The sequence below is a fragment of the Pseudomonas kitaguniensis genome, assembly GCF_009296165.1.
Taxonomy (GTDB): domain Bacteria; phylum Pseudomonadota; class Gammaproteobacteria; order Pseudomonadales; family Pseudomonadaceae; genus Aquipseudomonas; species Aquipseudomonas kitaguniensis.
Window position 1 is genome coordinate 1 of record NZ_VUAZ01000003.1, and the last position, 55,046, is coordinate 55,046.

The following is a 55,046-nucleotide window of genomic DNA, read 5'->3' on the forward strand; positions in this document are numbered from 1 at the left end:
GGCTGGGGGGTTGGGGCGGCGCGATGTTGTTGTCGTTTGGCATTGAGTGCCTGTTTCGCTTGATCGACTGGGTAGTGTTGGGCGGCAAGCGCCTGCGCCAGAGCCGGCCGATTGAAGAGCGTGACCTTAAAGGCCTCTAAAGACCGCCACAGCTCTACTTTAAATGTGGGAGCGGGCTTGCTCGCGACTGCGGTGTGTCAGATAAGTATTTTCAACGGATGCACCGAAATCGCGAGCAAGCCCGCTCCCACAGAAAGCAAACCTGCGGTGTTTTAACGACTCAGGACGCTGCGGTTCGCCACAGTCGCGCAATATCCGCAGCGCGCTCACGCAGCAAGCGCGGTGCTTCAGTGCATGCCTGTTGCAGGCTCATCGGGCCGGAGGGCAAGGCAAATGCGGCGTGCACACCGTGCGCGTACATCTGTTCGTAGCCATCGCCCAAGGTGCCAGCAATCACAATCACCGGTACAGCGTGGCGTTGAGCAATGCACGCCACACCAAACGGCGTCTTGCCGCGCAGCGTTTGAGCGTCGAAACGCCCTTCACCGGTGATCACCAGGTCTGCACCGCGTATGGCCTGATCCAGCCCAACCAGTTCGGCAACCACCTCCACCCCGGCGCGAAACTGCGCGTCAAGAAATGCCTTGGCAGCAAACCCCAATCCCCCGGCGGCACCACTGCCTGGCTCATCGCGTACCTCTTTGAAGAGCACTTCAGCGCAGTGATCGGCGAAGTGGCCGAGGGCTGCGTCGAGTTGCTCAACCTGCTGCGGATTAGCGCCTTTTTGCGGACCGAAAATCGCCGAAGCACCCTGCGGGCCGCACAGCGGGTTGTTCACATCGGCGGCGATTTCAAAGCGCACGCGGGCCAGGCGTGGGTCCATGTGTTCAAGGCTGATGCGCGCCAAGCCGGCCAACGCCAGCCCGCCGGGTGCCAGACTCTGGTCGTCGGCATCCAATAATTGCACGCCAAGCGCCTGCATCGCCCCCGCGCCAGCGTCATTGGTCGCACTGCCGCCAATCGCCAGGATGATACGTTGAGCGCCAACATCGAGGGCGGCGCGGATCAACTCACCCGTGCCATAGGTGCTACTGGAGCAGGCGTCGCGCTTATCCGGCGCGACCCGTTGCAAGCCACTGGCCTCGGCCATCTCGATGATCGCCGTATGGCTGTCGGCCAGCCAGCCCCAGCGCGCCTCCAGCGTGCCGCCCAACGGGCCTTGAACTGTATGGCTCCGCCATTCGCCCTGGCAGGCGGCGAGCACCGATTCCACCGTACCTTCACCGCCGTCCGCCATCGGGCACTCGATCAATTGTGCATCTGGCCACACCTGCGCCAACCCTTCGGCGATAGCCTGGGCGACGCCTTCGGCACTCAGGCTGTCCTTGAACGAGTCGGGGGCGATGATGATTTTCATGGGCTTTCTCCGGTTTTTATAACGCCCATGCTGCCAGTTGGTTGCGGCAATAACGCCGGTCCAATGCACAACTGCCAGCGAGGTTTGTTGTTCATTCCGACAAAACCTGCGGCAGTAACTGCACACCGAGGTACAGCGCGAGCATGCCGTCGAGGGTCAACGGGTCGACGCCACTCAGCTCGGCAATCCTTTCCATGCGGTAACGCAGGCTGTTGCGGTGGATGCCCAACGCGTCCGCACACGCTTGGCTTTGGCCGTCGTGTTCGCACCAACTGCGCAGCGTCGCTTGCAATTGCCCATTGCTGTCCTTGGCCAACACCTTGCGCAAGGGGCTGAGCAACTCATCCAGGGCATCGTCGTTGCGATGACGCCAAAGCATGACGGGCAAGCGGTAGCGAGTGAGCGTGAGCAGGCGTGAGTGGGGCAACACATCGCGCCCGTAGGCCAGCAAGTCACCGACACGCCGGTAACAGCGGCGTAAGCCTGCCAAGCCGTCGGCCTGCCCGCCGACGGCTACGCGCAAGATGTTCCAGCCCAGCCCCTGGAGTTTTTCCAGCAATTTGGGGTTGTCCACCGCTACCGCAGCGGGCCGGCACCACAACAGCGAGAATTGCGCGGAGCTGACACACCAACTGTCCGGGTAACGGCTGGTCAGCCACGCGCTTAACGCCTCTGCCGACTGGCCCACGCCCAGTTCAAACAGGTACGGTGTACGCGGCATTTGCGGTTTAAGCCCGAGTTGCCGGGCCTCATCGACCAGGCGCGGCGAATCGCCGGTTTCCGCCAGCAACAAGGCCAGCAGGTCATCGCAACGCTGGCGCCGCCATTGCTGCTCGGCTTGCTGATGGCGATGGCTGACGAGCATTTCGGCGGTCATGCGCACCAGCTCAGCGTACGTGCGCAACAGCTCGGGTTCGCCGGTAATGCCGAGCACGCCGATCAAGCGTTGATCGTGCATCAGCGGCAGGTTGATGCCCGGTTGCACACCTTTAAGGTGCTTGGCGGTTTGCCCGTCAATCTCCACCACGCGCCCGTTGGCCAGCACCAATTGCGCGCCTTCATGGCGGGTGTTGATGCGCTCCGGCTCGCCACTGCCGAGAATCAGCCCCTGACTGTCCATGACGTTGACGTTATAGGGCAGGATGGCCATGGTGCGATCGACAATATCCTGCGCCAGGTCATGATCCAGCTCGAACATGGGGCTAACTTCCTTGAAAGGCGTGGTTGGTCATAGGCACAGCGCAAAGCCTGCTTGACTGTGCGCAAGCACAAAGACAGCAGCCCGCCGGGTGGCCGAGACTCGTTAGGCGATCAACGTTACCCTCGCGTCGCAAAAAATCATAATAAAGAGAGAATGCCATGTCACAGAGCGCCGCTGCCCCACTGGCCACCGATCACGATAAAAACGCCATCTACAAGCGCGTTACCCTGCGCCTGATCCCCTTCATTTTCATCTGCTACCTGTTCAACTACCTTGACCGGGTGAACGTTGGCTTCGCCAAGTTGCAGATGCTCGATGCATTGAAATTCAGTGAAACGGTGTACGGCCTCGGCGCCGGGATCTTCTTTATCGGCTACGTGCTGTGCGGCGTGCCGAGCAACCTGGCGCTGACTAAATTCGGCCCGCGGCGCTGGATCGCGCTGATGATGATCGTGTGGGGCACGCTGTCGACCTGCCTGCTGTTCGTCACCACGCCGACGCATTTCTACACCCTGCGTTTGTTCACCGGTGCCGCTGAAGCCGGCTTCTTCCCTGGCGTGGTGCTGTACCTTTCGCAATGGTTCCCGACCTTTCGCCGTGGGCGGATCATGGCGTTGTTCATGTCGGCGATCCCGGTGTCCGGTTTGCTCGGCAGCCCGTTTTCCGGCTGGATTCTCACCCATTTCGCGGCTGGCCAAGGTGGTTTGGCGGGCTGGCAATGGATGTTTTTGCTGCAAGGCATTCCGACTGTGATCCTCGGCGCGCTTGCGTACTTCCTGCTCAGCGACAGCTTTGCTCACGCCAAGTGGCTCAAACCCCACGAGCGCGCGGTGCTGGAGGCTGACCAGGCGACGGATTTGGCGAACAAACCCAAAACCACCACCGACTCGTTGGCCGAGGTGTTCAAGAACCCGGCGATCTGGGCGTTCGGCCTGATTTACTTCTGTATCCAGAGCGGTGTGTACGCGATCAACTTTTGGCTGCCGTCGATCATCAAGAACCTCGGGTTCAGCGATAACCTGGTGATTGGCTGGCTCAGCGCGATTCCTTATCTGCTGGCGGCGGTGTTTATGTTGCTGGTCGGGCGCTCGGCTGATTTGCGCAAAGAGCGACGCTGGCATTTGGTGGTGCCGATGTTGATGGGCGCTGTCGGTTTGGTGATCGCGGTGAACTTTGCAACGACGCCGGCGATTGCGATTCTGGGCTTGACCATTGCCACGATGGGCGCGCTCACCGGCTTGCCGATGTTCTGGCCGGTGCCGACCGCGATGCTGAGTGCCGGCGCGGCGGCGGGTGGTTTGGCGTTGATTAACTCGATGGGCCAGATGGCGGGTTTTCTCAGCCCGTATATCGTCGGGTTTGTGAAAGATGCCACCGGCTCGACCGACATTGCGTTGTACTTGCTGGCAGCCGTTATCGTCGCCGGCAGCGTGCTCGCGCTGCGCATGACGCGCACCCTTAAAGCCTGACACGCTGATCGCGCGCTGATCGTTCCCACGCTCGTTTAAGCAAGGTGTTGAAATCGCGGGGATATGAGGCGCGTCACCTCGAGCAATTCCTGAGCAGTGTGCTCGGTGCACTGATGTTGGAAAACGGCGAACCGCGGCTTGAAACCTTCACTGAAGCGCTTTTGCTCAAGGGCCAGGCGCACCGAAGCGAAGGTGTGGCCAGATCGGTGGGAAAAGTGTCGCACGGGCTCGCTGCGCTGGAGATTTTGGACTGGCATCTGGCTCGCGCGTGAGCAACCTGGGGTTAGCTCCCCTGTTGATTGGAGCCTGTCGACCTGCGCCGCGTATATTGCAGCGGTTGATCGAATGACCGTCGGTGAATGGGCTCTGGCGTCGGGGCGTGGAACCAAGCTCAGGAGGCTTGGCCTACCGATCGCGCCCAATTCAAAAGGTTGATTTTTGGGCGCCATGCGCCGCTATCATTTTGTATACTCGGTGCCCGCAGAAACTGAGTACAACACCGGACCTTTCAATACGGTGTTATCCCTATGTCTTGTAACGGGTTTCTAAAAGACGCCTTAAAAACGTTGTATCTAATGCTTTTTCACTACTCATAAAGACGCTAAGTACCTCGTCATAGCTACCACGGCTCCAGATATGTTCCTTTAACCAGTCAAACGCAGGGCGTATGTTGCCACTGCAGAAATCGCTTGAATAGTCTTGGTGAACGGCGGTGAACTGGTGAAATAGATGTGCAGCGTAGACTTGACCTAAGACATAACAAGGAAAATACCCAAAAAGACCGAGAGACCAATGAATATCTTGCATGCAACCAAGCCGAAGATCGTTGCCCGGAGATAGCCCCAAATAATCAACACTTAATATGTTCCAACATTCTGGAAGATCAGATACTTCAATTTCGCCGTTTATTAGTTTCAGTTCTAGCTCAAAGCGCAAAATTATATGGAGAATATAAGATACCTCATCCGCCTCTATTCTTATAAGTCCAAGGCGAGTTTGGTTGTAGTAGAAGTTAAGTTCATCAGCTGAAATCGGAAATTGGTGCTTGTCCGATAAAGTTCTCGATAAGTAAGTCAAGAATGCGGGATGCCGGCCGATCATATTTTCGAAAAAAAGGCTCTGAGACTCATGCACGCCTACTGAGCGAGGCAGGTTGATCGGGTGCCCACGGGGGAAGGTCGGCAGGTTCTGTTCATAACATGCATGCCCCGTTTCATGGATGACCTCAAGCAGCCCATCAAGAACCGAAGAGTCTTTTTTTAGTATGAGCCGTGTATCCTCAGGCACGCCGGCACAAAACGGATGCTCTCCAAAATCTATCCGACCTCTGGTGAGGTCAAACCCAAAAACACATGAAATATTTAAGAAAAGCTTTTCCCTGTCATCGATCGTAAGAAGTCGGCGCTGAGCGGCTGCTGTCGAAGCGGGTTTAGAGTTGGCGAGAATATCAATTGCCCATACCTTCAACTCCTCAAAAGCAGGCTTTAGTTGAGCGATGCGAAGGCCAGGCTCATGAATATCCAGCAAACTGTCGTAAAGCTCCAAGCCGGTAGCCTCTGCGCGATGCTGGGCTTCTAATCGGATGACCTCAACAACAGCTGATAAAGCTGGAGCATAACTCTCCCAATCATTCCTCGATCTACAATCAGCCCACAGACTCTCAGCTCTGGACGTTGCTCGGGTCTTGCGGTCCTGCAGTTCAGCGGGTACCGCAAGATGACAGCGAAGGTACCGATCTACCTCCCTAAGGCACGACTGGTCGCGTGTTGCCGCACATCGAAGTGCAGCAGGCAAATCGCACGACTCCATCAACTCGACCAGATTATCTCGACGCAAAGCGTTTAGGGTTGCCACCGACTGAGTTCGCGCAGCTAGTGACGCAGCTTTCACATGAAGTGATTGATCCCACTCGGCTAGCCTCACCGCATGGCGTAACTGGTAATCTTTCTCAAAGTGCTGGTTGATTCGTCCAATGACTTCATCAGAATTAGTCATGTTGTCTCCCGATGGGTCCGTGAAAGCCATGCAGGCCGCAAGATATTCACGATTAATGCACTTATAAGAATGAAAATAAAACCAATAATTGTACTGGCTGAAGGTTTTTCGCCAAAATAGGTCATGGCTAATACAACAGAAATGATAGGTGAAAATAAAGTCGCGTAGCTTGCGTATTCGGCACTTTGAAGCTTGATTAGATAGAACCAGATATAAAAAACGACCGCACCGCCAAAAATCCCCATAAATAAAATCGACGCAGCAGCAGACAATGACAAGTTTCCAGAAAACTCGATGATTTCGGTGGGCCAATCTAAAAATAGCGGGGACACCAAGAAGACGCAAAAGCAACCGAAGGTTACCTGCCAAAATACTTTCACCCGGAAATCTATATCAGTCTCTAATCGCTGTGCGATTATGGAGCCGACCGACCAAGAGACGGCGCTTGACAGGATGATTAAGTGGCTTGAAGAAAATTGAAAGCTTCCGATAATCAACCAGACTCCTATTGAGCAGAACGTCAGCGAAGCAATAGAGAAACTATTGAATTTCCGATTGAGTATCATCACAAAAAAAGAGGTAAAGCAAGGCATTGTATAGATTAGAGAAGTTGAATCGGAAATACTCAGGCGCTCCAATGCTATATTGTTTAAAATTGGGACAAGGAAAACATTTGGAACTGCGATAATGAAAAGCTTTAGATAAAGCATAGCGTCTAAAGTTATGCTGAGATCATTCACGGGTTTCCAAAATATTGCGTAGAGGAAAAGAACACTGATAAAAGCGCATGCTAATCGGAATGGCCAAGCGCCCAGAGCCTGAACACCTATTTTGGACACCGGCAAGCCAGCGCCCCAAATCAGGGCCATGACTGCTATAAGAAGCAAACTTTTTTGAAATGGCGACATTATCAAATTAACCATAACGAGCAATGAGGGCGATCCGGTTTTGAGCGGGAGGCGCCGTTACCATCGATACAAAATGCGGGACTTTTCGCTGCGAAGTATCGAATACAAATAGTCGACCATAAGAAGGCGTTAAGGTGTCATGAACTGAGGATCGTGTTTCGTTCAAAATAAAAGTTAACCCGCCGAAATTCAGGTTCCACTGCGACGTGAGGTTTAATGCTATTCCGAGATTTGAGCCTGGATCACAATGAGTTGTTAAGAAATCACCTTGATCGAAACGATTAATGTAGCGAACTTCCATCGCTCCGATTGATCGCCCCGAGAGCATCGACAATAAGCTCAGGAAGTCTTCTCTCATAAGATAATCGTCGAAGAGTTTCATAGCTGGATGAATCGGCACACCCTCTAACGCTGTCAATCGCCGAAAACTAAAAGCAAAACCTCCTTCGTGGTAAACTTTAAGTGCGTCGGCTTTAACGTGTTTTAAGCGTAAGGGCGACACACTGTACGGCAGATCAACTTCTTCAGTAGAATTGCGGATGATGTAGGTCCAATCTTGTTCCTCGATACCATCGCACGCGTTTTTACACCCGCGCACAAGATCCGGGAAACATGAAGAAAGATCGATTGAACAATAACCGTATTCTCTAAAAGACCTTGATGCTTTATTCATGTTCGAAAACGGTCTCCTCTCGTTTATTTAGAGTTTGCATTGATAGATAAATCCTCTTTCCTACTACCGCTGGTCGATCGTAGCCAGTAATGCACTTAACGATTTGATCACATGCCAACCCAGCCATTGCTGACAAAGAGGGCGCACTTTGCCAGGCGTTAACAGTCCGATCTCCATCCAAAAAATTGTGTTTCAGCCGAGCCCGCTGGAATTTCTCAATAGTGGGTTTGTTACTGTAATAAGTTTGTCGCGCAGATTGCTTTACATCTTCGAAAGATTCGTGCGACCCATCATTTAGGAATAATGGCCCAATGGATATTTCAAGCGGGTCTCCTCCTAGTTCCATTACCGGAATTCCACGCTCCTTAGCCAGGGTGTGGATCATTTCCTCCGGTGTGTGCTTTCGGTAATAACCCAAGCTTGCCCATGCAAGCACGATGAAATCCACACCCTCTAACAGCTTGCTAATTTGCTTTGGATCTGGGGCAGCAAACTCACAAAATGTTTCTACTTTTACATTAGGGTTATACTCGTAAATTCTTTCTTTGGCCGCTATAACTTTTTCTTTTCCAACATCTGAAGTTGTGTAAAGTACTTGTCGATTTATGTTGGATAATTCGACATCATCACCGTCAACCAAGCGCAGCTTTCCAATACCGGCCAGTGCGAGCAACAGAGAGCACCACGTTCCCCAGCCTCCCATGCCAAACATAACGACAGTGCTGGACTTTAGGCGCTCCTGATAAACTTGAGAATGGACATGCGCCTTATCTATGAGCGAGAATTGCAGCATTTGCCGATCGTATCGCTCGACTTCTTCGCTGGTCAATGCACTGGAAAAATACGCATTATCTTCCAGCAGATTCATCTCATGAAGCGTTGCAATAAAACCAGTGAGATCATCCTCTGTCACCTCAACACCCTGGTGCCCTAATTCTTTGGCAATACGCGGTACTGTGCGGGTGCCATCCAATTTCTCAAGAACCTCTTTCACCCAATCTGGCGGTGCAACAATGATCTTGGATACCCCCGGGATCTCTCCGATGCAAATATCACCGTCCTCAGCCCGTATGATGTGATGTGATCGCTTAATGATAGGCTTGGTGTTGGTATTCATATTAGGCTCGCAGTTATGTTTGCCACAAAGAAAGGGGCTGCAGTAAGCAACCCCTCACCGAGAACCGTAACTGAATTAAATTTCCAGCTCGACCTCTTCGCCTTCAGAATACATAGCCTTCTCCTCGGAGATGGCCGATACGCGCTCTTCAAGTTCTTCGAATTGTACGTTTTGCATGATTCACCTCAATGGTTTTCAGGTTAATTTCATTCAAAAATACGTTCAAATGCTGCGTTTTGTAACGCGTAAATATTTATAGAGTACGGGCCGGTGCTTCGCGCCTCTATTTTGCTTCATATTATTTCTATGGCCTCTAGGACCTGTTGCGGTTTTGCGCTAACCGATTGATTTGTAGGTGCAAGCTCGTATCGTTGAAGCCCTGACCGGGCCAACAGCACCTGGTATTTTCGCCAGGGCGCGCTGTTGCAGGAGGTCGAGGTGACGGGCGATTACCTCAGCGACGACGGTAAAATTTTTGGGCTCTGGGCGCTGGCGGGCCACGGTATCGCCTACAAACCCAACCTGGATGTCGCCCGTGATATTCAGGCCGGGCGGCTGGTGCCGCTGTTGCCCGATTGGCAAGGCGAGCCCACGCCGTTCAACCTGATGTGCCCTCACCGCCTGCAAGTGTCGGAACGGGTGAAAGTGCTGCATCGCGTCCTGCAGCAGCGTTGTCAGAGCTTGCTGAACATATGAAGAAACGCGCGCAGGGCTTGTTCCAGAGCCCTTGAGTCTGGTATTGCATGACTCACGTTTGCCTGCCTTAAGGAGCTTTGCATGATTTACCGCACATTGGGCCAGTCCGGCTTGCAGGTCAGCGCGCTGACCTTGGGCACCATGATGTTTGGCGAACAGACCAGCACTGAAGACTCGCTGCGCATCATCGACAAGGCCTGGGACCAGGGCATCAATTTTATCGACACCGCCGACGTGTATACCGGCGGGCGCTCCGAGGAAATCGTCGGCGAGGCCATCGCCCGCCACCGCGAGGATTGGGTGCTGGCGTCCAAAGTGGCGATTGGCCCTACCGACGGCCTGCCCAACCGCAGCGGCCTGAGCCGCAAGCGCCTGTTCAATGCGCTGGAAGCCAGCCTTGCGCGCCTCGACACCGACTACCTGGACATCTACTACCTGCACCGTGAAGACCACAACACGCCGCTGGAAGTCACGGTGTCGGCGATTGGCGACCTGATCCGCCAAGGCAAGATTCGCTACTGGGGCTTGTCCAACTATCGCGGCTGGCGCATCGCCGAAGTGATTCGCGTGGCTGAACGCTTGGGCGTAGACAAACCGATTATCAGCCAGCCGCTGTACAACATCGTCAACCGCCAGGCGGAGGTCGAGCAAATTACCGCAGCCGCCGCTTACGGCTTGGGCGTGGTGCCGTATAGCCCGCTCGCGCGAGGCGTACTCAGCGGTAAATACGCGCCCGACGTCGCACCCGAGCCTGGCAGCCGTGCGGCGCGCCAGGACAAACGCATTCTGGAAACCGAATGGCGCATGGAATCGCTGCGCATCGCCCAGCAGATTCAGCAGTACACACAAGGGCGTGGCGTGGGGATTGTCGAGTTTGCGATTGCCTGGGTGCTGAATAATTCGGCGGTGAGCTCGGCGATTGTCGGGCCGCGTACCGAGGCGCAGTGGGATGCCTACACCGGGGCGCTGGAGGTAAACATCAGCGCTGAGGATGAAGCGTTTATCGACTCGCTGGTCACGCCGGGCCATTCCTCCACACCGGGGTTTAATGACGTCAGCCATTTTGTCTCGGGTCGAGTTGCCCGTTAGTCAGCGATCAACCTCGCGTCTGTGGAGAGCCGGCTCTCCACAGAATTTGCCCAAAAAGCGCAAACGTGTCCCGCTAAAAGCACCATAATCCCTCGCTGAAATTCCCCTGCTTGTTTATCAATTGGTTTTCGCGAGGACAGTGTGTCTAAAGGTGTTGTTTTATCGGTGTTGGCCTCGGTGTTGTTTGCCGTGATGTATTACTTCACCTCGTTGCTCACGCCCTTGAGCGGTCTGGAGATTTTCGGTTGGCGCATGCTGCTCACCGTGCCGTGCATGAGCGTATTCATGCTGGTCAGCGGCGAATGGCGGCGCGTGTGGGAGCTGCTGCGGCTGTTGGCGAACCGGCCGCGGTTGATCGGCGGCGTGCTGCTGTCGTCAGCCTTGGTGGGCACGCAGTTGTGGTTGTTTATGTGGGCGCCGCTGAATGGGCGCAGCCTTGAGGTGTCGTTGGGCTACTTTCTGTTGCCATTGACCATGGTGCTGACGGGCCGCCTGGTGTACGGCGAGCGCCTGTCGCGCTTGCAGCAGATAGCCGTATTTTTTGCAGCGCTCGGCGTATTGAATGAGCTGTACCAGGCTGGCGGATTCTCTTGGGCGACGCTGGTGGTGATCATTGGTTACCCGGTTTATTTTGTGGTGCGCAAATACTTGACCACCGATCACTTGGGCGGCCTGTGGCTGGACATGGCGTTGATGCTGCCGGTGGCGTGGTGGTTTGTGCAGAGCGGTGAACAGGGCTATGCGGTATTTGATGCCCACGCGAAGTTGTATGCGCTGATTCCGTTGTTGGGTTTGATCAGTGCCTCGGCGTTGGTGAGCTACATCGTTGCCAGCCGGTTGTTGCCCTTCAGCCTGTTCGGGTTGCTGAGCTATGTGGAGCCGGTGTTGCTGCTGGGGGTGGCGCTATTGCTGGGCGAAGGCATCAAGCCTGGGCAATGGCTGACCTACATCCCGATCTGGCTGGCGGTGTTGGTACTGGTGTATGAAGGCTTCAAGCACCTGATGCGCCAACGCAGGGCCTGATGCGCAGGCGATAAAAAGCCCGGCCGCAATGATGCGCGGCCGGGCTGTTTTGGGTCAGTCGGCGGTCAATACACCGCGACGTACCTGGTCACGCTCGATCGACTCGAACAGTGCCTTGAAGTTGCCCTCGCCGAACCCGTCATCGCCTTTGCGCTGGATGAATTCGAAGAACACCGGGCCCATCAGGGTTTCCGAGAAGATCTGCAGCAGCAGGCGCCTGTCGCCTTCGATTGAAGAACCGTCGAGCAGAATGCCCCGCGCTTGCAGTTGGTCCACCGGCTCAGCGTGATTCGGCAGGCGGCCTTCGAGCATTTCATAGTAAGTCGCAGGCGGCGCGGTCATGAAGCGCATGCCGATGTTTTTCAGTGCGTCCCACGTTTTGATCAGGTCGTCGGTGAGGAACGCTACGTGCTGGATGCCCTCGCCGTTGAACTGCATCAGGAACTCTTCGATCTGGCCTGCGCCCTTGGACGATTCTTCGTTCAGCGGGATACGGATCATGCCATCCGGCGCGCTCATGGCCTTGGAGGTCAGGCCGGTGTACTCGCCCTTGATGTCGAAGTAACGCGCTTCACGGAAGTTGAACAGCTTCTCGTAGAAGTTGGCCCAGTAAGCCATGCGCCCGCGATACACGTTATGGGTCAGGTGGTCGATAACCTTGAGGCCCGCACCGACCGGGTTGCGCTCCACGCCTTCGACGAACACGAAGTCGATGTCATAGATCGAGCTGCCTTCACCGAAACGGTCAATCAGGTACAACGGCGCGCCGCCGATGCCCTTGATCGCCGGCAGGTTGAGTTCCATCGGGCCGGTTTCGATATGGATCGGCTGGGCGCCGAGTTCCAAGGCACGGTTATAGGCCTGTTGCGAGTCTTTGACGCGGAACGCCATGCCACACACCGACGGGCCGTGTTCGGCGGCAAAGTAGGCCGCGAGGCTGCCGGGCTGGTTATTGAGGATCAGGTTGATCTCGCCCTGGCGGTACAGGTGCACGTTCTTGGAGCGGTGGCTGGCAACTTTGGTGAAGCCCATGATCTCGAAGATCGGCTCCAGAATGCCAGGGGTTGGCGATGCGAATTCGATAAATTCAAAGCCCATCAGGCCCATTGGGTTTGCGTATTGGTCGGCCATTTTCGGCACCTCATCATTCTTGTCATTAACAGATCGTCATGTGCGAGCAAGGATGAGGTCGCAGGGCGGTGCACACGAGAGCCCGCGCACGCTGCGGGCGAGGAAGTCACCGAAGATAAGGGGGGAGCCGAGTAGCTTCATGGTTACATCAGTCTCTGACGGCCGAGGCTTGCGTGAGCGCAAGTCATATTCTTGTATGCGTAAACCGATTCTACACAGCGTAACCGTGTTTGTAAGCCCTCTTATCAAAGCCCCAATGGCTTGGGCTGCGCAAGGGGTTTGTTGCACAGATAAATGCCGAGCAGGATCACCGCCCCGCCCAACAGCATCGGCAGGCTGAGGTGCTCGCCGAGCAGTAGCGCGCCACAGACTACCGCCGTCAGCGGGTTAAGCGCGATGAATACGCCAGCACGGGTGGCGCCGATCCGGCGAATGCCGTCGTACCAGGCGATATAGGCCAGTGCCGAACCGACCACGCCGAGGTAGAGCAAGCTCAGCAGTTGCGGCCAGTGCAGCGCACTCACAGCGCTCACGCTGAGTTTGCCGGTGACGAGCGTGGTGGCCGTCAGCATCGCCGTGCCCAGGATTATCGACCAGGTTACCGTCTGCAATGGCCCCAGGCTGTGGTTCAGACCACGCGAACACACGGAGTACACGCCCCACCCCAGCACGCAGCCGAGAATCAGCAGGTCGCCGACCCAGGCAGTGTCGGCGCCCTGCAACAACTGCGGGTTACGGCTGACAATCACCGCCCCCGCGCCGCCGAGGCATAAGGCAATGCCCAGGCATTTGGCTGCGCCGAGACGCTCCTTGAACAACAGCCACGACGCCAGGCCGATGACCGCCGGGTTCAAGGCCACAATCAGCGAAGCTCGCGACGCATTGATGTAATGCAGGCCGTAAAAGAAGCACACGTTGTAAAAAAAGATGCCGAAAAAACCCAGGATTGCCAATTGCAAACATTCGCCTGCGCGGGGACGAACCAGGCGCACGCGTGTAAAAGCCATGAACATCAGCAGCGCTACGCTTGCCAGTACAAAGCGCATTGTTGCCGCCAGCAGCGGGTCAACGTCGGCCGCCAGGTAGCGGCCAGCCACGAAGGTGGTGCCCCAAATCATGCTGACAGCGGCGAGCTTCAGGTAGGTCAGGCGGTCGGCGGAAGGCATCATCAGTGGCGCTCTGTGCGGATCAGGATTGGGGTATCCTGCAAGTAATGACCCATCATCGTAAAATGAGTAAATACTCATGACCCTCACACAGCTTGAAATCTTTTCGCGTGTCGCCGAGCTGCAAGGCTTCACCAGCGCTGCCCACCGTTTGGGTATCAGCCAGTCGGCGGTGTCGCATGCAATCAAGGCGCTTGAACAGGAATTGGGCGTCGAGTTGTTTCGGCGCCATCAGTCACAGGTCGAACTGAGTGACATCGGCCGGCAACTGCTGATGCGCGCACGCACGGTGCTCGGCGTGGTCAACACGCTGCAGCAAGAGGCTTCCGATGCCCGAGGCATGAAGCGTGGTACGTTGCGCGTCGGCTCTTTCGGCCCCACGTCGTCCAATCGTTTGCTGCCGCGCATTCTCAAGCAGTTTCGGCTGGAGCACCCAGGCATTGAGGTGCATGTTGACGAAGGCCCCGACCGCCAAGTGATTCAATGGCTGGACGAACGACGGATCGACGTCGGGTTTGTGGTGCTGGAACAGGAACGCTTTGATACGTTTGCGCTGTTTAAAGACCAGATGGTCGCCCTGCTACCGGCGGCGCACCCGCTGGCGAGCCAGCCTTGCGTGGCGTTGCAGGCGCTGTGTGATGACCCGTTCATACTCACCGAAGCGGGGTCGCTGGAGCTGGTTTCACGGTTATTCAGTGCCGCGCGGCTGACGCCGAATGTGCGCTACCGCTGCTCGCAACTGCTCAGCACCGTGGAGGCGGTGAGCCGGGGCGATGGCGTCAGCGTGGTGGCACAGGCCTCGTTGCCGCAGACGCCGGACCCACGCTACCAAGTGCGCGCCCTCTCACCGCCCGTGGTCCGCGATATAGGCTTGGCCGTGCTGGACAAACGCCAGGCGACACCGGCCACGTTGGCGTTTATTCAATTGGCGCAAGGTCTCGACTTCTAGCGATGCCGTACTGGCCGAACGGCCAGGTACAGCGAGATTATTTCGCCCTGGCCCTCTATCATCAGCATTAACCGAGTCGCCCTTCCACCTTGCAACAGGCCGTTCCATCTATGCCCTTGACCGTCAACGGCCCGCGAAAGCGCGCGACCCGCTATGTGATCACTGCACTCAGCGGCCTGCTGCCGATTGTATTGGGCGTGGTCAGCCTGCATTGGCAAGCCGAACGCACCCTGCAACAAAGCACCGCGCACACCGCCCAAGAGGCTGTACGCCAGTTTGACCTGATGCTCGACAATACCGCCCTCGCCGCTCAGGCCTTGCTGCCGTTGGCCGGCCAGCCGTGTGACGACGCTGCGCAACTGGCACTGCGCGAGCACGTCACGCGTCGACCTTTTGTGCGCGCAACCACGTTGTCCTGGCAAAAAAACATCTATTGCACCTCGCTGTTCGGTGATAGCCATCTCTCGGCAGTCAACCCGAATGACTACGTTGACGGCAGGCTGTGGTTAATGAATGGCAACCCGGTGACCCCGGACACTGCGCTGCTGGTTTACCGCTTGGTCGACGGCGACAAGGCTGCGTTTGCATCGGTTGACGGCTACCACCTGACCAATACGTTGCGCCTGATCAGCCGTTACGCGCAGTTGACCCTGCAAGTAGGGCCAAACTGGCTGGACGCCGACGGCAAAGTGCATACCTCAGCGGTGCCGGCGTTTGCCGTGGCGCATCATCACCTGAAGTCCGTGCACTACCCGTACAGCGTGGATGCCGGTATGCCAGCCGGTGAAGTGTGGCGGTATATGGCGGCACGTTACCCGGCACTGTTCGGCCTGGTGGTGTTTTTCGGCGTACTCGCCGGCGTCCTTGCGTGGTGGCTGCAAAAGCGTTCCAGCGCGCCGACGCATGAATTGCAGCGCGCGCTGGGCGCCAACGAATTCATCGCGTATTACCAGCCCGTGGTGCGCGGCGATAGCCTTGAATGGGCGGGCTGTGAAGTGCTGATGCGCTGGCAGCACCCGAAGGAAGGCCTGGTGCGCCCGGACCTGTTTATTCCGCTGGCCGAGCATTGCGGTTTGATCGTGCCGATGACCCGTGCCTTGATGCGTCAAACCGCGGCGCACCTCGCCCCCCACGTCGGGCACTTGCGCCCTGGTTTTCATGTTGCGGTGAATATCACTGCCCGCCACTGCCTGGACCTGGACCTGGTGCAAGACTGTCGGGAATTTCTCGCCGCCTTCGCGCCTGGCCAAGTCACGTTGGTGCTGGAGTTAACCGAGCGCGAACTGATTGAGCCTACCGACGTCACCCGTCGCCTGTTCGACGCCCTGCATCAACTGGGTGTAATGATTGCCCTCGACGACTTCGGCACTGGCCATTCCAGCCTGGGTTACTTGCGTAACTTCAATGTGGATTACTTGAAAATCGATCAAAGCTTTGTCGCCATGATCGGCGCCGATGCACTCTCGCGGCATATTCTGGACAGCATCATCGAACTCTCCGGCAAGCTGGCGCTGCGCACCGTGGCCGAGGGCGTAGAAACAGCCGAGCAGTGCGAATACCTCGCCGCACAGGGTGTGGACTTCCTGCAGGGTTACCTGTTCGGTCGACCGTTACCCGCCGACGAGTTTATTAAGTCTCTGGCCAGCCACTGAATAGCCCTGTACCACGCCCGATGAAATATTATTATTTAGGCCGACGACGTGATTTACTCGTGAGGCATTAACTACTACAATTTTTCCAGCCGGTGCTTAACTCGCAGAAGGGCCACTTTCTTTGAGTTGCCTTACAGCCCTTGGCTTATCGCTTTATCTGCAGTTGATACCAGCAAACTACACTATTGGAGTAAAGATTTTGTCCAGACTCGCCGAATTTCGCGCAGCAGAAAAAGCCCTTCAAGAGCAGCTGGCCCAGCTGGAATCCCTGAAGAACGACGCTGGCCTGAAGAAAGAAATCGAATTTGAAGAAAAGCTGCAAGGCTTGATGAAGCACTACGGTAAAGGCCTGCGCGAGATCATCTCGATCCTTGACCCTAACCACGGCAAGGCCGGCACCGCTGTTGCCGCCGCACCTAAACAGCGTCGCGCGCGCGTGGTCAAGGTTTACCACAACCCGCACACCGGCGAATTGATCGAGACCAAAGGCGGCAACCACCGCGGCCTGAAAGCCTGGAAAGAACAGCACGGGGCCGCCACTGTCGAATCCTGGCTGCGTGGCTGATCAGCACGCACTAACAAAAAAGCCCCGCAGGTCGGGGCTTTTTGTTAAGCGAATTTAAACCTGACTTAACTAATATTTCACACGCTGAAACACCCAGCCGCGTAACACCTTCAAAGTTTCAGGCTGTTGCGCACCGAACTCACTTCATCCTTGCTCGCGTCGTACGCTTGCGCTTGGCCGGCGTATGAAAAAACATACGCTTTATCGGCATCAAGCGCGCCCACCAATGTTTGTGACAATACGTGTCTTCCGTTCTCGGTAATCACACACGTAGTTTCCAACGCCTCAAGACGGCTCAATGTTGCGGGGTGCATCTTGCTGCACACGCTTTGATAACCGCCTTGCGCAAAATCCTTCTGGATAGACTTGCGCATTTCCAGCAATACACCTTGAAGATTAACGGTGTGCCCGGCTTCAATCGGTGTGCCGGTCAACTCCATGACCATCAAGGTGTTGCCGTTTTCATCATTCTTGATCGCGCGTTGCCGCGACACGGCCTTGGCTGTTTCGGGCGCCTCGCCATCGGATTGCACTGCTTCGACTTGCCAGCCGTTGGGCCAATGAATTTCCGGGTCGGCAGCCAGCACCAACGGGCTGCCCAACAGTAAACACAACGCGCTCAACAGCGGTGTACGCAATTTGGTCATGACGAAAAACACCCAAGGTTCAAGCGCCAAAGTTTGCGGCCAGCCGCACGCACCTCGCAAGTGCGGCGCGCCCTTTTTCGTTTGGCGCAACAGGCGGGCCTTGCGTATCATGGTTTGGCTGCATGGATGCTTGCCGCACGCCGATGGAACGCTCTTATCACTGCACGCGGCGTTTGCCCGATTTTTTCTGGAGGGCCCATGAGCCTGCACGATCTGAACACTTTTCCGGGCGTTACCGCCCAACCTGACACCGCCACCGCCAACTTTGTGTTCAACCACACGATGCTGCGGGTCAAGGACATCACCAAATCGCTGGATTTTTACACCCGCGTGCTGGGTTTTTCTCTGGTTGAAAAGCGCGACTTCCCTGAAGCCGAATTCAGCCTGTACTTCCTGGCCCTGGTAGACAAAGCGCAGATCCCGGCCGACGCCGCCGAACGCACCCAGTGGATGAAGTCGATCCCGGGCATCCTCGAGCTGACCCACAACCACGGCACCGAAAACGATGCCGACTTTGCCTATCACAATGGCAACACTGACCCGCGTGGCTTTGGCCATATCTGCATTTCGGTGCCGGATATTGTCGCGGCGTGCGAACGCTTCGAAGCCTTGGGCTGTGATTTCCAGAAGCGCCTGACCGATGGCCGCATGAAAAGCCTGGCGTTCATCAAAGACCCGGACGCGTACTGGGTTGAGATCATTCAGCCGGCGCCGATGTAAACGTCGCGCTTACAAAAAAACCCCATGATCACTCATGGGGTTTTTTCATTTACGCAGCCATGTTTACGCTGGTGCAGACGTGCGGATCAGGTGATCGAACGCACTCAGCGAAGCTTTGGCGCCCTCGCCGATCGCGATCACGATCTGCTTGTACGGCACGGTGGTCACGTCACCGGCCGCGAATACACCTGGCAGCGACGTCTCGCCACGCGCATCGACAATGATCTCGCCACGCGGCGTCAGTTCTACAGTGCCTTTGAGCCAGTCGGTGTTGGGCAGCAAACCAATCTGTACAAAGATACCTTCCAGGTCGATGGTCTTGAACTCGCCGGTGTCACGGTCCTTGTACGCCAGGCCGGTGACTTTTTGGCCATCGCCTTTGACTTCACTGGTCAACGCACTGGTGATCACGTCAACGTTAGGCAGGCTGTGAAGCTTGCGTTGCAGCACGGCGTCGGCACGCAACTTACTGTCGAACTCGAGCAAGGTCACATGGCTGACGATACCGGCCAGGTCGATGGCGGCTTCGACGCCGGAGTTACCGCCACCGATCACCGCTACGCGCTTGCCTTTGAACAGCGGGCCATCACAGTGCGGGCAGAAGCACACGCCTTTGGCTTTGTATTCCTGCTCGCCCGGCACACCCATTTCGCGCCAGCGTGCGCCGGTCGCCAAAATCAACGTCTTGGACTTGAGGGTCGCACCGCTTTCAAAACGAATCTCGTGCAGCCCCCCGGGATTTTTTGCCGGCACCAGGCTGCTCGCACGCTGCAGGTTCATGATGTCGACGTCGTACTGACGCACGTGGGCTTCCAGCGCGCTGACCAGTTTCGGTCCTTCGGTTTCCTGCACGGAAATGAAGTTTTCGATGGACATGGTGTCCAGCACTTGCCCGCCAAAACGCTCTGCGGCCACACCGGTGCGGATGCCTTTACGTGCTGCGTAGATAGCGGCTGTAGCGCCGGCTGGGCCACCGCCGACGACCAGCACATCAAACGCGTCTTTTGCGCTGATTTTCTCGGCGGCTTTTTCGATACCGCTGGTGTCGAGTTTGGCGAGGATTTCTTCCAGGCCCATGCGGCCCTGGCCGAAATTCACACCGTTGAGGTAAACGCTCGGCACCGCCATGACTTGGCGCTCATCAACTTCGGCCTGGAACAGCGCGCCGTCGATGGCGACGTGGCGGACGTTCGGGTTAAGCACGGCCATCAGGTTGAGTGCCTGGACCACGTCCGGGCAGTTCTGGCAGGACAGCGAGAAGTAAGTCTCGAAGCTGAACTCGCCTTTGAGTGCGCGGATCTGTTCAATCACCTCGACACTGGCCTTCGACGGGTGGCCACCGACTTGCAGCAGGGCCAACACCAGCGAAGTGAATTCATGACCCATCGGGATGCCGGCAAAACGCACGTTGATAGCGGCACCTGGGCGGTTGATGGAGAACGAAGGCTTGCGCGCATCATCACCGTCGCTTTTCAGGGTAATCAGCGTGGAGAGGCTGGCTACATCTTGCAAAAGGGCCAGCATTTCCTGGGATTTCGCACCGTCGTCGAGGGACGCGATGATCTCGATCGGCTGGGTGACCCGTTCCAGGTATGACTTCAACTGAGCTTTAAGATTGGCGTCCAACATACGGGCGATTTCCTATTAATTCGATTTATTGCAGACAAAAAAAACGCCCGAGCGAAACTCGCCCGGGCGTTTTGAGGGCGGTGCAGCTTACTTAAGGTGCGGCAAAATCCGCCCTGAGCTCGTTCACAGACTTAGATCTTGCCGACCAGGTCCAGGGACGGAGCCAAGGTGGCCTCGCCTTCTTTCCACTTGGCTGGGCAGACTTCGCCTGGGTGAGCAGCAACGTACTGGGCCGCTTTGATTTTGCGCAGCAGCTCGGAAGCGTCACGGCCAACACCACCGTCGTTCAGTTCAACGATCTTGATCTGACCTTCTGGGTTGATCACGAAAGTACCGCGGTCTGCCAGGCCAGCTTCTTCGATCAGTACGTCGAAGTTGCGGGAGATGGTCAGGGTTGGGTCGCCGATCATGGTGTACTGGATTTTGCCGATGGCTGGCGAAGTGTTGTGCCAGGCAGCGTGAGCAAAGTGGGTGTCGGTGGAAACGCTGTAGATTTCGACGCCCAGTTTCTGGAATTCGGCGTAGTTGTCAGCCAGGTCTTCCAGTTCGGTTGGGCAAACGAAGGTGAAGTCAGCCGGGTAGAAAAATACTACGGACCACTTGCCTTTCAGATCAGCTTCCGACACGTCTACGAAGTTGCCGTTTTTGTAGGCGGTAGCTTTGAACGGTTTTACTTGGCTGTTGATGATAGGCATCGTTGAATCTCCGTCAGGGTTAAGAAGTTGATGGGAGGAATCCTACGCACTCTTTCGGCCGGTGGCTCATTGGCAAACCTGATGCTAACGATTGGTTTTCCCTATCAAGTGACGGTATTAATAGAAGAAAACTCAAACCAGCGCCGGGGTGGCCAAGGTCATGCCGAGAAAGGGCGCGGCTTCAACATAGCGCATCGCAGATTTGATGTCGCTCCAGCCGACGTAACTCATCAGCGACTTGAGGTCCCAGCCACTGCGATGCGCCCAGCTCGCAAAGCCGCGCCGCAGCGAGTGGCTGGTGTATTGATCGGCAGGAATGCCGGCGCGCTCCAGGGCCTGGCGCAGCAGCGGGATCACGCTGTTGGGGTGCAAGCCCTCCTCGCCCAGGTTGCCCCAACGGTCCACCGCACGGAACACCGGGCCACGCACCAAGGCCGAAGCGCTGAGCCATTCACTGTACGCCTGCACCGGGCACAGGCGCAGCAGCGCCGGGGTTTGATAGGTTTTGCCGATATTCTCGCGATCACTTTTGCTGCGCGGCAAGTACAGGCTGATGCCAGCGCCGGGCGTGGCCTGCACGTGCTCAATCGCTAAGCGGCAGAGCTCGTCACTGCGAAAGCCGCGCCAGAAGCCCAGCAGAATTAACGCTGTATCGCGCTTGGCACGTAGCAAACGCGGTTGGTCATCAGCCTCGCGCGCAGTGTTTGCATCCTCTTGCAGAAACCCGACGACCTGCTCCAGATGCTTGAGCTGCAAAGGCTCGGCTTGTTTTTCGCGCACCGGGTGCACGGCGCGAATGCCCTTGAGCACTTTGCGCACCACCGGCGCCTTGGTCGGGTCGGGAAAACCCTGGCTGGTGTGCCACTGCGCGAGTGCCGAGAGCCGCAGCTTCAAGGTGTTCACCGCCAACACGCCCGCATGCGCGACCAGGTAGCGCGCCACGCTGTCACTGGTTGCCGGCAGAAACCCTCCCCAACTGACTTCGAAGTGTTCGATTGCCGCACGGTAACTGCGCCGCGTGTTATCGCGGGTTGCGGCGTTGAGGTAACGGTCCAAGTCGCTCATGAGGGGCCTATTCGTACTGCCAGCGGGTGTATCGGCGGTTAAAACGGTGGTGAGACGGGATAATACGCCAATATCCCATCTGATAAATCCTCAATTTAAACATTTTTATAATCGTGATACAGTACGTAAATACATACTACGTACCACAGTACTAAATCGACGGAGACTTCATGGCACGCGGCGGCATAAACAAAGCAGTGGTTCAAACGGCGCGCCTGGCACTCATTGCCCGTGGCGAAAACCCGAGCATCGACGCGGTACGCATCGAAATGGGCAATACCGGCTCGAAAACCACGATTCACCGCTATTTGAAGGAACTGGACGACAGCGAAAACCGGCTGACGATCACCGAAGCGCCGATTGACGACGAGCTCGGTGAGCTGGTGGCGCGGCTGTCGCAGCGCTTGAAAGAAAAGGCGCAGGAGCCCATCGACCTGGCCTTGGCGCAATTCGAACAGCAAAAAGCCGCCCTGCTCGCCCAGGTAGAAACGCTGGAAGACGCGCACAGCCAGCTCAAGCAGCAATTTGATATTCAAGCCGCGGCGCTGGCCGAAGAAAGCGCGGCCCTGCTCACCACCAGTACCAGCTTGCAGACCGAGCAAACCCGTAACGCCGGGCTCAGCCAGGCGTGCAGCGATTACGAATTAAGGATTAACGACAAGGACGAGCAGATCCGCTCGCTGGAAGAAAAGCACCTGCACGCCCGCGATGCGCTGGAGCATTACCGCAACGCGATCAAAGAGCAGCGTGAGCAGGAGCAACGTCGCCATGAAGGCCAACTGCAACAGGTACAGGCAGAACTCCGCCAGGCCCAGCAAAGTGCGATGGTGCGTCAGGATGAAATCACTCAGTTGCACCGCGACAATGAGCGGCTATTGATCGAGCATCGGGTGACGTCCAAGGAATTGGCCGCGCTGCAGGAGCAAAGCCGCAAAGACCAAGCGTTGCAGCTCACGCTGAGCCAGCAGGTCAGCTTGGCTGAAAGTGAACGCACGCTGCTTCAAGAGCGCCTGCGCGTGGCTTTGCTCGAAAGCCAATCACGCCAGCAAGCACTGACCGAACAGCAGCAGACCCACAAAGCCCTGGAGCTGGAACTTATCAAGGCCCAGGCCAGCATAGAGGCATTGCGCCTGGCGGCCGCCGTTGCAACGGCGCCAGAGGCAACGCCCGACACCTGATCAGTCGTCGACAGGCGTGCGCATAGTGACGAACTCTTCCGCTGACGTCGGGTGCACGCCAATGGTTTCGTCGAACTGCTGCTTGGTCGCGCCGGCCTTGAGCGCGATCGCCAGGCCCTGGATGATTTCGCCCGCCTCGGGGCCGACCATGTGGCAACCGAGCACCTTGTCGGTGTCGGCGTCGACCACCAGCTTCATCAAGGTTTTCTCCTGGCAGTCGGTCAGCGTCAGCTTCATCGGCCTGAAGCGGCTTTCGAAGAGTTGCACACGGTGGCCGTTCTTCTTCGCCTCTTCTTCGGTCAGGCCGACAGTGCCGATATTCGGCAGGCTGAACACCGCCGTCGGGATCATCGCGTAATCGACCGGGCGGTATTGCTCAGGCTTGAACAGCCGCCGCGCCACCGCCATGCCTTCGGCCAACGCAACCGGGGTCAATTGCACGCGACCAATCACATCGCCAATCGCCAGGATCGAAGCGTCGGCGGTCTGATACTGGTCATCCACTTCGACAAAACCGCGCTCGTCCAACTTCACGCCAGTGTTTTCCAGGCCGAGGTTGTCGAGCATTGGCCGGCGACCCGTGGCGTAGAACACGCAATCGGCATCCAGCACACGGCCATCTTTCAGCGTGGCCTTGAGGCTGCCGTCCGCCTGCTTGTCGATACGTTGGATGTCGGCATTAAACTGCAGGTCCAGGCCGCGCTTGGTCAATTCCTCTTGCAGGTGCTTGCGCACCGAACCGTCGAAGCCGCGCAAGAACAGGTCGCCGCGGTACAGCAGCGTGGTGAGCGCGCCCAGGCCATGGAAGATGCCGGCGAATTCAACCGCAATGTAACCACCACCCACCACCAGCACGCGTTTTGGCAACTCTTTGAGGAAGAACGCTTCATTGGAGCCGATGGCGTGTTCGCGCCCTGGAATGTCCGGAATCTGCGGCCAGCCGCCCGTCGCGATCAAGATGTGCTTGGCGGTAAAGCGTTCGCCATTGATCTCTACCTGGTGCGCATCAACCAAGCGCGCATGGCCCTCATGCAGGGTCACGCCGCTGTTGACCAGCAGGTTGCGGTAGATGCCATTAAGGCGATTGATTTCGCGATCTTTGTTGGCGATCAAGGTCGCCCAATCAAATTTTGCTTCGCCCAACGACCAGCCGAAACCGCTGGCTTGCTCGAAGTCTTCGGCGAAATGTGCACCGTAGACCAACAGTTTTTTTGGCACGCAGCCGACGTTGACGCAGGTGCCGCCCAAGTAGCGGCTTTCCGCAACGGCTACCTTGGCGCCAAAGCCTGCGGCAAAACGCGCCGCGCGAACACCGCCGGAACCGGCGCCAATTACATACAGATCAAAATCGTAGGCCATTTCACTCTCCTCGGCAGGTCATCAGCATACCGACTTAGATGGGGCCGAAAAACCAAAAAGCCACCCGAAGGTGGCTTTTTACTTACATCGGCATAGCAGTCAGGCAAGCCTGAATCAGTAAGCCTTGCCCGTCTTGTAGAAGTGCTCGAAGCAGAAGTTGGTTGCCTCGATGTAGCCTTCAGCGCCGCCGCAGTCAAAACGCTGGCCCTTGAATTTGTAGGCGATTACGCAGCCGTCTTTGGCTTGCTTCAACAGGGCGTCGGTGATCTGGATTTCGCCGCCCTTGCCTGGCTCGGTTTCTTCGATCAGCTTGAAGATGTCCGGGGTCAGGATGTAACGGCCGATGATCGCCAGGTTCGACGGCGCGTCTTCCGGGTTTGGCTTCTCGACCATGTCGCGAACGCGGATCAGGCCATCACCAATTTCGTCGCCGGCGATCACGCCGTACTTGTTGGTTTGCGATGGGTCTACTTCCATCACCGCAACGATGGTGCAACGGTATTTCTTGAACAGATCAACCATCTGTTCCAGAACGCCTTTGCCGTCAAGGTTCACACACAGGTCATCCGCCAGCACCACGGCGAACGGTTCGTCACCGATCAGTGGGCGGCCGGTCAGAATCGCGTGGCCAAGGCCTTTCATCTGGGTTTGACGAGTGTAGGAGAACGAGCACTCGTCGAGCAGTTTACGGATACCGACCAGGTACTTTTCCTTGTCGGTGCCCTTGATCTGGTTTTCCAGCTCGTAGCTGATGTCGAAGTGGTCTTCGAGCGCGCGCTTACCACGGCCGGTGACGATGGAGATTTCGTTCAAACCGGCATCCAGTGCCTCTTCGACGCCGTACTGAATCAGTGGCTTGTTCACCACCGGCAGCATCTCTTTGGGCATGGCCTTGGTCGCTGGCAAGAAGCGAGTGCCGTAACCGGCTGCTGGGAACAAGCATTTCTTGATCATATGAGTCCTTACAAAGGGCTGTGCGTACGGAATTCGGCGCAGTCTAATGAGGCCGCAGTCACCTTACAATGGCTCCTGCTGGCGTTGCGATGTCAACATAGAGAAAAAATGTCGGCGTAAGTTCCACTAATCATACAAAGAGCCTTACCAACGGTTAGACAAAACCGGCCTGAGCGCCTTTGTTTAAAAGGGCTCTGACTGTTTTAGCACGCTTTTGGGCGTTGAACACTGCGCTGCAACAACTTGCGCGCGTTCGGGGCATTTGGCGCTATCATTGCGCCCTTGAACCAGACCAAGAGATTGTTAATAGATGTCAGAACCAAAAGGTGTAAACGGCTACCTGATCACCCAGCGCGCAGATGGCTGGCACTTGATCAACTTCCACGGTGACAGCGTTGCCGGCGCATTCGCGACCGAGAGCCAGGCGGTTGCAGTTGCCGAAGTCTTTGTGGATGAAGCCGGCCACGCGTCGAGCGCAAGACCGAAGAAGAAGTAAGCGTTCAAAAGCTTGCGCACAAAGCCCCGTTGAACGGGGCTTTGTAGTGTTTGTCTGTACCTTGATGGCAGTTAGCTATAATCTGCTGCGAACGCCCCACGACAGTGTCAGCGCCCCTCCAACACCACCAACGACGACCTTACACATGAACAAGATTCTGGCACTGACTGCGGCACTGACGCTGATCACCGGCTGCACCACCACCTCTGATACCTACCTGAAAAACGGCGAGCAAGGTTTGACCATCGACTGTTCAGGCGAGGCGAACTCGTGGGCCAGTTGCTACGAGAAAGCTGACGCCTCGTGCGCAGGCACCGGCTACCGCATCGTCGGAACCGAAGGCACGCCGTCGCTGAAAGAAGACGACAAGACACTCGGCAAAGACGTCGGCAACTTCAAGGGCCGCAGTGTGGTTGTGGTCTGCAAGTAAGCCACAGGGCTACAGGTGAATTTCGGCGAACTTGATCCCGAGTTCGCGTAGCAGCTCGATTAAGTCATCCAGCTTCGCAAATGACTCAACCTCATCCTGCTCATCCACCAGAAAATAACTGCGCCCGCCGCTTTTCTTGAAAAATACGATCCACTCGCCAAGATCGGCAGGGTTCTGGATGACATGGGTGGCCGAGATCTGACCCTCGGCGTGGCGGGCTCTGACGTGTTCACGTTTCATGGCGGGCTTCCAAAAAAAGACAAGTGCCGTGCAACCTCAACCGTTGCGCGGCATTTTTTGCATTGAATAACCGACAGTTTAACGGCGCCTTCGCCACAGCGCCGACAGCAGCACAAAAAAAGCCTGACGCTGCAACCGCAGCGCCAGGCTTTTTTATCGGACTCAAGTGTGTGCGGGATAAACCTGTGGAGGCTCAGCCGGAGATACAGTCTTCCCCGGCTTTTTTAACGTCACCCGGGCGAATAGGCACATTTGACATACTCTCATAGAGCTTGATGCTGCTGCCGCTGGAGCGGTCCTCGATTTCGAAGATCGCCGACGGGTCAGACGAGAATTTCTGCGGCACAATTACCTGCACACCGTCCTTATGCGGTTCGATCTGCGGCGGGCGGCGAGTCGCGGCCAACTTGCGGACCACGCATGCGGCATACTCAGGCGGTTTTTTGCCTGAAATGACCACCAAGGTTGGCGGGGTCTGCTTGATATCTGCAACCGACGCACAGCCACCCAACGCCAAGGCAAGCACCAACACACTCCACTTCATACGAACACCTCCGATAAAGACCCTAGGACAGCGCCGAGAGAAAATTTCTCCCATCAATGTAGGACTTATCTCTAAAAACCTGAGAAATAACTGATTTAAATTGTCGAACTCGTCGACGGCGACCCGATAATAACCGCGCTAGGGCTGATAAACTCTATCTTATCCTACGTATCATTCTGATTTTTCAGAAAAAGCCCTCTGGAGACACCCCATGAAATTCATCCACCAGCGCGAGCATCTCAACGAGGGCGACATCGTGGTCATCGAATGCTCGCAGACCTGCAACATTCGTTTGATGAGCGACGCCAACTTCCGCAGCTTCAAGAACGGTGGCCGCCACACCTACCACGGCGGCGCATTCGAGGACTTCCCGGCCAGAATCACCGCGCCGAGCACCGGGTTCTGGAACATTACCCTGGACGTGGTCACCCGCCGCGCCATCAGCGTTACCCGCAAGCCTGCTTTGTCCCACAAGATTCGCATCGTTCGTCGCACCAGCAGCAAACTGAGCTGATCCGAACACTCGACAGGAAGATAGCTGTGACCACCACGACTAAATACGTCATCAATTACAAGCTTAACGGCGAGCGCCGCTTTGAGTTCGCTCAATTGCATACCGATAGCGTCGATGAAGCCAAACAAGCACTGGCAAAAATGCACCAAGATGCCACCGACGAAATCACCGATGTAAAAGTGAGCAAGGCGCTGTAAGCCATGCCAGGCCCTACTGCTGATTTGTTCGCCGATGACGCCCTGCAACAACCCGCGCGGCGCGAGCAGATTGGCGAAGAGTCTTACGTGCTCAGGGGCTACGCCCTGCCCTGGATTGAGCGCCTGCTGCCTGAACTGCGTCGGGTGCTGGCGCAATCGCCGTTTCGGCAGATGGTCACGCCTGGCGGGTTTACCATGTCGGCGGCGCTGAGCAGTTGCGGCGAACTGGGCTGGACCACTGACAGTGCCGGTTATCGTTACAGCCCCCTTGACCCGCGCAGCCAGCAACCGTGGCCGGCGATGCCAGAGGCGTTGCGCCAACTGGCGATGCTGGCGGCGACAGACGCCGGTTTCGACGAGTTTGTGCCGGACGCCTGCCTGATCAACCGCTATGTGCCTGGCGCTAAAATGTCCCTGCACCAAGACAAAAACGAGCGCTGCTACCGCGCGCCCGTGGTCTCGGTGTCGCTCGGCCTGCCGGCGATTTTCCTGTTTGGCGGCCACGCGCGCAGCGACAAAACGCAGAAGATCTCGCTGTTCCATGGCGACGTGGTGGTCTGGGGCGGCGTTGATCGCCTGCGCTTTCATGGGGTGATGCCGATCAAGGAAGGTGTGCACCCGATCATGGGCCCGCAGCGTATCAACCTGACCTTTCGCACTGCCGGCTGATTTGACCGCAAGCTTGAGGGTGCCCAGCATGACCAACCCGGTTAATCTGCGCGTGACCCGTCAAGAGTGCAGGCCATGAGCAACCAACAAGACCCCCGCTGGGCCGCCATCGTCGCGCGCGACGCCAAGGCCGACGCGGTATTTGTGTATGGCGTAAAAACCACCGGCGTGTATTGCCGCCCCAGCAGTGCCTCGCGCTTGCCGCGCCCGGACAATATCGAATTCTTCGACAGCGCCGCCCTCGCCGAAGCCGCAGGCTATCGCCCAAGTAAACGCGCGCTGGGTGACCAGACTCAATTGGCCGCGCACCACGCGCAGTTGGTGGCGGATGCGTGCAGGCACCTGGAGCAGGCTGAAACGCCGCCCAACCTGGAAGCGCTTGCGCGCCTGGCCGGGCTAAGTCCTTTCCATTTCCATCGAGTGTTCAAAGGCGTCACTGGCCTGACGCCCAAGGGTTATGCCAGCGCCCTGCGTTCGCGCAAAGTACGTGATGGCCTGCACAGCCAGCACTCGGTGACCGAGGCGCTGTACGAGGCCGGCTTCAACTCCAACAGCCGCTTTTATGCCGCGGCCGACCAACTGCTCGGCATGAAACCCAGCGATTACAAAGCCGGCGGCAGCCACAGCCAGATTCTGTTTGCCGTGGGCCAGTGCTCGTTGGGCGCGATTCTGGTGGCGCAGAGCCAACGCGGCGTCTGCGCGATTTTGCTCGGGGACGACCCGGACACGCTGGTGCGCGAGCTGCAGGATAAATTTCGCAACGCCGAATTAGTCGGCGCAGATCAGGGCTTTGAACAGTTGATCGCCCACGTCGTGGGGTTTATCGAAGCGCCTGCGCTGGGGTTGAATTTGCCGCTGGACTTGCGCGGCACTGCGTTTCAGGAGCGCGTGTGGCAGGCGCTGCGCGAAATTCCGCCGGGCAGCACCGCCAGCTACGCGCAGATCGCCCAGCGCATCGGCGCGCCCAAGTCGTTTCGTGCTGTGGCTCAGGCCTGTGCCGCCAACGCGCTGGCGGTGGCGATTCCGTGCCATCGCGTGGTGCGCAGTAACGGCGAACTGTCGGGCTACCGCTGGGGCATAGAACGCAAGCGCCAACTGCTGGAGCGAGAGCACGGCGGTGCAGAGCTTCACGAAACGTCGCCGTCGTCCAGTGAATAAAACGCACTGGCCGGGCGCCAAGCGCCCTGCTACAACAGCGCCACGCCTTACTGACGCTGGAGACGCATCCGCCATGAGCACCTGGCCAGACACTCGAATTCTAGACCTCTTGGGCATTGATTTGCCCATCATCCAGGCGCCCATGGTCGCGGCGACCACCACCGCCATGGTCAGCGCCGTGAATGCAGCGGGCGGCCTCGGTTCGATGCCGGCGGCCGGGCTGAGCATCGAGCAACTGCGCGAAGCCTTGACCACCCTGCGCCAGGCAAACGTGCGCCCGCTCAACGTGAATTTCTTCTGCCATCAACCGCCTGTGGCCGATGCACAACGTGACCGGCACTGGAAGGATTTGCTCGCGCCCTACTACCGCGAATTGGGCGCCGACTTTGACGCGCCGACCCCGGTGTCTGATCGCGCGCCGTTCAACGATGCCGCCTGCCAAATCGTTGAAGCGTTTCGCCCAGAAGTGGTGAGTTTTCACTTCGGCCTGCCGGAACAGGCCTTGCTCGACCGGGTAAAAGCCACCGGCGCCAAGGTGCTGTCGTCAGCCACCACCGTGGCCGAAGCCGTGTGGCTGGAACAGCACGGCTGCGATGCAATTATTGCGATGGGCATTGAGGCAGGCGGGCATCGCGGGTTGTTTCTCAGCGACGACCTGAATACCCAGATTGGCCTGATGGCACTGCTGCCGCAAATTGTCGACGCGGTCAGCGTGCCGGTAGTTGCCGCAGGCGGCATCGGCGATGCACGCGGGGTTGTCGCGGCATTCGCGCTTGGCGCGTGCGCCGTGCAGCTTGGCACCGCGTACCTGTTTACAGACGAGGCCAACATCAGCGCTTCCCACCGGCATGCGTTGCAACACGCGCAAGCCAGCGACACCGCGTTGACCAACCTGTTTACCGGCCGCCCGGCGCGCGGCATCGTTAACCGCGTGATGCGTGAACTCGGCGCGATCAACCCGGCAGCGCCTGCATTCCCCACCTCGGGCGGCGCGTTGATGCCGCTCAAAGCGCTTGATGAAGCGGGTTTCAGCAACCTGTGGTCGGGCCAGGCACTGCGCTTGGGCAAACACATGTCGGCTTACGACCTGACGCGCGAATTGGCCGAGCAAGCGCTGGCCAGGCTGTAGCGTTTCAACACTGAGGCGGGTTGCCTGGAGAACTTTGCACTGTACCGGCGATGGCCAACCGCTATATATTCCCGTACATAGCGGTAAAGCCACCTGCCTATAACGCAACGTACAATCCTCGCCTCATAAAAAGGAGCTGCTTCATGATGATCCGCGCCTCACGCCTGGCCCCCACTGCCGTGGCCAGCCTGATTGCCGCCTTCGCCTTTGGTTCGGCCCACGCCGATGAAGTGCAAGTCGCCGTTGCCGCCAACTTCACGGCGCCGATCCAGGCGATTGCCGCCGACTTCAAAAAAGACACCGGCCACACACTGGTCGCCGCCTACGGTGCCACCGGCCAGTTCTATACGCAGATCAAGAACGGCGCGCCGTTCGAAGTGTTCCTCAGTGCGGACGACACCACCCCGCAGAAGCTCGAAAGCGAAGGTGACACGGTCAAAGGTTCGCGCTTCACCTACGCCGTCGGCACGCTGGCGCTGTGGTCGGCAAAAGAAGGCTACGTGGATGCCAAGGGTGACGTGCTGAAGAAAAATGACTTCAAGCACCTGTCCATCGCCAACCCGAAAGCTGCGCCGTACGGCCTGGCCGCCACCCAAGTGCTGGCCAAGGAAGGCTTGACCGAGAAGGTCAAGGACAAGCTGGTCGAAGGCCAGAACATCACTCAGGCCTACCAATTCGTGTCCACCGGCAATGCCGAGCTGGGTTTTGTAGCGCTGTCGCAGATTTACAAGGACGGCAAAGTCACCAGCGGCTCGGCCTGGATCGTCCCGGCGTCGATGCATGACCCGATCAAGCAGGACGCGGTGATCCTCACCAAAGGTAAAGACAGCGCCGCTGCCAAAGCCCTGGTTGAATACCTCAAAGGCCCGAAAGCCGCTGCGGTGATCAAGGCCTACGGTTACGAGCTGGCCAACTAAATGCCGCTGTCGAGTGCCGATTTTTCGGCGATCTGGCTGACCATCAAGCTGGCGTCACTGACCACCGTGATTCTACTGATCATCGGCACTCCGATTGCGCTGTGGCTGTCGCGCACGCGTTCCTGGTGGCGCGGCCCGATTGGGGCCATCGTCGCCCTGCCGTTGGTGCTGCCACCGACGGTGATTGGTTTTTACCTGCTGTTGAGCATGGGCCCGCATGGCTATTTCGGCCAGTTTACCCAATGGCTGGGCCTGGGCACGCTGACGTTCAGCTTCGCCGGGCTGGTGATTGGCTCGGTGATCTACTCCCTGCCGTTTGTGGTGCAGCCGTTGCAAAACGCCTTCTCCGCCATCGGCACCCGCCCATTGGAGGTGGCCGCGACCTTGCGGGCGAATCCGTGGGACACTTTTTTCACGGTGATTTTGCCGCTGGCGCGCCCCGGGTTTATCACCGCCTCGATTCTTGGCTTTGCGCATACGGTGGGTGAGTTTGGCGTGGTGCTGATGATCGGCGGCAACATCCCGGACAAGACCCGCGTGGTCTCGGTGCAAATCTACGACCACGTCGAAGCCATGGAATATGCCCAGGCGCACTGGCTCGCGGGCTCGATGGTGGTGTTCGCGTTCCTCGTGTTGCTGGCGCTCTACTCCAGCCGTAAAACCAAAATGGGCTGGAGCTGACCACGATGATAGACGTACGACTGCACCTCAACTATGCAGGCTTTGCGCTGGACGTCGACCTGCATCTTCCCGGCCGTGGCGTGAGCGCGCTGTACGGGCATTCCGGCTCCGGCAAAACCACCTGTCTGCGCTGCATCGCCGGGCTGGAGCGCGCCGAAGCCGGGTTTGTGCAGGTTAACGATGAGGTCTGGCAAGACAGCCGTCACGGGCTGTTTGTGCCGCCGCATAAACGCGCGCTGGGTTATGTGTTTCAGGAAGCGAGTCTTTTTCCGCACCTGTCGGTGCGGGCTAATCTTGAGTTCGGTCTCAAGCGCATCCCGCGCCAACAGCGGCGCGTGGACATGGCCCAGGCCACCGAACTGCTCGGCATCGGCCACCTGCTTGAGCGCCATCCGCAGCACTTGTCCGGCGGTGAGCGCCAGCGCATCGGCATTGCGCGCGCGCTGCTCACCAGCCCTAAATTGTTGTTGATGGATGAACCGTTGGCGGCGCTCGACAGCAAACGCAAAAGCGAAATACTGCCTTACCTCGAACGCCTGCACGACGAGCTGGACATCCCGGTGCTGTACGTCAGCCACGCGCAGGACGAAGTAGCGCGGCTGGCGGATCACATCGTGCTGCTCAGCGACGGCAAGGCCCTGGCCAGCGGCCCGATCGGTGAAACCCTGGCGCGGCTCGACCTGCCGCTGGCGTTGGGCGACGACGCTGGCGTGGTGATCAACGGCACAGTCAGCGCCTACGACGAGCACTATCAACTGCTGACCTTGCAACTGCCTGACAGCCCGCTGCAGATGCGCGTGGCCCACGCGCCGCTGGCGTTGGGCAAACAGTTGCGGGTCAAGGTGCAAGCGCGCGACGTCAGCCTCAGCCTGCAGGCGCAAGAGCCGAGCAGCATCCTCAACCGCCTGCCGGTGACGGTCACCCAAGACATCGCGGCGGACAACAGCGCCCACGTGCTGGTGCGCCTCGACGCGGGCGGCACGCCGTTGCTGGCGCGCATCACGCGCTTCTCCCGCGACCAGTTGCACCTGCACCCCGGCCAGCAACTGTGGGCGCAAATCAAGGCGGCGGCGGTGCTGGCCTAACTAATTGGCACGCGCGCAAAACTCTGCGGTCAATCAGACATACCGGCCTGATCTTGCCAAGGAATTTGCACCATGCCCGACTCTGCGTTGCTTGCCGACCTGCCCCGCGACCTGCATTACGTTGACGATACCCAGCCCGGCATCCGCCGTAAAAAACTGCGCGGCAAGTTCCAGTATTTCGACCCTGAAGGCCAGCGCATCACCGATAAAGATGAAATCAAACGCCTCAACGCATTGGCCGTGCCGCCCGCCTACACCGACGTGTGGATTTGCGCCGACGCGCGTGGCCATCTGCAAGCCACCGGGCGTGATGCGCGCGGCCGCAAGCAGTACCGCTACCACACGCGCTGGCGTGAGGTGCGCGACACCGACAAGTATTCGCGCCTGCAAGCGTTCGGCGAGGCCTTGCCCAAGCTGCGCAAGCAACTGGAAGCACAAATCGCCGAGCCAGGGTTTACCCGCGAAAAAGTTCTCGCCACCGTGGTGATGCTACTCGACGCCACGCTGATTCGCGTCGGCAATACCCAGTACGCGCGTGACAACAAATCCTACGGGCTGACCACCCTGCGCACCCGCCATGTGGACGTCAAAGGCAGCGAGATTCAATTCCAGTTTCGCGGCAAAAGCGGGGTTGAGCATCAAATCAGCGTCAAGGACCGGCGCTTGGCCACAGTGGTCAAGCGCTGCATGGAATTGCCTGGGCAAAACCTGTTTCAGTACCTGGACGAAGACGGCGAGCGGCACACCGTCAGCTCGCATGACGTCAACGCCTACCTGCACAGCCTCACCGGCGCCGACTTCACCGCCAAGGATTACCGCACCTGGGCCGGCACCGCGCTTGCGCTTGCGGTGTTGCGCGAGCTGGAATGGCAGCCGGAATCGGATGCCAAGCGCCACGTGGTAGCGATGGTCAAGGACGTCGCCAAGCAACTCGGCAATACCCCGGCGGTGTGCCGCAAATGTTATATCCACCCTGCTGTGCTCGAACATTTCAGCTTGGGCGAGTTGTCGAAACTGCCCAAACCTCGGGTGCGCAAGGGTTTAAAAGCCGAGGAAGTCGCGCTGGCGATGTTCCTTGAACAACTGGCGGCCGATTTGCCTAAGCAAGCGACCGGGCAAGCCAAAGCGAGTTAGCAGCTGATGCTCTGAACCCATTGCGCAGCCAATCAAAGCGTCTTACGGTAGTGGCCAAATAATCCCACCCGGAGCCCGGCCGCATGCTGCCGTCATCGCACAAGCCTTACGCCAACGCCGCACTTGCGCATCGCCATCGATGGCGCGGCCGGGTCGGCTTGATGCTGGTGGCCAGCCTTTCGGTGCTGGCAGGCATGACCGATGCCATCGGGTTTATGGCCAGCGGCGATTTTGTCTCATTCATGAGCGGTAACACCACGCGCCTGGCCGTGGCGATCAGCGCGGGCGATCTCGGCCTGACCGGGCGTTTGCTGTTGCTGGTGGCGACGTTTGTTGTCGGCAATGCGTTGGGTGTGGTGGTCAGCCGCATCAGCCGGCGGCATGCCCTGCCCTTGCTGTTATGCATCGCCGCCTTGCTGTGCGGCGGCGCCGTGTGGCCCGCAAACGATGCGTTGCCTGCGCTGTTGGCGGCGATTGTCGCGATGGGCATGCTCAATGCTGCCGTCGAAGAGGTCAACGGCCTGCCGGTCGGCCTGACGTATGTGACGGGCGCGTTGTCACGCTTTGGGCGCGGGCTGGGCCGCTGGGTGCTGGGGGAAAGGCGCAATGGCTGGCGGGTGCAGCTGATTCCGTGGGCCGGGATGTTTTTCGGCGCGGTGATCGGCGCGGTGCTGGAGCAGCAGTTGGGGCTCAAGGCGTTACTGGTGAGTGGTGTATTGGCCGCCGTGCTGGGGCTGGTGTCGCTGAAGATTCCGCGGCGCTGGCAGTTGGGTTACATGCCGCGATAAGCCGGTAAAGACGCTCGCCCGACGTTTGGGCCTCGACGTCCGTGTACTGGTAAAGAGCTTTGGCGTCGAGCGAGCGGTGTGAATCATAGGCCAATGCTCGGCGGCTGTCCCGCCGGGCATTTCCGAATATCACGCAGGCAACGGATTAAAGGCAGGTCGCGAGAGCGGCCAAGCGACGTTTGGCCGGCATCGTGTCGTCGCCAGCAAAGTAATTGACGGTAGCACCGGCGCCGGCGCTGCGCACGTCGGCAAAATAATCGCCGCCGGTGGTGTACACCGTGAAACCGCCAGCCTCGATCGGCTCCTTGAAGCCACCCGCGTCAACCCCGAACACGGCCTCGTCCTGCCAGCCGAACTGGATGCATTGCGCAACCACCAACGGCGCCTTCTGCGAAGCCAGGGTTTTGTAGGGCACGCCGGCGCGCGCTTGGGTCATCTTCGAGCTCGCGCAACCGGATAATGCTGCCACTATCAATGCGCCAATTACCAACGTTCGCATGCCATCGCCTCCTTGGAAAAACCGCGACTCTACCATTAGCAGGCGACACCCAAGCATTATTACGTCACCCTGTCGCCTACTTGTGACTGCACCTTTACCTGGAAAACCGATGACGCCCAACGCCGAACGCTATAACCCGTCCACCGACTACGCCGACAAGCTGATCAGCCGCATCGGCCAGACGCCCACGTGGATTGCCAAACGCATCGGCGTCACGGACAAGCGCATCCGCTACATACTCGATGGCGAGCGCACCGTGAAGGGCGAAAGCACACCGATCCAGATGACCTACACCGAGCAGTTTGCCTTGGAGTGCCTGGCGGCAGAGGCCAAGGCCAAGAAGAAGCCAGTTCCGGCGGCTGAATAAATTTAGTTTCACTGTGAAGGGTGATTGCGCCGCTTATAGTGAGCAGGCTCATTTTTTAGAAGTCTCCCTTCTGCCCGCCCTCCCGCGGGCTTTTTTTTGCTTGCCGGTCGTGGTTTAACGGGGCGACTTGGATCAAAAGCGGGGTTTGCATGCACAGCAGATCTGCTTTTTTGCTTTTTGTGGGAGGGGGCTTGCTCGCGATCGCGGTGTGTCAGTTGAAAAATATTTACCTGACACACCGTAATCGCGAGCAAGCCCGCTCCCACAGTTTGAATGCATTCTGTTTGGGGGATGGGGTCGGCTTTCAGGCCGACTGCATTCAGAGCCACCAGCGCAGCAAATAGAATATCGCCATGCTCAGCAGCACCGTGATTAATACGCTGCGCGTGTAAACCATCAACGCCACGGCGCAAACACCCGCCAGCATGTACGGGTTGGCCAAACTCACGTTGAGCCTATGCTCGGCAAGAAAAATGATCGGCCCGCAAATCGCCGTCAACATCCCCGGCACTGCAAACCCCAGAAACTCGCGCACGCCGCGATTGAGCCGCACCGGCAAGCGTGGTTCGATAAACAGGTAGCGGTTGAGGAACACCACCAAGCCCATCAGCACAATCATGCCGTAAATCATCGCTGCGCTCCCCCCGCCAGCCCGAGCCGCTTGCACGCATAACCCGCGCTCATCCCCAGCACACCCGATACCACCACCGCCGACTCCCAGTGCAAGTAACTCAGCCATACCGAAAACAGCAGCGAAACAGCGACGCAGACCACGGTGGGTACATCGCGCACCACCGGGGTGATCAACGCGATAAACGTCGCCGCAATCGAAAACTCCAGCCCCAACTGGTCAAGGCCCGGAATGCTTTTGCCGAGCACGATGCCCGCCAAGGTGAAGAGGTTCCAGGCAATATAAAACGTCAGGCCGACGCCCAGCGCATACCAGCGGTTGAAGGTTTGACGGTCGTAATGGTTGACCAACGCAAAGAACTCGTCGGTCAACAAAAAACCCAGGCTCATGCGCCAGCGCGTATTGAGCGCCGACAACGTGGGGCGCATGTGCATGCCGTAGAGCAAGTGCTGGGACGTCAGCAGCAAGGTGGTCAGTACAATCGAAATCAGGCTGGCGCCGCTTTTGACCATGCCGATAGCCACCAGTTGGGCAGCCCCGGCGAACACGATGGCGGACAAACCCTGGGCTTGCAGCGGGGTAAATTGCGCATCAATGGCCATCGAGCCGGCCAGCAGCCCCCACGGCGCACAGGCCAGGGACAGCGGAATAACGGCAATCGCGCCGCGACCGAAGGCGTAATAAGGCAGAGTTGCAGGCATGGACACGGCTCATCGACAGACAGTCGACAAGCATGCCAGCGTCATGCGGTGGTTGTCTTGAACGATCTTGCTCAGGCGAGTTTTACCGACACCAGTTCTACCGAGTCGCGCGCCAGGCGCAGCTCGTGAGCGTCTTGGTTGAGACGATGAATCGTATTGAGCAGGCGTTGACGCAGCACTTCATCGCCGAGTTTTTCGACGGCGCGCATCAGGTCAAACGCCGCCGTTTCGTTATTATCGGCGACGGCATCAAGGGTCTTGCGCAGGTTGCGAGTGGCACGGGTCACGCTGGCGTTTCCTTCTTTAGCAGTGGGAGGCACTTTAGGACATTCGTGTTTCAGTTTAATTTCAAACACTTGTGGTCGATTTACGCGCATTTGATCCACGTCAATCGAACTCGGGATTTTCCCTACGTACAGGCATATGCGTATTCACAAAGGCGTGTGGGAATGCCCGGCTGGTGCCATCCGCGTGCGATTGAGGTTATTCACCCTGCGCGCCGGCGAACTTTGTGCGTACGAACTGATCCATGCCTTGGCTACGCAACGACGCAAAGCGTCTTGCGGCAATGGGCAACAGACCACAACGGGCGAGCACGTGCTGCTGAGCCCCCGGAGCGTTTACTCATGCTTGTCGCACTTGCGATTTTCATTTTCACCATCGTGTTGGTCATCTGGCAGCCCAAGGGCCTGGGCGTCGGCTGGAGCGCAACAATGGGCGCGATCCTGGCCCTGGCCCTTGGCGTCGTCAGCCTGGCTGACATTCCGGTGGTGTGGCACATCATCTGGAATGCGACCGGCACCTTTGTCGCGCTGATCATCATCAGCCTGTTGCTCGATGAAGCCGGCTTTTTTGCCTGGACCGCCCTGCACGTGGCGCGTTGGGGGCGTGGGCGCGGACGACGCTTGTTTGCCTATATGGTGCTGCTCGGCGCGCTGGTGTCGGCACTCTTTGCCAACGACGGCGCGGCGTTGATTCTGACGCCTATCGTGATGTCGATGCTGCTGGCGTTGCGTTTTTCACCGGCCGCCACGCTGGCGTTCGTGATGGGCGCGGGGTTTATCGCCGACACCGCGAGCCTGCCGCTGGTGGTGTCGAACCTGGTGAACATCGTCTCGGCGGATTACTTCAAGATCGGCTTCAACCAATACGCCGCCGTCATGGTGCCGGTGAACTTCGTCAGCGTGGCGGCCACGCTCGCGGTACTGATGTGGTTTTTCCGCCGCGATATTCCGCAGACCTACGACCCGGCCGACCTGGAAGAACCGGCGAGCGCCATCCGTGACCGTGGGACTTTTCGCGCTGGCTGGTGGGTACTCGGTATTTTGCTGGTCGGCTGTTTCGCGCTGGAACCGCTGGGCATTCCCATCAGCGCGATTTCCGCCGTGTGCGCGGTGTTGCTGCTGGTGATCGCCGCCAAGGGCCACACTATTTCCACGCGAAAAGTGCTGAAGGACGCACCCTGGCAGATCGTGATCTTTTCCCTCGGCATGTATCTGGTGGTCTACGGCCTGCGCAACGCGGGCCTCACGACCTACCTGGCGACCTGGCTCGACACCTTCGCGACCTACGGCGTATGGGGCGCGGCCATGGGCACCGGGGTGCTGACGGCACTCTTGTCGTCGGTGATGAACAACTTGCCGACGGTGTTGATCGGCGCGCTGTCCATCGAGTCCAGCCATGCCGTGGGCGTGGTCAAGGACGCGATGATCTACGCCAACGTGATCGGCAGCGACCTTGGCCCCAAAATCACCCCCATCGGCAGCCTGGCCACGTTGCTGTGGTTGCATATTCTGGCGCGCAAAGGCATCACCATCACGTGGGGCTACTACTTCAAGGTCGGGATTGTGCTGACCTTGCCGGTGCTGTTGATCACCCTCGCGGCGCTGGCCTTGCGCCTGAGTGTGTAAGCGCTCGACTGAGTTGACGGCTGCAGGAGCGCACGCTGCGGCCGTCAACGCGCCAACCGATACTCGATTTTGCCACCGCTGCCGTCGTATGCTTTTGCACTTTGTCGAAAGGACGCGGGCATGTTGACGATCTTTTTTTACGCACTGGTGTTCGGTTTTGTATTTTGCCTGTCGCCGGGGGCGGTGCTCGCGGAGACCTTGCGCCGTGGCCTGCTGCAAGGCTTTACCCCGGCATTGCTGGTGCAAGTCGGTTCGCTGGTCGGCGACGCGGTGTGGGCGGTCATTGGCCTCACCGGTATTGCGCTGCTGATCCAGCATGACGCGGTGCGTGTGCCACTGACCATCGTGTGCGCGCTGTACCTCGCGTGGCTGGGCGTGCGCAGCCTGATCGATGCCTGGCATTTGCCACAAGAAAGCAGCGCACCGGCCGGCAGCGCGCAGAACGCGCTGGCGGTAGGCGCCGCGATTTCCCTGGCCAACCCTAAGAACATCGTTTATTGGGGCGCGCTGGGCAGCGCGTTGTCCGGCATCGTTGGCGCGACGCCGAGCCATGCGCAGACACTGACGTTTTTTGCAGGCTTCATGCTGGCGTCGGTGCTCTCGTGTTTTCTGACGGCGGCACTGGTCAACCTATTGCGCAAGAATGCATCGCCATTGTGGCAGCGCGTCAGTTATGCACTGTGCGGGCTGGTACTCTTGTATCTGGCTGTTCTGGCTGCACGCGGTGTATGAAGTTGCAGCGCGCGAGTAACTTGTGAGTGCAGCGTGTCTGAATAAACTCTGAACACCGCAAGGTTTAATTAATCTTGCGTTGACATTTTGTAAGCGCCTGAGTAAATTCCCCCTGCCCGCAACTGGGGCCTTTTTTAAACCTCACAAAAGAAGCCAATGGACACAGTATCTAGTCGCTGCTCGAGCACCGCATCAGCGGGCATCGGGCGCCAAACCCAGAATATGACAGGACTCGCCGTTTCGGTCCGGTAAGCTGCGCTAGAGCTTGATGCTCCACCGTAACTGCCTCACCGGTCGCCCGTCCGGTCCCGAGGTGTGTTATGACCTTCCAACTGATTGCTTTGCCCGATGTACGCACACTGGCCGCCGCCCTGCGCGCCAAGTTGCGCCGCGAGCCTGTGGGGTTTTCGCCTACCCGCTCGACCTTTGCTGCACCCTCCCCTCAAGTACGCCCGGCGCCTCCGCTGGCGCACTGGCGCGCCTGCCCTGTCAGCGGCCAATTGCTGCAGCAGTGGGAACACGCCGACCCTCAAGACCCGCAGAGACCGAAGGTTTCCACGCGGGCTCAAGCAGGCCTGATGCTCGGTGTTTACCTGAGCCATCGCGCCGCCTGAACCGTCTGGAAACATCAACTTGCGCATAACCGTTCTGGCGTTCTTTATGAACACGGCCAGTAGTATCCCGCTGCGCGTTAGTTAATTAACGCCTGCGTGGCGGGCACTGTAGAAGTTAAGTAACTCTCTTATTTAAACCGATCGCAAAGTTTGCGGCTCGGCATGCTTTCGCTCGCCTGTCATCAGGTAAGTACCGGGCATGTTTTGTCGTGAATTGGCGACAGGAGTACACACAATGAGCGCCGTAAAAAACACGCCTCTGCACACCAAAAATGGCACCGACACTGCACTCTCGATGCGTGCCGCGCGTGAAGCCCGCAACGGCCTCTCGGCCACCCTCGCCAACGTGCGGGCCACGCAGGATGGCCTGACCGAGCTGGACGCCAGCGCACGCCTGCAACGCGAAGGCTATAACGAGGTGGCGCATGACAAGCCGCCGCACGCCATCGTGCAGTTCCTGCAGGCACTCAACAACCCGTTCATCTACGTGTTGCTGACCTTGGCCGGCATCAGCTTTGTCACCGACTACTGGCTGCCATTGCAGGCCGGTGAAGACGTCGACCTGACCAAAGTCATCATTATCATGACCATGGTGCTGCTCAGCAGCCTGCTGCGTTTTTGGCAGGAACACCGCTCCGCCAAATCCGCCGAAGCCCTAAAAGCCATGGTGCGCACCACCGCCACCGTGCTGCGTCGCGAGCAAGTCGGCGCCGCACCGACCCTGCGCGAAGTGCCAATGCGTGACTTGGTGGCCGGCGATATTGTGCAGTTGTCTGCCGGCGACATGATCCCGGCCGACATTCGCCTGATCGAATCGCGCGATCTGTTCATCAGCCAGGCCGTGCTGACCGGCGAAGCGTTGCCGGTCGAAAAATACGACACACTCGGCGACGTCACACAGAAATCTGCCAGCTCATTGGCGGTCGACCAGGGCAACCTGCTGGACCTGCAGAATATCTGCTTCATGGGCACCAACGTGGTCAGCGGCCGGGCCAAGGCCGTGGTGGTTGCCACGGGGCCACGCACCTACTTTGGCTCGTTGGCCAAAGCGATTGTCGGCTCACGGGTGCAAACCGCGTTCGATCGCGGGGTGAACAGTGTCAGTTGGTTGCTGATTCGCTTCATGCTGGTGATGGTGCCCATCGTGTTCCTGCTCAATGGCTTCTCCAAAGGTGACTGGGGCGATGCCTTCCTGTTTGCCCTGGCGGTTGCCGTCGGCCTGACCCCGGAAATGCTGCCGATGATCGTCAGCGCCAACCTGGCCAAGGGCGCCACGGCCATGGCCAAGCGCAAAGTGGTGGTTAAACGCCTCAATGCGATCCAGAACTTCGGTTCGATGGACGTGCTGTGCACCGACAAGACCGGCACCCTGACGCAGGACAAAATCATCCTCGAACACCACGTCAATGCGGCGGGTCAGCGCGATGACGCGGTGCTGTCGCTGGCGTGGCTGAACAGCTTTCACCAGAGCGGCATGAAAAACCTGATGGACCAGGCCGTGTTGCAGTTCTCGGAACAAAATCCGAAGTTCAAGGTGCCGTTTGCCTACAGCAAGGTCGACGAACTGCCGTTCGACTTTGTGCGCCGTCGCCTGTCGATCGTGGTCAAGGACGCCGCTGGCGATCAACTGCTGGTGTGCAAGGGCGCGGTGGAAGAGATGCTGAGCATTTCCACCCACGTGATGGAAGCCGGCGAAGCGTTGCCGCTGGATGATCGCCGCCGTGAAGCGCTGCTGGCACTCGCCAATGACTACAACGAAGACGGCTTCCGTGTGCTGGTGGTGGCGACGCGCAACATTCCCAACGCACTGGCGCGCCAGCAATACACCACGGCCGATGAGCGCAACCTGGTCATCCAGGGCTTCCTGACCTTCCTTGATCCACCCAAGGAAACCGCAGGCCCGGCGATTGCGGCACTGCAGCAAATCGGCGTGGCGGTCAAAGTGCTGACCGGCGACAACGCCGTGGTCACCCGCACTATCTGCCGCCAGGTCGGCCTCGACCCAGGCCAGCCACTGCTGGGCGTTGAAATCGAAGCAATGGACGACGCGACCCTGCTGCGCCGTGTGGAAGAACGCACGGTGTTTGCCAAGCTCACGCCGTTGCAAAAATCGCGGGTGCTCAAAGCGCTGCAAGCCAATGGTCACACGGTCGGCTTCCTCGGCGACGGCATCAACGATGCACCGGCGCTGCGCGATGCCGACGTGGGCATTTCGGTCGACAGCGGCACGGACATCGCCAAGGAGTCGGCCGACATCATCCTGCTGGAAAAGAGCCTGATGGTGCTGGAAGAAGGTGTGCTCAAGGGCCGCGAAACCTTCGGCAACATCATGAAGTACCTGAACATGACCGCCAGCTCCAACTTCGGCAACGTGTTCTCGGTGCTGGTAGCCAGTGCATTCATTCCCTTCATGCCGATGCTGGCGATTCACTTGTTGCTGCAAAACCTGATGTACGACATCTCCCAGCTCGCGTTGCCGTGGGACAAGATGGACAAGGAATACCTGGCCAAGCCGCGCAAGTGGGACGCGAAGAACATCGGCCGCTTCATGATCTGGATCGGGCCAACTTCGTCGATCTTCGACATCACCACCTTTGCGCTGATGTGGTACGTGTTCTCGGCCAACAGCGTGGAGATGCAGACCCTGTTCCAGTCCGGCTGGTTTATCGAGGGGCTGCTTTCGCAAACCCTCGTGGTGCATATGTTGCGCACGCGCAAGATCCCGTTCTTCCAGAGCACCGCCGCCTGGCCGGTGTTGATGATGACGTGCGTGGTGATCGCACTGGGCATCTACGTGCCGTTTTCGCCGCTGGGCACACTGGTGGGCCTGCAGCCGCTGCCGCTGGCGTACTTCCCATGGCTGGTCGGCACCCTGCTCGCTTACTGCTGCGTCGCCCAACTGATGAAAACGATCTACATCCGCCGCTTCAAGCAGTGGTACTGATCACCCCCGCCGTTTAAACGGTGGCGGTCGCCCGGCCGCCACCGCGCAATAAAAGGAACGCCCGCATGCGCGTCTTGATCTGTGCAGGTCGTCATTACGCCGACAGCAAAAAATCCCGCCAAGTACTGGACGCCTACCACCGCCTGCGCCCGGTGCAGGTATTGATACACGGCGGCAACCAGTTCCTCGGCAGTGACATTGAGGAATGGGCGCGAGAAATCGGCATCGACGTGGTGCGCTACCCGCCCAACTGGCAACGCCACGGCAAGCAGGCGGAACGCCAGCGCAACCATTTCATGCTCACCGACAGCCGCCCCGATGTGGTCATCGCCCTGCCGGGTGGTGACGACACTTCACAACTGATCTGCCAGGCAAAAGCCTGCGGCATTTCGGTGCTCACCGTAGAAAGCTGACTTCAAGCGAGGTGCATCATGCACAAAAAAACCAACCCAAAGCGGCAGGACGGGTTCGCCAAATACCGTGCGCGTCACTATCGCGGCGCTCGCCATACCCTGCTGTTGTTGCCACCGGCCAAGCGCCGCGCACTGCAGCGTAACCTGACCTTTATCGGCGTAACCCTGGGCCTTGTTTTGCTGATTGCGCTGTGTTCAAAGGCCCACGCGGCTGGCGGTGCTTATGCCGTCGACGACGGCGCGGTGAACGCGCCGGGAGAATGCAACATTGACGTTTGGTACACCGCCGACCGGCACGCAGGCCGTGTGCATAGCCAAACCCTCAACCCCGCCTGCACGTTCAGCGCACTGCCTGCCGTGCAATGGAGCGCGGCGCTGTCTCGTGCCAGCGACACCGGCGATGCCCAGAGCCAGGTCAGCCCGCAAGTCAAGGCGCAGGTTTGGTCACGGCAAGATTTGGGCCTGCAAATGGCGGTGTCGGCAACCGGTCATATTGCCGTCGACCGCGCGCATGCGTTCGACGGCGCGGACTTCAACATTCCGCTGACCTGGCAACCGGTAGAAGCGCTGCGCCTTAACCTCAATGGCGGCTGGGCGCATGCATATGACGGCGGCGAGCAAAACCATCGCCTGACATGGGGCACCGGCTTCGAATATCAGTTGGCGGACACGCTGACGCTGATCGCTGAGCGTTACGGCCAGGCAGGCGGCGACCAAGCGTGGCAAGCCGGGCCGCGATTGCACGTGGGCAAACTGATCGACGTAGACCTAATCGTCGGGCAAAGCCTCAGCGGTGACCGCAACCAATGGCTGACCACCGGCGCCACCGTGCGGTTCTAAGCGTTAGTTGGCATGACTGCCAGGCAAGCACGCTCTATGATGGCCCCACCGCGCCATTCAGAGAGCACGCACGTGAACCGCATTGAACAAATCAGGTTGATGGCCGAGTACAACCAGTGGATGAACCGCAAGGTTTATGCGGCCGCCTGCACGCTGACAGACGGTGAGTTGGCAGCCGATCGACAGGCATTTTTCGGCTCGATTCTCGGCACGCTGAATCATCTGGCGCTAGGCGATACTGTCTGGCTGAAGCGCTTTGCCGAGCACCCGGCAGGTTTTCAAGCATTGACGCCATTAAGCGCGGTCGCAACGCCTCGCGACCTCAAGGCGTTGGCGTTTGCTGACATTCGTGAGCTGTCGGCCCATCGCGCCTGGCTCGATCAACTCATCATCGACTGGGCGCAAAGCCTGCGCGAACCGGACCTGGATCACCGCCTCACGTACCACAACATGCGCGGCGTTGGGACCAACAAGCCGTTCTTCGGCTTGTTGGTGCATTTTTTCAACCACCAGACCCATCATCGCGGCCAGGTAACCACGCTGTTGAGTCAGGCCGGAGTGGATGTAGGCGATACCGACCTGCTGGCGCTGATCGACTGAACTTATTTGACCTTGCTGCTCAACGTGTCGATGCTTCGCTTGAGGTCACTAATCGTACGGTTCTGATCACTGACATCGCTTTTCAGGCGGGACAGTTCACTGGAGCTGGAACTCGAATTGGAATTTGATTTGCTTTTCAAGTCTTCCACTTCGCTTTTCAGCTTGTCGATGGTGCTCTTCTGATCTGCAACCGTACGCTTCAGGTCCGACAATTGACTGTCACTGGCGCTTGAGCTTGACCCGTCCTTACGCTTGAACTCGTCGAAATAGCGCGCCTGCTCTTGCAGCTTGCTGTTCAAGCGCAGCAACTCCTGGTGATCACTTTTCTGGCCGTCCAGCAGCTTTTCAAGATCGCCCACGCTAAACGCGGTGGTAGACAACACGCGCTTCGCGCCCTCTGATGAACTGGTCGTGAGCTTATCGCCACTGCCTGGTCCGAAACTTCCCCACTGCACCTCACTTCCCGCCTGCGCCGTATTTACCCCTGTGGCGACCAACAGCCCGATTACGCCTGCAGCAATCATCCAAGAAGGCTTGCGAACACTGAGCATCAACTGATTCCTTTCCATAATGCCGGGATGGCATATCGCTATGACTGCGATTACCAGACCTTGTTCCCGCGCCTCCAGGATGTTTCGCAACAGACTAAAAATCGCCTGTAGATCACTGATCTACCGGGCTTTTTCAGGCAAGCTTTTGTACAAGAAAGGCACCCTGTGACCTTGCATCGAAGCGCCCAGGTCTATATATTCCCAACCCTGCTACACCGCGCTACCGCCCGAATGGCGAAACTGGTAGACGCATGGGACTTAAAATCCCCCGCTCGTAAGGGCGTCCCGGTTCGATTCCGGGTTCGGGCACCATACATATCAAGGGCTTGCATGATGAATTTCATGCAGGCTCTTATCTTTTCCGCTTCGCAATTTCCAAGCTTGCTCCGCAATTCCCATCTCCGGCGTCCTGCCGACCGAATACAAACTCCCCAACTAACGCCGACTGCTAAGCTGTTCACTCAACCAGAGGAACACCGATGCCTAACTCAGACCTAATGCCCTCCCTTCTCTCCAAGCTCTACGAAAACCAGCTGGCTCTCGAATCCGCGATCATGGAGATTTCAAACTGGGTCGAGCAGCGCGGCTCAGCCGAAGTTTCCGAAAACGTGCGCGGCGCACTGCACACCATCGACGCTAATGAGGACTTCGTAAAGCTGACCTTGGCAGTGTTGATGGCGCCTGATTAAGACAGCACTGCAGCTCGTCGCCTCGAATAGCGCCATGCCCCAACCTCGATTACTGTGCATGCATACAGTATTCGGAATAGCCACCATGGACATTATTGACGAAGACACCTTCGGGTGGCTCGGGCTTCCTACGCCTCTCGAAATGTACAAGCAGCATTGCCTGTTGCTTGAAAACGAGATACGGGAATTGAACTCGCATCTGCGAAAAGCGCGAGCAGACGTTTTCTGCATCAGCCAGACGCTGCTGGAAACTCAGGCTAAGAACGCTGAGTTTTCTGGATACCTACGGGAAAGAGGTGCCGAAGCGGCGGTTATGCGCAAACAGTTAGAAGAGCTCACCACAGCGAACAGAATAGGCAAGCGAGAATTGGACGAACTGCGCAGGATCGTAAATGAAATGAGGCCTCGCCCAACCACGATTGTCTAAGCTCAATTCAACATTGAGGAATAACCATGTGTGGAAGACTGACGCAGTACCGGGGAATTCACGACTTCGTTGCGGCGCTGAGCATGCCCAATGCTCTGGCGAACTCTGTGGGCGAATTGCCCCTAGAGCGCTACAACGTCGCCCCCACAACTCAGGTCGCACTGCTCCACATCCAGGGCGAGCTGCTACTGGCCGATCCGGTGCGCTGGGGTTGGAGGCCGCATTGGGCCAAAGACCGCGCCGCGCCGATAAACGCGCGCGTCGAGAAGGTTGCTCACGGTCCATTCTTCCGGGCGATATGGCCGCATCGGGCAATCACGCCAATCGATAACTGGTTTGAGTGGGTGGATGAAGGCGGACCGAAAAAGCAGCCCTACCTGATCCGACGGCGGGATGGCGCACCATCACTGTGCGCAGCCATTGGTCAACTGCCTGACTCCGATGAGGGGCCGGGCGAACATGACGGCTTCGTGATCATCACCGCCGACAGCGCAGGTGGAATGGTGGACGTGCACGACCGGCGACCCGTTGTGCTGACGCCGGAATTGGCGCGTGAATGGCTTGACCCGGCCACACCCAAAGAGCGAGCCGAGCAGATGGTTCTGCACCAAGGCGAACCGTCAGAGGTCTTCGAGTGGTTCAAGGTCGACACAGCCGTTGGCAATGTGCGGAACAAAGGGCCGGAGTTAATTCAGCCCATCACTGCGCAGTAGCCCTGAAGTAAGCCTGGCAAGCTCGGAACGAGGACGCGGCAGAGCCTGGAATAATTTGCGCCGGCTTTTGCGCGCCGCTGTCCAGGGCTCCTGTTCCATCTTCTTTACATGGATTGAGGGCATTTTTTCATGCCCTCCGATGCAAAAGTCCAGGCACCCACTGGCTACCAGCTCATGATCGCCAACTCGCCAGTCACAGCGGCAGATGCCTTCCTCGGGTTGGCCGTGGTGTAACGAATATCCATCGCCTCCACGCGAAACCCCTCAAACACCCGCCGAATATCTGGGTGATCATTGATGCTCACCATTACCTTGCCTTCGCAGCTGCGCATGAACTCTGCCATGCGCTCGTATTCCTCGAAACCAAACTGGCCACCATACCCAGCGGTCTGCCAGTAAGGTGGGTCCATGTAATGGAAGGTGTGCGGCCGGTCGTATTTAACTGCGCACTTGAGCCAGGGAAGGTTTTCAACGTACGTGCCAGAAAGCCGTTGCCAAGCCTCTGACAAGTTTTCCTCGATCCGAAGAAGGTTGATAGGTCGGCCCGTGGTCGCAGTGCCGAAGGTTTGCCCGGTGGTTTTGGCGCCGAAGGCGTGCTGCTGGAGATAAAAGAACCGCGCAGCCCTCTGTATGTCCGTCAGTGTTTCCGGCACAGCCATTTTCTGCCACTCGAAGATTTGCCGCGAGCTGAGCGCCCACTTGAACTGGCGAATGAATTCCTCGAGGTGGTGTTGGACGACACGGTACAGGTTAATCAGGTCGCCATTCAGGTCGTTAAGCACCTCGACTTTGGCGGGCTGCTCGCGCTTGAAGTACAGCGCCGCGCCGCCAGCGAAAGCCTCAACGTAGCATTCGTGATCAGGGAACAGCGAAAGCAGGCGTTTCGAAAGGCGGCGCTTGCCGCCCATCCATGGAACGATTGGGTTTGTCATTTGCAATCCTTTGCAATGGGCTTTGGTGGTGGTTCCTATTTGCAGCTGATCGTCCGTAGCTGATCAAGCCGCGTTGTAAAGCTATGGCTCATCATTTAGAGGCGAATACCCCAAGTCTGGTTAGCGATAATCGTCATCTCTTACCGTCTGTCGTCGATCACTCAAGTGAATGGCTATCCGCGCTGATACAGATAATGGTCCAGAAATTTCTGGGGTTCAGGACAATCCATTAACGGTAGGCGCTTTATGAACCTTTTGCGTAACACTAAACTCGGGCCCAGGATGGTCACCGCCTTCGCAGCGTGTGCTGTAATTACTTTACTTGTAGGGTTGGTAGGTCGATCGGGGATAAATACGCTTAGCGATAGCCTTGACGGTGTTATATCTAACAACCTCGTATCAGTATACAAAACAAGCAACGCTCGGGCAAACGCTATTGCCCACTACCGGGACATACATCGTGCCCTTTTGTTAAAATACACTAAAGCACCAGCCTCTCAATACAACGATACTGTAAAGTCCATAACAGATAACCAGAAAGAGGTAGAACAGCTTTTCAATGAGTATCGTCAGACACCGCTTGCTGACGATGAGAGAGCGGCCGGAGACAAATTCGAAAAAGACTGGCCAACTTACATTCGCATTTCAGATCAAATAATTTCTCTAATAACCCAGGGGAATCTTGATGGCGCTGCGGAGCTTCTGGACAAAGAAGGAGTGACTGCTTATAACACTGTAAATGATGAATTAAAAATTATCGTAAAATCAAATAACGACCAGACTGGCCAAGCGGCCGAAAGCGCAACACGCTCAGTATCCCAAGCTATTTGGAGCTTGGGCATTGGTGTCGTAATAGCTTTCATTGCAGCCATAATGCTAGGTATTTTGATCACGCGCTCTATCACCAGGCCACTTTCCAGCGCGCTTAAGAGTGCAGAGCAAATAGCCGATAGAGATCTGTCAAGGGTAGTAATAGTTGACGGGCGTGATGAGGTCAGCGATTTGATGGTCGCCCTTTCCAAGATGCAGAAAAATTTAAAAGATACTGTAACAGAAATCGGAAGCGCAGCAGATCAACTAGCATCAGCATCTGAAGAGTTGAATGCAGTTACTGAAGAGAGCTCGCGAGGTCTGCTACGACAAAACGATGAGATTCAGCAAGCTGCTACTGCGGTTAACGAAATGACCGCAGCCGTTGAGGAAGTCGCTCGCAACGCGACGGGCGCTTCCGAAGCCTCGGAGCAGGCAAGTCGTAATGCTATTGAAGGACGAGATCAAGTTAGAAATGCAGTAACCTCTGTCACCGCAATGGCAGATGAGATCTCTAGCTCTACAGAAAAAGTAGAAAATTTGTCGAATCGTATAAGTGAAATCACGAAGATTCTTGATGTAATAAGGGCCATCGCGGAGCAAACAAATTTGCTAGCCCTTAATGCTGCTATTGAAGCGGCCCGAGCGGGGGAGCAAGGAAGGGGCTTTGCTGTAGTGGCAGATGAGGTACGTGCTCTTGCTCACCGCACTCAAGCATCCACTACAGACATCGAATCTATGATGAAGCAGGTCAGAACCGGTGCTGACGAAGCAGTGATGGCAATGGTCAAGAGCAAGCATTTAGCATCAAAAACTCAAGCGGAGGCCATCGAAGCAGGTAACGCTCTTAATCGCATTACTGACGGAGTATCAATTATCAATGAAAAAAACATGGTTATTGCCAGCGCTGCTGAAGAGCAAGCTCAGGTAGCGAGGGAGGTAGATAGAAATCTGGTGAACATTCAAGACCTCTCAACTCAGACAGCAACTGGAGCGCACCAGACCAATGCATCAAGCTCTGAACTGTCCAGGCTTGCAAGCTCATTTGGAGTGCTTATAGGAACTTTTAAAATCTAGATTTTTTTTAGTTCTCTAGCCGTGTAGTTATTTTTTTGGAAAGCCCATTTTTTCCAATAGCTTAGGTACGAGGTATTTATTACTCGCTACCTTGGCAAGAGATGGTAGCAATCAGTTCATTATCGTTGTTTTGCTGCGCGTGGCGCAGCATTTCAACCTGATGCTGAATCTGACCATGGCGCGAGATCTATCAGTCAATCGCATGGTCGTAGACCGCGACAAACTCACCAGATAATCGCTGCAACGTTTGCCATCAGCGCCAAATCAAACCCACCAAGCTCAAGGGCGTCATGCCAGCACTGCCAGCGCTTTGTCGTACAGCGACCGGCGATCTGCCAGGCCGTTGATGCCGCCATTGATTCGGCGTGTAATTTTTACGAACTCCCCTTCGTCAGCGATGGTATTCAGCCCTCGCGTCGACCAGAACCAAGCCGCCGACATCGCAGCATGCTGCGGCTGCTCGAGCAGTTCCGGGTGATTGACCAAGTCCAGACCCATCGCTTCGCCGCAAGCGGCGTAATTGGCGCGCCCGGTGATCTGGATCAGGCCACGGCCACGGTACTTGGAGCCGTCACCCTTTACGGTATTGCCCAAGTCCTCCCGGCCCTCGTATCCAAGCTGCTGGGCGGTTGGCCCCCAAATTTCCCGCACGTAACGCAACTGGCCAGACTCGTGGCCGATCTGCGCAATGAACGCCGACGCGCGCGCCGTTCCCACAATCGCGTAACGGTTCATTGCCGCGTTTAGAGCGGATACAAAAACGCCGGCTTGGCGGCCGGCGTTCGGGAGGATCTGCAGCAACTGCTGCTCGGTGATCGGCATGGCTTTCTCCAGGCGAAAAAAAACCGCTCGGCGGCGGGTGTTAGTGCAAACGCTGGCTCTACTGTGGAGCCTCGGGCCACTCAATGGCCTGCGGGTAACCGGGCTGATCGGGCAGGCGGTTGAGTGCAACACGAAACTTCTTCCAGGATGTCAGCAGTGCCAAATCTGCAGCAGTCGCGTCGTCAACATCGACCGCGTCCTGCAAAGGCGCGATTGCGTGGTCAGCGGCCGCGCGCAAACGATTGATCTCAGCGTGCGCCTCCCCCATCGGATCGGCGGCCGGCGGCGGAACGACAATCGCCTCTAAGTCCGGCACCAGGATATGCAGCGTGATCATTGTTTTCAGGTCGTACGCTTCGCCATCCATCGTGACAGTGATGGTCAACAGCCCATCGTCGAAGGACGTATCGACCAGCGCCTGGCTTTCCGACGGGTGCAGTGAAAAGCCCCAACCCTGATCCAGTGGCGGAAACGGCACCATGCCCAGGGAGCCCGTCACGCAGTAAACACCCACATCTTTGCGGTAACTGCCAACATCGATGCCGCCAAGTGAGGTCAGGTCGTACATCGCGCCCGTAGAACCCACGATATTGATTGCTGCTCTTGCCATGATTTAGATCGCCTTAAGGGTGCCGTCTTGGGCACGGGTGGTGTTGCCGTCGTGGTAGATCTTGCGCCACGGGTCGCCGCCGCCGTTGCCGGCAATAGTGCGGAACATGAGGTTCATGCTGCCGCCGGTAACGACTTGGGCTACCAGGTCCATCGCACAGTTCTGGTAAGGATACTGAGCCCTGATACCCGCCCAGTACGCACCGCCGGAAGGGACTACCGTTGTGCTGTCGCCGTAATTGATGAAGTGGCTGCCTTGCTCAATGAAAGCTGAGTTGCCGACCATGGGCGCCGGTGCGCTAACGTCCTGAACATTGCCTGCGGCACTGCCAATGGTTTTGAGTGCGGCGCTGCCGAGCCCCAAGCTTGTGCGCGCTGCAGGCACCGAGGTTGCGCCGGTGCCGCCGCTGGTAACGGGTACCACGCTCATGCTGGCCACCGGGCCAAGCCCTGCCAGTGTCGCGCCCCACTGCTGCACCATCTGGTTGACCGCATCGGCCAGCGCCTTGGGATAGCCGTTTACGGGCACGATGCCGTAGGTAGCACCGGCGGCGCTCACGCCACGGTAATTGGGGGAAATCGATACCGACGTATCGCTCACCGGGTTGGTTACCTGATAGATGCCGCTGTCAGGACCAACAAACATATCGCCCGGTCGGCAATTAGAAAACTTTGTACCGGCTCCGGTTACTACGGCGCTGCCGTTGGTAACGGTGACCGTCCCTTCTGTGTACCAAGAAGCCATATGTTTCTCCAGGCAAAAAAATACCCGCATCGCGGGTTATGTAAGTTGTTTAGTGAAACAAGCATCAGGTGCCGGGCAGCCGGGCAAATACTGCGCCGGGCGATCCCATGTCTGACCATGCGCCTTGCGCTGTTATCCCGAACACTTGCAAGCAGCGCTCAGCATGGCTGAATCTAACTCCTATCTGAGTCCATCCAACTACCTGAGGTGTAAGTAGCCCTCTAGAAAAAGGATTTATCATAAAGTACTCGTCAGACAGCAAGGGGGCCGTTAGCGCGTTTCTCCAGTAGTAGCCATTAGTGATAGCGTTGATCACTACCCGCCCTTGGAATGACCAGGAATGGCTGGCACGACTGAATAGAACCGGCACGGCGCCGGAATCATAAATAAGGCTTCGGTCGGCGGCCCACATTCTCATTCCGTAAGTGTCTGTGCTTTTTGACGCAAACACGGCGGCGAACCACTTTCCATTCGGCCGCATATCTGTTTGTAGTGAGACTATCTGGAATCCCGTCCAGGCTCCAGCGGAGCCCAGTATGGTCATACTCGTATAAAGGTCGCCCGGATTCGACTCGCTGTTCCTTAGGAAAATGCAGGGAGGCTCTAGAGTAGTTATCGCTGCCGGGAAATAAACGTTAATGGCGTACGCTGTAGCGGCGTACACGCCGCTATAAATAACGCACAGTCTAGGCGTCTCGGAATCTATCTGCACGAAGCCGCTGTCGTTTATAGCTTTGAGGCCGTAACTCAATTTTTATACCTCATTACAAGCAGTCTAAACTTCATAAGACTTCTCCAGTTCCCCGGCTCCCCCGGATTCTTGCCTCTAATTGTGACGACTTCAGGCGCTACGGACATGTAGGGAAGCGCGCTCGACGAGTTGTCACCTGCTGCCGGTTCCGTGGGTAAAATTACGGCGACGCAAGTATCTGCGCTAAATCCGGGTATATTAACGGTTATAACGAGAGTAGAGGTCAAATCATAAAGCGCATTATGAATTACCTGATAAGTAAAACTATCTGTATCCATCTGGAGGGCGCTGTTCGCCCCCCATACTCGAACACCAAAACTCATTAGGAAAGCCTCCCCGCCATAAGCCTGAGGACCTCATTCAAATCGAACACAGCCAGACCGTCGTTGTTCAGCACGGAAGATCCGCCAGTGCCAGCACTACGAACAGTAAACGTACCTGCCGGTATGTTGATTTCGAGAAGTGGCCGGCCTTTTGAGTCGACAGCAGGCGATCGCAGCACCATGCCCAGAATGATTTCCTGAACAAACGCCTTGCTGATGATCGCTGTGTTGAAAACCGCCTGACCGTTCTCGATGACAAACATCGGAACAACCTTGCCGTCGATCTCGTTAACGACAGCCATCCGTTGAGCCATGATCAGGAACTCTGATTGCTCGCCGTTGGTGCCGAAGGCCAGGCCTGTGGTGACTTTTCGCCCATCTACGATTGTTTGAGCCTTCAGGGTGACCTGAGACGATACCCTCCCGTCGAGCCCAACGAGGGTTTGGCTGACCTGCTGCACTGACGCGCTGGTTTGGCCGATGCTGGATTGCAGTGTTTCGGACGTCTTGGCCTGCGCTTCGTTGGCCGTCGCCTGCACCCTCTTCTCAGCAACGAATGTGGCCGTGGAATCCCACGCCTTGACAGCGCTGGCCAGCTCGCCGGCGCCGTCGTCACCGCGCACCGAGGCGCGCAGCGTGTCATTGCTCGACGCCATTGAGGTGATCTTGCCGTCCAGGTTGATGACCTTCGTATCGAGCCCCGAGATCGCAATGCCTTGCCCGGTAATTACCTGAGCCTGGCCCGCGATGGTGCCTCCTTGCACATCAACCTTGTCCGAAGTGGTCTTGAGGTCGCTCTTGAGCTGCGTCACCTGAGTGGCCGCTGTTTCTCGGTTGGTTGCCACCACCTGCTCCAAAACAGTCAGCGACGACCTGTTGTCACCAATCTGAGCCCCGAGCGTTAGGAGCTGCTGGGCCGTGGTGAGAGTTTCAGACGCCCGCGTTTTGCGCTCAACCGCCAGATCGGCCGTGGAGTTCCACCCCTTCACCGCATCGGCCAGGTCGCCAGCGCCATCATCACCGCGAGCAGCAGAGCGCAGTGCCTCAACAGACGAGGCTGTCGAAA

58 protein-coding genes, 1 tRNA gene and 5 pseudogenes (1 of these 64 running past the window's edge) are annotated in these 55,046 nt (G+C 57.7%); 37 read left to right on the plus strand and 27 right to left on the minus strand.

Annotation, left to right across the window (positions count from 1 at the left end; all coding sequences use genetic code 11):
• A pseudogene (locus F0169_RS00160) lies at positions 1–140 on the plus strand (DUF2937 family protein); the annotation flags it as partial.
• 140 nt (positions 141–280) lie between these two features.
• On the opposite strand, the gene F0169_RS00165 reads toward F0169_RS00160, so the two are convergent.
• Together F0169_RS00165 and F0169_RS00170 are read right to left on the minus strand one after the other, a co-directional pair.
• Entirely contained in the window at positions 281–1,417 is a 1,137-nt protein-coding gene (locus F0169_RS00165; protein ID WP_152745075.1) for a glycerate kinase, read from the minus strand.
• Between the two features lie 91 nt (positions 1,418–1,508).
• Entirely contained in the window at positions 1,509–2,615 is a 1,107-nt protein-coding gene (locus F0169_RS00170) for a sugar diacid recognition domain-containing protein (protein WP_122251322.1), read from the minus strand.
• A gap of 161 nt (positions 2,616–2,776) precedes the next feature.
• Here F0169_RS00170 and F0169_RS00175 point away from each other — a divergent pair, with 161 nt between their 5' ends.
• Positions 2,777–4,087, plus strand: a complete 1,311-nt coding sequence (locus tag F0169_RS00175) for an MFS transporter (RefSeq protein WP_152745076.1) — start codon at positions 2,777–2,779, stop codon at positions 4,085–4,087.
• 32 nt (positions 4,088–4,119) lie between these two features.
• Positions 4,120–4,519: pseudogene (locus tag F0169_RS28110) on the plus strand (tyrosine-type recombinase/integrase); the annotation flags it as partial.
• A gap of 93 nt (positions 4,520–4,612) precedes the next feature.
• Here the strand turns inward: F0169_RS28110 and F0169_RS00185 are convergent.
• The 5 genes from F0169_RS00185 to F0169_RS00205 form a co-directional block, all read right to left on the minus strand.
• Positions 4,613–6,082: a carboxypeptidase M32 gene (locus tag F0169_RS00185; RefSeq protein ID WP_172979277.1), complete on the minus strand. Its 1,470-nt coding sequence runs from the start codon at positions 6,080–6,082 to the stop codon at positions 4,613–4,615.
• Positions 6,079–6,990: a DMT family transporter gene (locus F0169_RS00190; RefSeq protein WP_172979278.1), complete on the minus strand. Its 912-nt coding sequence runs from the start codon at positions 6,988–6,990 to the stop codon at positions 6,079–6,081. Before F0169_RS00190 ends, F0169_RS00185 begins: the two co-directional genes overlap by 4 nt.
• 7 nt (positions 6,991–6,997) lie before the next feature.
• A complete protein-coding gene (locus tag F0169_RS00195) occupies positions 6,998–7,663 on the minus strand; it encodes a 2OG-Fe(II) oxygenase (protein WP_152745079.1) in 666 nt (221 codons plus the stop codon).
• Positions 7,656–8,780 carry a ThiF family adenylyltransferase gene (locus F0169_RS00200; RefSeq protein WP_152745080.1) on the minus strand — a complete coding sequence of 375 codons (1,125 nt, stop codon included), beginning with the start codon at positions 8,778–8,780 and terminating at the stop codon, positions 7,656–7,658. The genes F0169_RS00195 and F0169_RS00200 overlap by 8 nt, the downstream gene beginning before the upstream one ends.
• 75 nt (positions 8,781–8,855) lie before the next feature.
• Complete coding sequence (locus F0169_RS00205; RefSeq protein ID WP_152745081.1) at positions 8,856–8,957, minus strand: pantocin A family RiPP; 102 nt, start codon at positions 8,955–8,957, stop codon at positions 8,856–8,858.
• A 207-nt stretch (positions 8,958–9,164) separates the two neighbouring features.
• Here F0169_RS00205 and F0169_RS00210 point away from each other — a divergent pair.
• The 3 genes and pseudogenes from F0169_RS00210 to rarD all read left to right on the plus strand — a co-directional run.
• Positions 9,165–9,476: pseudogene (locus tag F0169_RS00210) on the plus strand (LysR substrate-binding domain-containing protein); the annotation flags it as partial.
• Between the two features lie 81 nt (positions 9,477–9,557).
• Positions 9,558–10,565 (plus strand): aldo/keto reductase, encoded by a 1,008-nt coding sequence (locus F0169_RS00215; RefSeq protein ID WP_152745082.1) that lies wholly within the window; start codon positions 9,558–9,560, stop codon positions 10,563–10,565.
• Between the two features lie 141 nt (positions 10,566–10,706).
• On the plus strand, positions 10,707–11,588 hold the full coding sequence (rarD, locus tag F0169_RS00220) for an EamA family transporter RarD (protein ID WP_172979279.1): 882 nt from the start codon (positions 10,707–10,709) through the stop codon (positions 11,586–11,588).
• A 54-nt stretch (positions 11,589–11,642) separates the two neighbouring features.
• On the opposite strand, the gene hppD is transcribed toward rarD, so the two are convergent.
• Together hppD and F0169_RS00230 are read right to left on the minus strand one after the other, a co-directional pair.
• Entirely contained in the window at positions 11,643–12,719 is a 1,077-nt protein-coding gene (gene hppD, locus F0169_RS00225) for a 4-hydroxyphenylpyruvate dioxygenase (RefSeq protein WP_058413985.1), read from the minus strand.
• Positions 12,720–12,964: 245 nt separating this feature from the next.
• Positions 12,965–13,888, minus strand: a complete 924-nt coding sequence (locus F0169_RS00230) for a DMT family transporter (RefSeq protein ID WP_152745083.1) — start codon at positions 13,886–13,888, stop codon at positions 12,965–12,967.
• A gap of 76 nt (positions 13,889–13,964) precedes the next feature.
• Between F0169_RS00230 and F0169_RS00235 the strand changes: the two genes are divergently transcribed.
• From F0169_RS00235 to F0169_RS00245, 3 genes are all read left to right on the plus strand, one after another.
• A complete protein-coding gene (locus F0169_RS00235) occupies positions 13,965–14,834 on the plus strand; it encodes a LysR family transcriptional regulator (protein WP_122251314.1) in 870 nt (289 codons plus the stop codon).
• 110 nt (positions 14,835–14,944) lie between these two features.
• Positions 14,945–16,486 (plus strand): EAL domain-containing protein, encoded by a 1,542-nt coding sequence (locus F0169_RS00240; protein WP_152745084.1) that lies wholly within the window; start codon positions 14,945–14,947, stop codon positions 16,484–16,486.
• A 199-nt stretch (positions 16,487–16,685) separates the two neighbouring features.
• Complete coding sequence (locus F0169_RS00245; RefSeq protein ID WP_058413989.1) at positions 16,686–17,051, plus strand: histone-like nucleoid-structuring protein, MvaT/MvaU family; 366 nt, start codon at positions 16,686–16,688, stop codon at positions 17,049–17,051.
• A gap of 110 nt (positions 17,052–17,161) precedes the next feature.
• On the opposite strand, the gene F0169_RS00250 is transcribed toward F0169_RS00245, so the two are convergent.
• Complete coding sequence (locus tag F0169_RS00250; protein ID WP_152745085.1) at positions 17,162–17,698, minus strand: DUF4946 domain-containing protein; 537 nt, start codon at positions 17,696–17,698, stop codon at positions 17,162–17,164.
• Positions 17,699–17,896: 198 nt separating this feature from the next.
• Between F0169_RS00250 and gloA the strand changes: the two genes are divergently transcribed.
• Positions 17,897–18,418, plus strand: a complete 522-nt coding sequence (gene gloA, locus F0169_RS00255) for a lactoylglutathione lyase (protein WP_122251312.1) — start codon at positions 17,897–17,899, stop codon at positions 18,416–18,418.
• A gap of 63 nt (positions 18,419–18,481) precedes the next feature.
• Here the strand turns inward: gloA and ahpF are convergent, their stop codons facing one another.
• The 3 genes from ahpF to F0169_RS00270 form a co-directional block, all read right to left on the minus strand.
• A complete protein-coding gene (ahpF, locus tag F0169_RS00260; protein ID WP_152745086.1) occupies positions 18,482–20,047 on the minus strand; it encodes an alkyl hydroperoxide reductase subunit F in 1,566 nt (521 codons plus the stop codon).
• Between the two features lie 131 nt (positions 20,048–20,178).
• The gene (ahpC, locus tag F0169_RS00265; protein ID WP_056839222.1) at positions 20,179–20,742 is read right to left on the minus strand and encodes an alkyl hydroperoxide reductase subunit C; all 564 of its coding nucleotides are present in this window, start codon (positions 20,740–20,742) and stop codon (positions 20,179–20,181) included.
• Between the two features lie 132 nt (positions 20,743–20,874).
• Positions 20,875–21,807 (minus strand): site-specific integrase, encoded by a 933-nt coding sequence (locus F0169_RS00270; protein ID WP_152745087.1) that lies wholly within the window; start codon positions 21,805–21,807, stop codon positions 20,875–20,877.
• 170 nt (positions 21,808–21,977) lie between these two features.
• Here F0169_RS00270 and F0169_RS00275 point away from each other — a divergent pair, with 170 nt between their 5' ends.
• Positions 21,978–22,985: a DNA-binding protein gene (locus F0169_RS00275; protein WP_152745088.1), complete on the plus strand. Its 1,008-nt coding sequence runs from the start codon at positions 21,978–21,980 to the stop codon at positions 22,983–22,985.
• On the opposite strand, the gene gorA is transcribed toward F0169_RS00275, so the two are convergent.
• Both gorA and galU read right to left on the minus strand, forming a co-directional pair.
• A complete protein-coding gene (gene gorA, locus F0169_RS00280; RefSeq protein ID WP_152745089.1) occupies positions 22,986–24,344 on the minus strand; it encodes a glutathione-disulfide reductase in 1,359 nt (452 codons plus the stop codon). It lies immediately after the preceding gene.
• Between the two features lie 114 nt (positions 24,345–24,458).
• Positions 24,459–25,298: a UTP--glucose-1-phosphate uridylyltransferase GalU gene (gene galU, locus F0169_RS00285; protein ID WP_058413995.1), complete on the minus strand. Its 840-nt coding sequence runs from the start codon at positions 25,296–25,298 to the stop codon at positions 24,459–24,461.
• 310 nt (positions 25,299–25,608) lie between these two features.
• Here galU and F0169_RS00290 point away from each other — a divergent pair, with 310 nt between their 5' ends.
• On the plus strand, positions 25,609–25,794 hold the full coding sequence (locus tag F0169_RS00290; protein WP_082649065.1) for a hypothetical protein: 186 nt from the start codon (positions 25,609–25,611) through the stop codon (positions 25,792–25,794).
• Between the two features lie 145 nt (positions 25,795–25,939).
• Positions 25,940–26,224, plus strand: coding sequence for a hypothetical protein (locus F0169_RS00295; RefSeq protein ID WP_058413996.1), 285 nt, complete (start codon positions 25,940–25,942; stop codon positions 26,222–26,224).
• A gap of 9 nt (positions 26,225–26,233) precedes the next feature.
• Here F0169_RS00295 and F0169_RS00300 read toward each other — a convergent pair whose 3' ends face one another.
• Positions 26,234–26,464 (minus strand): hypothetical protein, encoded by a 231-nt coding sequence (locus F0169_RS00300; RefSeq protein WP_058413997.1) that lies wholly within the window; start codon positions 26,462–26,464, stop codon positions 26,234–26,236.
• Positions 26,465–26,657: 193 nt separating this feature from the next.
• Complete coding sequence (locus tag F0169_RS00305; RefSeq protein WP_058413998.1) at positions 26,658–27,008, minus strand: hypothetical protein; 351 nt, start codon at positions 27,006–27,008, stop codon at positions 26,658–26,660.
• A gap of 211 nt (positions 27,009–27,219) precedes the next feature.
• Here F0169_RS00305 and F0169_RS00310 point away from each other — a divergent pair, with 211 nt between their 5' ends.
• The 10 genes from F0169_RS00310 to F0169_RS00355 all read left to right on the plus strand — a co-directional run bounded on the left by F0169_RS00310 (position 27,220) and on the right by F0169_RS00355 (position 35,280).
• Positions 27,220–27,522, plus strand: coding sequence for a DUF1883 domain-containing protein (locus tag F0169_RS00310; protein ID WP_058413999.1), 303 nt, complete (start codon positions 27,220–27,222; stop codon positions 27,520–27,522).
• 26 nt (positions 27,523–27,548) lie between these two features.
• Entirely contained in the window at positions 27,549–27,719 is a 171-nt protein-coding gene (locus F0169_RS00315) for a hypothetical protein (protein WP_172979280.1), read from the plus strand.
• Between the two features lie 3 nt (positions 27,720–27,722).
• Positions 27,723–28,388, plus strand: coding sequence for a DNA oxidative demethylase AlkB (alkB, locus tag F0169_RS00320; protein WP_058414000.1), 666 nt, complete (start codon positions 27,723–27,725; stop codon positions 28,386–28,388).
• A 75-nt stretch (positions 28,389–28,463) separates the two neighbouring features.
• Positions 28,464–29,546 carry a bifunctional DNA-binding transcriptional regulator/O6-methylguanine-DNA methyltransferase Ada gene (gene ada, locus F0169_RS00325; RefSeq protein ID WP_152745090.1) on the plus strand — a complete coding sequence of 361 codons (1,083 nt, stop codon included), beginning with the start codon at positions 28,464–28,466 and terminating at the stop codon, positions 29,544–29,546.
• A gap of 73 nt (positions 29,547–29,619) precedes the next feature.
• Entirely contained in the window at positions 29,620–30,675 is a 1,056-nt protein-coding gene (locus tag F0169_RS00330) for an NAD(P)H-dependent flavin oxidoreductase (protein WP_152745091.1), read from the plus strand.
• Positions 30,676–30,818: 143 nt separating this feature from the next.
• Positions 30,819–31,592, plus strand: a complete 774-nt coding sequence (gene modA, locus F0169_RS00335; protein ID WP_152745092.1) for a molybdate ABC transporter substrate-binding protein — start codon at positions 30,819–30,821, stop codon at positions 31,590–31,592.
• Positions 31,593–32,273 carry a molybdate ABC transporter permease subunit gene (gene modB / locus F0169_RS00340; protein WP_152745093.1) on the plus strand — a complete coding sequence of 227 codons (681 nt, stop codon included), beginning with the start codon at positions 31,593–31,595 and terminating at the stop codon, positions 32,271–32,273.
• 5 nt (positions 32,274–32,278) lie between these two features.
• Entirely contained in the window at positions 32,279–33,358 is a 1,080-nt protein-coding gene (gene modC / locus F0169_RS00345) for a molybdenum ABC transporter ATP-binding protein (RefSeq protein WP_152745094.1), read from the plus strand.
• A 72-nt stretch (positions 33,359–33,430) separates the two neighbouring features.
• Positions 33,431–34,492 carry a DNA topoisomerase IB gene (locus F0169_RS00350; RefSeq protein WP_152745095.1) on the plus strand — a complete coding sequence of 354 codons (1,062 nt, stop codon included), beginning with the start codon at positions 33,431–33,433 and terminating at the stop codon, positions 34,490–34,492.
• Between the two features lie 83 nt (positions 34,493–34,575).
• Positions 34,576–35,280 (plus strand): YoaK family protein, encoded by a 705-nt coding sequence (locus tag F0169_RS00355; RefSeq protein WP_152745096.1) that lies wholly within the window; start codon positions 34,576–34,578, stop codon positions 35,278–35,280.
• Positions 35,281–35,425: 145 nt separating this feature from the next.
• Here the strand turns inward: F0169_RS00355 and F0169_RS00360 are convergent, their stop codons facing one another.
• On the minus strand, positions 35,426–35,779 hold the full coding sequence (locus F0169_RS00360; RefSeq protein WP_152745097.1) for a hypothetical protein: 354 nt from the start codon (positions 35,777–35,779) through the stop codon (positions 35,426–35,428).
• A gap of 109 nt (positions 35,780–35,888) precedes the next feature.
• On the opposite strand from F0169_RS00360, the gene F0169_RS00365 reads away from it, so the two are divergent.
• Complete coding sequence (locus F0169_RS00365; protein ID WP_058414009.1) at positions 35,889–36,146, plus strand: hypothetical protein; 258 nt, start codon at positions 35,889–35,891, stop codon at positions 36,144–36,146.
• A 319-nt stretch (positions 36,147–36,465) separates the two neighbouring features.
• Here the strand turns inward: F0169_RS00365 and F0169_RS00370 are convergent, their stop codons facing one another.
• The 3 genes from F0169_RS00370 to F0169_RS00380 all read right to left on the minus strand — a co-directional run bounded on the left by F0169_RS00370 (position 36,466) and on the right by F0169_RS00380 (position 37,765).
• Positions 36,466–36,777, minus strand: a complete 312-nt coding sequence (locus F0169_RS00370) for an AzlD domain-containing protein (protein WP_058414010.1) — start codon at positions 36,775–36,777, stop codon at positions 36,466–36,468.
• Complete coding sequence (locus tag F0169_RS00375) at positions 36,774–37,478, minus strand: AzlC family ABC transporter permease (RefSeq protein WP_152745098.1); 705 nt, start codon at positions 37,476–37,478, stop codon at positions 36,774–36,776. Before F0169_RS00375 ends, F0169_RS00370 begins: the two co-directional genes overlap by 4 nt.
• Positions 37,479–37,549: 71 nt before the next feature.
• Entirely contained in the window at positions 37,550–37,765 is a 216-nt protein-coding gene (locus tag F0169_RS00380; protein ID WP_058414012.1) for a hypothetical protein, read from the minus strand.
• 339 nt (positions 37,766–38,104) lie between these two features.
• Between F0169_RS00380 and F0169_RS00390 the strand changes: the two genes are divergently transcribed.
• The 7 genes from F0169_RS00390 to F0169_RS00420 all read left to right on the plus strand — a co-directional run bounded on the left by F0169_RS00390 (position 38,105) and on the right by F0169_RS00420 (position 45,531).
• The gene (locus tag F0169_RS00390; RefSeq protein WP_058414013.1) at positions 38,105–39,388 is read left to right on the plus strand and encodes an arsenic transporter; all 1,284 of its coding nucleotides are present in this window, start codon (positions 38,105–38,107) and stop codon (positions 39,386–39,388) included.
• A gap of 120 nt (positions 39,389–39,508) precedes the next feature.
• Positions 39,509–40,120, plus strand: coding sequence for a LysE family transporter (locus tag F0169_RS00395; RefSeq protein WP_058414014.1), 612 nt, complete (start codon positions 39,509–39,511; stop codon positions 40,118–40,120).
• A gap of 320 nt (positions 40,121–40,440) precedes the next feature.
• Entirely contained in the window at positions 40,441–40,734 is a 294-nt protein-coding gene (locus F0169_RS00400; RefSeq protein ID WP_058414015.1) for a hypothetical protein, read from the plus strand.
• 235 nt (positions 40,735–40,969) lie between these two features.
• Positions 40,970–43,678: a magnesium-translocating P-type ATPase gene (mgtA, locus tag F0169_RS00405; protein WP_152745099.1), complete on the plus strand. Its 2,709-nt coding sequence runs from the start codon at positions 40,970–40,972 to the stop codon at positions 43,676–43,678.
• Positions 43,679–43,743: 65 nt separating this feature from the next.
• The gene (locus tag F0169_RS00410) at positions 43,744–44,091 is read left to right on the plus strand and encodes a DUF2493 domain-containing protein (protein ID WP_058414017.1); all 348 of its coding nucleotides are present in this window, start codon (positions 43,744–43,746) and stop codon (positions 44,089–44,091) included.
• Positions 44,092–44,109: 18 nt separating this feature from the next.
• The gene (locus F0169_RS00415) at positions 44,110–44,931 is read left to right on the plus strand and encodes a hypothetical protein (RefSeq protein ID WP_152745100.1); all 822 of its coding nucleotides are present in this window, start codon (positions 44,110–44,112) and stop codon (positions 44,929–44,931) included.
• Between the two features lie 72 nt (positions 44,932–45,003).
• A complete protein-coding gene (locus F0169_RS00420; protein WP_172979281.1) occupies positions 45,004–45,531 on the plus strand; it encodes a DinB family protein in 528 nt (175 codons plus the stop codon).
• Positions 45,532–45,533: 2 nt separating this feature from the next.
• On the opposite strand, the gene F0169_RS00425 is transcribed toward F0169_RS00420, so the two are convergent.
• A complete protein-coding gene (locus F0169_RS00425; protein ID WP_152745101.1) occupies positions 45,534–46,082 on the minus strand; it encodes a hypothetical protein in 549 nt (182 codons plus the stop codon).
• Positions 46,083–46,307: 225 nt separating this feature from the next.
• Here F0169_RS00425 and F0169_RS00430 point away from each other — a divergent pair.
• From F0169_RS00430 to F0169_RS00445, 4 genes are all read left to right on the plus strand, one after another.
• A tRNA-Leu gene (locus tag F0169_RS00430) sits at positions 46,308–46,394 on the plus strand.
• Between the two features lie 167 nt (positions 46,395–46,561).
• Positions 46,562–46,771: a hypothetical protein gene (locus F0169_RS00435; RefSeq protein WP_058414019.1), complete on the plus strand. Its 210-nt coding sequence runs from the start codon at positions 46,562–46,564 to the stop codon at positions 46,769–46,771.
• A gap of 85 nt (positions 46,772–46,856) precedes the next feature.
• Positions 46,857–47,198 carry a hypothetical protein gene (locus tag F0169_RS00440; RefSeq protein WP_152745102.1) on the plus strand — a complete coding sequence of 114 codons (342 nt, stop codon included), beginning with the start codon at positions 46,857–46,859 and terminating at the stop codon, positions 47,196–47,198.
• Positions 47,199–47,224: 26 nt separating this feature from the next.
• Positions 47,225–47,911 carry an SOS response-associated peptidase gene (locus F0169_RS00445; protein ID WP_152745103.1) on the plus strand — a complete coding sequence of 229 codons (687 nt, stop codon included), beginning with the start codon at positions 47,225–47,227 and terminating at the stop codon, positions 47,909–47,911.
• A 164-nt stretch (positions 47,912–48,075) separates the two neighbouring features.
• Here F0169_RS00445 and F0169_RS00450 read toward each other — a convergent pair whose 3' ends face one another.
• On the minus strand, positions 48,076–48,843 hold the full coding sequence (locus F0169_RS00450; protein WP_058411393.1) for a DNA adenine methylase: 768 nt from the start codon (positions 48,841–48,843) through the stop codon (positions 48,076–48,078).
• A 246-nt stretch (positions 48,844–49,089) separates the two neighbouring features.
• Here F0169_RS00450 and F0169_RS28220 point away from each other — a divergent pair.
• Both F0169_RS28220 and F0169_RS28225 read left to right on the plus strand, forming a co-directional pair.
• Positions 49,090–49,875 (plus strand): annotated as a pseudogene (locus F0169_RS28220) (MCP four helix bundle domain-containing protein); the annotation flags it as partial.
• Positions 49,867–50,730: a methyl-accepting chemotaxis protein gene (locus F0169_RS28225; RefSeq protein ID WP_425274268.1), complete on the plus strand. Its 864-nt coding sequence runs from the start codon at positions 49,867–49,869 to the stop codon at positions 50,728–50,730. The pseudogene F0169_RS28220 and the gene F0169_RS28225, both read left to right, overlap by 9 nt.
• A gap of 288 nt (positions 50,731–51,018) precedes the next feature.
• On the opposite strand, the gene F0169_RS00460 is transcribed toward F0169_RS28225, so the two are convergent.
• The 4 genes and pseudogenes from F0169_RS00460 to F0169_RS00475 all read right to left on the minus strand — a co-directional run.
• Positions 51,019–51,552: a glycoside hydrolase family 19 protein gene (locus F0169_RS00460; protein WP_058411395.1), complete on the minus strand. Its 534-nt coding sequence runs from the start codon at positions 51,550–51,552 to the stop codon at positions 51,019–51,021.
• 58 nt (positions 51,553–51,610) lie between these two features.
• The gene (locus F0169_RS00465; RefSeq protein ID WP_152745104.1) at positions 51,611–52,162 is read right to left on the minus strand and encodes a tail fiber assembly protein; all 552 of its coding nucleotides are present in this window, start codon (positions 52,160–52,162) and stop codon (positions 51,611–51,613) included.
• 3 nt (positions 52,163–52,165) lie between these two features.
• Positions 52,166–52,807: a hypothetical protein gene (locus tag F0169_RS27255; RefSeq protein WP_172979282.1), complete on the minus strand. Its 642-nt coding sequence runs from the start codon at positions 52,805–52,807 to the stop codon at positions 52,166–52,168.
• Positions 52,808–53,979: 1,172 nt separating this feature from the next.
• A pseudogene (locus F0169_RS00475) lies at positions 53,980–55,046 on the minus strand (TipJ family phage tail tip protein); it runs 2,850 nt beyond the window's last position.

What these genes read in the sequence shown, in the direction of transcription:
- F0169_RS00165 (WP_152745075.1), bottom strand. Translation starts at nt 1,417, where the DNA reads ATGAAAATCATCATCGCCCCCGACTCGTTCAAGGACAGCCTGAGTGCC.
- F0169_RS00170 (WP_122251322.1), bottom strand. Translation starts at nt 2,615, where the DNA reads ATGTTCGAGCTGGATCATGACCTGGCGCAGGATATTGTCGATCGCACC.
- F0169_RS00175 (WP_152745076.1), top strand. Translation starts at nt 2,777, where the DNA reads ATGTCACAGAGCGCCGCTGCCCCACTGGCCACCGATCACGATAAAAAC.
- F0169_RS00185 (WP_172979277.1), bottom strand. Translation starts at nt 6,082, where the DNA reads ATGACTAATTCTGATGAAGTCATTGGACGAATCAACCAGCACTTTGAG.
- F0169_RS00190 (WP_172979278.1), bottom strand. Translation starts at nt 6,990, where the DNA reads ATGTCGCCATTTCAAAAAAGTTTGCTTCTTATAGCAGTCATGGCCCTG.
- F0169_RS00195 (WP_152745079.1), bottom strand. Translation starts at nt 7,663, where the DNA reads ATGAATAAAGCATCAAGGTCTTTTAGAGAATACGGTTATTGTTCAATC.
- F0169_RS00200 (WP_152745080.1), bottom strand. Translation starts at nt 8,780, where the DNA reads ATGAATACCAACACCAAGCCTATCATTAAGCGATCACATCACATCATA.
- F0169_RS00205 (WP_152745081.1), bottom strand. Translation starts at nt 8,957, where the DNA reads ATGCAAAACGTACAATTCGAAGAACTTGAAGAGCGCGTATCGGCCATC.
- F0169_RS00215 (WP_152745082.1), top strand. Translation starts at nt 9,558, where the DNA reads ATGATTTACCGCACATTGGGCCAGTCCGGCTTGCAGGTCAGCGCGCTG.
- hppD (WP_058413985.1), bottom strand. Translation starts at nt 12,719, where the DNA reads ATGGCCGACCAATACGCAAACCCAATGGGCCTGATGGGCTTTGAATTT.
- F0169_RS00230 (WP_152745083.1), bottom strand. Translation starts at nt 13,888, where the DNA reads ATGATGCCTTCCGCCGACCGCCTGACCTACCTGAAGCTCGCCGCTGTC.
- F0169_RS00235 (WP_122251314.1), top strand. Translation starts at nt 13,965, where the DNA reads ATGACCCTCACACAGCTTGAAATCTTTTCGCGTGTCGCCGAGCTGCAA.
- F0169_RS00240 (WP_152745084.1), top strand. Translation starts at nt 14,945, where the DNA reads ATGCCCTTGACCGTCAACGGCCCGCGAAAGCGCGCGACCCGCTATGTG.
- F0169_RS00250 (WP_152745085.1), bottom strand. Translation starts at nt 17,698, where the DNA reads ATGACCAAATTGCGTACACCGCTGTTGAGCGCGTTGTGTTTACTGTTG.
- gloA (WP_122251312.1), top strand. Translation starts at nt 17,897, where the DNA reads ATGAGCCTGCACGATCTGAACACTTTTCCGGGCGTTACCGCCCAACCT.
- ahpF (WP_152745086.1), bottom strand. Translation starts at nt 20,047, where the DNA reads ATGTTGGACGCCAATCTTAAAGCTCAGTTGAAGTCATACCTGGAACGG.
- ahpC (WP_056839222.1), bottom strand. Translation starts at nt 20,742, where the DNA reads ATGCCTATCATCAACAGCCAAGTAAAACCGTTCAAAGCTACCGCCTAC.
- F0169_RS00270 (WP_152745087.1), bottom strand. Translation starts at nt 21,807, where the DNA reads ATGAGCGACTTGGACCGTTACCTCAACGCCGCAACCCGCGATAACACG.
- F0169_RS00275 (WP_152745088.1), top strand. Translation starts at nt 21,978, where the DNA reads ATGGCACGCGGCGGCATAAACAAAGCAGTGGTTCAAACGGCGCGCCTG.
- gorA (WP_152745089.1), bottom strand. Translation starts at nt 24,344, where the DNA reads ATGGCCTACGATTTTGATCTGTATGTAATTGGCGCCGGTTCCGGCGGT.
- galU (WP_058413995.1), bottom strand. Translation starts at nt 25,298, where the DNA reads ATGATCAAGAAATGCTTGTTCCCAGCAGCCGGTTACGGCACTCGCTTC.
- F0169_RS00290 (WP_082649065.1), top strand. Translation starts at nt 25,609, where the DNA reads ATGTCAGAACCAAAAGGTGTAAACGGCTACCTGATCACCCAGCGCGCA.
- F0169_RS00295 (WP_058413996.1), top strand. Translation starts at nt 25,940, where the DNA reads ATGAACAAGATTCTGGCACTGACTGCGGCACTGACGCTGATCACCGGC.
- F0169_RS00300 (WP_058413997.1), bottom strand. Translation starts at nt 26,464, where the DNA reads ATGAAACGTGAACACGTCAGAGCCCGCCACGCCGAGGGTCAGATCTCG.
- F0169_RS00305 (WP_058413998.1), bottom strand. Translation starts at nt 27,008, where the DNA reads ATGAAGTGGAGTGTGTTGGTGCTTGCCTTGGCGTTGGGTGGCTGTGCG.
- F0169_RS00310 (WP_058413999.1), top strand. Translation starts at nt 27,220, where the DNA reads ATGAAATTCATCCACCAGCGCGAGCATCTCAACGAGGGCGACATCGTG.
- alkB (WP_058414000.1), top strand. Translation starts at nt 27,723, where the DNA reads ATGCCAGGCCCTACTGCTGATTTGTTCGCCGATGACGCCCTGCAACAA.
- ada (WP_152745090.1), top strand. Translation starts at nt 28,464, where the DNA reads ATGAGCAACCAACAAGACCCCCGCTGGGCCGCCATCGTCGCGCGCGAC.
- F0169_RS00330 (WP_152745091.1), top strand. Translation starts at nt 29,620, where the DNA reads ATGAGCACCTGGCCAGACACTCGAATTCTAGACCTCTTGGGCATTGAT.
- modA (WP_152745092.1), top strand. Translation starts at nt 30,819, where the DNA reads ATGATGATCCGCGCCTCACGCCTGGCCCCCACTGCCGTGGCCAGCCTG.
- modB (WP_152745093.1), top strand. Translation starts at nt 31,593, where the DNA reads ATGCCGCTGTCGAGTGCCGATTTTTCGGCGATCTGGCTGACCATCAAG.
- modC (WP_152745094.1), top strand. Translation starts at nt 32,279, where the DNA reads ATGATAGACGTACGACTGCACCTCAACTATGCAGGCTTTGCGCTGGAC.
- F0169_RS00350 (WP_152745095.1), top strand. Translation starts at nt 33,431, where the DNA reads ATGCCCGACTCTGCGTTGCTTGCCGACCTGCCCCGCGACCTGCATTAC.
- F0169_RS00355 (WP_152745096.1), top strand. Translation starts at nt 34,576, where the DNA reads ATGCTGCCGTCATCGCACAAGCCTTACGCCAACGCCGCACTTGCGCAT.
- F0169_RS00360 (WP_152745097.1), bottom strand. Translation starts at nt 35,779, where the DNA reads ATGCGAACGTTGGTAATTGGCGCATTGATAGTGGCAGCATTATCCGGT.
- F0169_RS00365 (WP_058414009.1), top strand. Translation starts at nt 35,889, where the DNA reads ATGACGCCCAACGCCGAACGCTATAACCCGTCCACCGACTACGCCGAC.
- F0169_RS00370 (WP_058414010.1), bottom strand. Translation starts at nt 36,777, where the DNA reads ATGATTTACGGCATGATTGTGCTGATGGGCTTGGTGGTGTTCCTCAAC.
- F0169_RS00375 (WP_152745098.1), bottom strand. Translation starts at nt 37,478, where the DNA reads ATGCCTGCAACTCTGCCTTATTACGCCTTCGGTCGCGGCGCGATTGCC.
- F0169_RS00390 (WP_058414013.1), top strand. Translation starts at nt 38,105, where the DNA reads ATGCTTGTCGCACTTGCGATTTTCATTTTCACCATCGTGTTGGTCATC.
- F0169_RS00395 (WP_058414014.1), top strand. Translation starts at nt 39,509, where the DNA reads ATGTTGACGATCTTTTTTTACGCACTGGTGTTCGGTTTTGTATTTTGC.
- F0169_RS00400 (WP_058414015.1), top strand. Translation starts at nt 40,441, where the DNA reads ATGACCTTCCAACTGATTGCTTTGCCCGATGTACGCACACTGGCCGCC.
- mgtA (WP_152745099.1), top strand. Translation starts at nt 40,970, where the DNA reads ATGAGCGCCGTAAAAAACACGCCTCTGCACACCAAAAATGGCACCGAC.
- F0169_RS00410 (WP_058414017.1), top strand. Translation starts at nt 43,744, where the DNA reads ATGCGCGTCTTGATCTGTGCAGGTCGTCATTACGCCGACAGCAAAAAA.
- F0169_RS00415 (WP_152745100.1), top strand. Translation starts at nt 44,110, where the DNA reads ATGCACAAAAAAACCAACCCAAAGCGGCAGGACGGGTTCGCCAAATAC.
- F0169_RS00425 (WP_152745101.1), bottom strand. Translation starts at nt 46,082, where the DNA reads ATGCTCAGTGTTCGCAAGCCTTCTTGGATGATTGCTGCAGGCGTAATC.
- F0169_RS00435 (WP_058414019.1), top strand. Translation starts at nt 46,562, where the DNA reads ATGCCTAACTCAGACCTAATGCCCTCCCTTCTCTCCAAGCTCTACGAA.
- F0169_RS00440 (WP_152745102.1), top strand. Translation starts at nt 46,857, where the DNA reads ATGGACATTATTGACGAAGACACCTTCGGGTGGCTCGGGCTTCCTACG.
- F0169_RS00445 (WP_152745103.1), top strand. Translation starts at nt 47,225, where the DNA reads ATGTGTGGAAGACTGACGCAGTACCGGGGAATTCACGACTTCGTTGCG.
- F0169_RS00450 (WP_058411393.1), bottom strand. Translation starts at nt 48,843, where the DNA reads ATGACAAACCCAATCGTTCCATGGATGGGCGGCAAGCGCCGCCTTTCG.
- F0169_RS28225 (WP_425274268.1), top strand. Translation starts at nt 49,867, where the DNA reads ATGCAGAAAAATTTAAAAGATACTGTAACAGAAATCGGAAGCGCAGCA.
- F0169_RS00460 (WP_058411395.1), bottom strand. Translation starts at nt 51,552, where the DNA reads ATGCCGATCACCGAGCAGCAGTTGCTGCAGATCCTCCCGAACGCCGGC.
- F0169_RS00465 (WP_152745104.1), bottom strand. Translation starts at nt 52,162, where the DNA reads ATGGCAAGAGCAGCAATCAATATCGTGGGTTCTACGGGCGCGATGTAC.
- F0169_RS27255 (WP_172979282.1), bottom strand. Translation starts at nt 52,807, where the DNA reads ATGTTTGTTGGTCCTGACAGCGGCATCTATCAGGTAACCAACCCGGTG.